This window comes from Serratia sp. 2C06 (genome assembly GCF_050037615.1).
Lineage (GTDB): Bacteria > Pseudomonadota > Gammaproteobacteria > Enterobacterales > Enterobacteriaceae > Serratia > Serratia ureilytica.
The window spans coordinates 3,689,787-3,747,457 of the sequence record NZ_CP188299.1 but is presented as its reverse complement, the minus strand read 5'-3'; the positions used below and the strand labels follow the sequence as shown (position 1 = coordinate 3,747,457).

Sequence of the window (57,671 nt, the reverse complement as noted above, 5' to 3'; positions counted from 1 at the left end):
GTGGTGTACGCCATGCGCATCAAACCGCAGCCAGTGGTGGTGGCGCTGGAGGACAAGCCGAGGTGACGCCCGCCGTGGCGGCGGGCGTGAGGGTTAACGCTTGCTGTGGTGAATGATCTCTTCGGCCACGTTGCGCGGCGCTTCGGCGTAGTGGCTGAATTCCATGGTGTAGGTGGCGCGGCCCTGCGACATCGAACGCAGGGTGGTCGAGTAGCCGAACATCTCGGACAGCGGCACCTTGGCGCGAATTTCCTTGCCGCCGCCGCCCGGGATATCTTCCATACCCTGCACCAGACCGCGGCGTGAGGAGAGATCGCCCATCACGTTGCCGGCATAATCCTCCGGCGTTTCTACTTCCACCGACATGATCGGCTCAAGGATCACCGGATCCGCCAGGCGGCAGGCGTCCTTGAAGCCGAAGATCGCCGCCATGCGGAACGCCTGTTCCGACGAGTCGACGTCATGGTAAGAACCGAAGGTCAGGTGCACCTTGACGTCCACCACCTGATAACCGGCCAGCACGCCGTTATTCAGCGCCTCGAGCACGCCTTTTTTCACCGCCGGGATAAACTCGCCGGGAATGACGCCGCCCTTGATCTCATCGAAGAACTCGAAGCCTTTGCCGGGTTCGTTCGGCTCGACGGTCAGCACCACGTGGCCGTATTGCCCTTTACCGCCGGATTGGCGCACGAACTTGCCTTCCACGTTGGCCACCCGTTTGCGGATGGTTTCGCGGTAAGACACCTGCGGTTTGCCGGTGGTGGTCTCCACCCCGAACTCGCGGCGCATGCGATCGACGATAATCTCCAGGTGCAGCTCGCCCATGCCGTAGATAATGGTTTGGCCGGATTCTTCATCGGTGCGCACGCGGAACGACGGATCTTCCGAAGAGAGCCGCTGCAGCGCGATGCCCATTTTCTCCTGGTCGCCCTTGGTCTTCGGCTCGATCGCCTGGGCGATCACCGGTTCGGGGAAGGTCATGCGCTCCAGCGTAATGATGGCGCCGGGATCGCACAGCGTATCGCCGGTGGTGACGTCCTTCAGGCCGACGCAGGCGGCAATGTCGCCGGCGTGCAGTTCGTCGATGTCCTTACGATCGTTGGCGTGCATCTGCACGATGCGGCCGATACGCTCCTTTTTGCCCTTGATTGGGTTATAAACGCTGCTGCCTTTGGCCAGCACCCCGGAATAGACGCGCACGAAGGTGAGTTGGCCGACGAACGGGTCGGTCATCAGCTTAAACGCCAGCGCCGAGAATTTTTCGTTGTCGTCGGCTTTGCGAGTGATGATTTCATCGTGTTCGCCGTGGCCCTCCATCGGCGGCACGTCGAGCGGCGAGGGCATCAGCTCGATCACCGCGTCCAGCATGCGCTGCACGCCTTTGTTGCGGAACGCCGATCCGCACAGCATCGGTTGGATTTCGCCGGCGACGGTGCGTACCCGCAGCCCGTGAACGATCTCCTCTTCGCTCAGCGGCACCTGATTGAGGTATTTCTCCATCAGTTCTTCCGACGCTTCGGCGGCCGCTTCAATCATGTTTTCACGCCACTCCTGCGCCGATTCGCGCAGGTCGGCCGGGATCTCTTCGAAACTGAAGTTCATGCCCTGCGAGGCTTCGTCCCACAGAATGGCTTTCATCCGCACCAGATCCACCACGCCGCTGAAGCGGTCTTCGGCGCCGATAGGAATAACGATCGGCACCGGGTTGGCTTTGAGGCGCTCGATCATCATTTTGCGCACGCGGAAAAAGTCCGCGCCGATGCGGTCCATCTTGTTGACGAACGCCAGCCGCGGCACTTTGTATTTGTTGGCCTGGCGCCAGACGGTTTCCGACTGCGGCTGGACGCCGCCCACCGAGTCATAGACCATGACGGCGCCGTCCAGCACGCGCATCGAGCGCTCCACTTCAATGGTGAAATCGACGTGCCCGGGGGTGTCGATGATATTGATGCGGTGCTGCGGATAATTATGCTGCATGCCGTTCCAGAAGCAGGTAGTGGCCGCCGAGGTGATGGTGATGCCGCGCTCTTGTTCCTGCGCCATCCAGTCCATGGTCGCCGCGCCGTCATGCACTTCGCCCAGCTTGTGGCTGACCCCGGTGTAAAACAGAATCCGCTCGGTGGTGGTGGTTTTGCCGGCATCGATATGCGCGGATATGCCGATATTGCGGTAACGTTCGATAGGGGTGGTGCGAGCCATAATCAACCTTTCTTAGCCGCGTGAAAGAGAGCGGCTTAAACAGCATGGATAATGATGATAATCCTCATAGGGTTATCCGCCGGATCGCAGAGCCTTGCTCTGGTCACAAACTAATCGTAGTTGAAGGCGTTGGTTTTTTTAAGCGATGGTTGTGATAGATGAAAGTTTGCACGCACAACGGCGCCGGCGCAGAAAAGGGCGAAAAAAAGGCCCGTAACGGGCCTATTGTCGTAGGGCGCATTCGCCGCTTATTTGCGTCCCAGCAGGAAGCCGAAAACGATGCCGACTGCCGCCGCAACGGCCACGCCGGCCAGCGGGTTGGCTTCCACCTGCGTTCTTACGCTGTCCGCTGCGTCACGGGCGGCATAGCTGGCCTGGGAGGCGTACTTGCGCGCCGCGCCGCGCACCTGATGCTCCGGCGAATCGACGGCTTTACCGAACGCTTCTTCTACCGCGCCTGCGGCTTCATTGGCTTTGTCTTCCGCTTTACCAAACATGCTGCTCTCCTGTTCCTTGTGGGTTAACGAACTCTAAGCCTAGCAGGTGAACGGCGTTTTTTGCAGCATTCTGTGCGTTATAAGATCAATCCGAGCAAAGAAAAGTCTTTCCATACGCACGACGTCGGCTTCACCCGCGCATTTTTTTATGTTCTATTGGCTAGCGGTTTAACCGAGTATCGTTACCCTTTGACCGATTCGTTGAGTTGAAAGGACTCCCCATGTCAGTACTGCGTATTCTGGCGCTGCTCGCCGCGACCGCCGCCGCGTTGCCCGCCCAGGCCAAACCTGCGGCTCACGGCGCGGCGCCCGAGAACGGCGTTCGTTGGCAATCTTGTCTCAACAGCGGCTTTCAGCGTTGGTTCGATGAAGCGCCGCAGGCGGGGCTGCGCTGCGGCTACCTCGACGTGCCGTTGGTTTACGCTACGCCTCCCGCCCATTCGGCGCAGGCGGGGGAACCGACCGTGCGTCTGGCGCTGACCCTGCTGCCCGCCACCGGGCCGAAAAAGGGCAGCGTCGTGGTGATCAGCGGCGGGCCGGGCCTGCCGGGGATCAATCCTTATCTCGGCAACGACGCCCACGTCGCCAAACTGCGTAAATCCTACGACATCATCGGTTACGATCCGCGCGGCGTCGGTCAATCGACGCCAAAAATTTCCTGCCAGGTGGCCGAAGGTGACGAACTCCCTGAACCGGACGACAACGACGTGGCCGGCGCGGAGAACCAGACGCGCACCCTGATCGCCGCCTGCATCAAACAGACCGGCGCGGACGTGCTGCAACACATCGGCACCGACGAGGCGGTCAACGATCTGAACGCGATCCGCCATGCGCTGGGCGAACCGGGGCTGACGGCGGTGGCGTACTCTTACGGCACCAAGGTGGCGGCGCTGTATGCCGAACGTTTTCCGAAGAAAACGCGCGCGCTGGTGCTGGACGGGGTGGTGGATCTGGCGGAGGACGATTTCACCCAGCGCATGAATCAGGAGCGAGGCTTCCAGCAAAGTTTCCTGCGTTTCGCCGCCTATTGCGGAAAAACCGACAGCTGCCAGCTTGGCGGCGGCGCCAATCAGGCGCTTCAGCGTTATCATGCTTTGCTGCGCAAGCTGCATGAGCAGCCGTTCGTCACTGCGGCGGGCTATGAGATCTCCGCCGACGATGTGCTGACGGTGACGCGTTCGCTGCTGTTGTGGCCGGAGCGCTGGCATGAACTGGCCACCGTACTGCGCCAGCTCGATGCCGGCATCGCCGGGCAACAGGTTTCCGATCTGATCGACGAAAGCTATTCTCCGGATGCCGATGATGCCCTGAACGTCATCACCTGCGCCGACGTCGCCAACCCAACGGCCGATCCGCAGCTGTTGCGCAGGCAGCGGCAGGAGATTAATACCGCCGCTTTATATGCCCACTATCTGCCGCTGCACGAGTATCCGCTGGAAATGTGCGACCTGTGGCCGTACCGCGGCAAAGATCGGCCGCACATGCCGGTGGCGTCCGCCGCGCTGCCGCCGCTGCTGTTCGTCGCCCAGCGCTACGATCCAACCACGCCGTACCGCAATGCCCAGGTGATGGCCTCGGCCTTTAAAAGCCCGCTGATCACCCGCGAACGCGACGGACATACGTTGGCGCTGAACGGCATCGACAGCTGCGTCGACGAAAGCGTGGTGGAGTATCTGCTGGCGCCGAAAAAGCCGCGCCGCGACAAGGTTTGCCGCTGAGGAGGCCGGGCGTTGGCCCGGCCTGACAGGCAAATCGCGCGTGTTTTAGAATTTCACCTCTTCCGCCAGCGCCAGCGTCACGAACGGCCCCGACAGGGTCTGGTTATGGTGACGGATAATGGCGTCGGCGCCGAGCGCCGCCGTGTCCGAACAGCTATGGGCATCGGCGGCCAACACCAGGTCAAATCCCAACTCCGCGCCGCGCCGACACGCGGTGTCTACGCAGTATTGCGTTTTCATTCCCGAAATCACCAACCGACCGATGCCGGCTTGCTTAAGCCGCTCCGCCAGGCCAGTCCGGTAAAAACAGCTGGGATGGGTTTTATCGATGAACCAGTCGGCTTGCGCATCGGTGTCGAGATCGGGGTGAACTTGCCACAGCGGACTGTTTACGGCGATAGGTGAACCTGCCGGGCCGGTGTGGCGAATAAACACCACGAGCGCATTCGCCACGCGTGCGGCGCGTATCAACGCATGGGTCTTCGCCAGAAGGGTTTCGGCGGCGAACGGCGGATCGTCCGGCGAGGCGAACAGGCCGACTTGCATGTCGATAACCAGCAGGGCGCTGCGCGGTGCGGGGATAGTTGGCATAGGTCTTCTCCGTAATGAAATTGCCGGCGGGCACGGAGAAATAAAAAACCCCGGCCATGGCTGGCGGGGCTTGGGGATACGTCGTTAGCTGTTGCGCACCCGTGCAGCCCGCCATTGCGTGGCGGTTGCGGTGGTGGTGGTGGTGAGGGCGTGCGCGATGCAATTCATGCCATTGATAATGCGCGGTGGCGAGGGGAACGTCAAGGGTCGCTCCCCACACTCTCAGCCGGTGAAAATATGCGCTTGCCCCATCACGTTGAGACTGACCTGCGCCCCGGGCCGCAGGCCTTCGCGGCTGACGGTTTTGATCTCGAGCTGCGCGCCGTCGGCGGCCATTTGCAGATTGAGGGTGGAGACGAAGCCGGCGAAATCGATGCCGGTGATCACCGCCTGGCCGCGCTGCGCCGGATCGGACAAACCGATTTGAATCTGCTCCGGACGCAGCATGATGCGCGCCGAGCCGCTGCGTTGGCGATCGTCGACGGCGATGCGCCCCAATGCGCAGTCGGCCCAGCCGTGCGCCAGCTCGGCGGTCAGCACCAGCGTTTCGCCAAGGAAACTGGCGGTCGGTTCATCGACCGGGCGCAGATAAAGATCCTGCGGCGCGCCCACCTGCGCCAGCCGACCGTTGCGCATGACCGCCACCTGATCGGCGAACGACAGCGCCTCGCTCTGATCGTGGGTGACCAGGATCGACGCGACTTTGGCCTCCGTCAACAGTTCGGCCACCGCTTTGCGGGTGGCGGCGCGCAGGCCGGTATCCAGCGCCGAGAACGGCTCATCCAGTAACATCAGCCGCGGTTGCTGCGACAAGGCGCGCGCCAATGCGACCCGCTGTTGCTGTCCGCCGGACAGCTCGTGCGGCCACAGGGCGGCCAGGCGACGATCCAGCGCCACCATCTCCATCAGCGCCTCGATGCGACGCTGTTTCTCGCGCTTGCTGCCTTTGAGGCCAAAACCGATGTTGCCGGCGACGGTAAAGTGCGGGAACAGCGCGCCATCCTGCGGGACGAAGCCGATGCCGCGCAGGTGCGCCGGCACCCAGCCGCCGCCGTTGCCCATCGCTTTCCCCTGCAGCAGAATTTGTCCGCCGTCGGGGATTTCAAAACCGGCGATGATGCGCAGCAGGGTGGTTTTGCCGGAGCCGGAAGGGCCGACGATCGCCGTGCGGCTGCCGGCGGCAACCTGCAGGTCGATGTGTTCCAGCACCCTGATGGCATTGTAAGATTTTCCGATACCGTGCAGTTCGAGCGTGCTCATAGTCCCGCCGTACGTTTAGATTGAGAGTAAAGAAGCCAGGTGAGCGGCAGCGACAGCGCCACCATAATCAGCGCATAAGGCGCGGCGGCAACATAGTCTATCTCGCTGGTCAGCGCCCAGAAACCGGTGGCCAGCGTGCGGGTGCCGTTCGGCGCCAGCAGCAGCGTGGCGGTCAATTCATTGGCGATCGCCAGGAACACCAGCGCGGCGCCCGCGGCGGCGCCCGGTGCCGCCAGCCGCAACGTGGTGCTCCACAGCGCCTGCGCCGGCGATTTGCCCAGGCTGCGCGCCACGTTTTCCAACTCCACCGGCGCCTGCGCGATGCCGGCGCGCAGGTTGATCAATGCTCGCGGCATAAACATCAGCAGATACGCCAGCAGCAGGGTGATTTCGGTTTGGTAAATCGGCTGGAAGCTGTGAATGGTGATGGTCACCAGCGCCAGCGCCACCACGATGCCGGGCAGCGAACTGGTCACGTAGTTGCAGCCTTCCAGCACCCGGTACAGGCGGGCTGGATAGCGCACCGACAGCCAGGCCATCGGAATGGCGCACAGCGTGATCAGCAACGCGCCGACGGCGGACAGCGACAGCGTTTGCCACAGCGCAGGCCACAGCTCGGCGTTGCGCCACACCTCGAATCCCCCCAGCCACAGCCAGCGGGCCAGGGTAATGAAAGGCACGCCCAGCGCCAGCGCGGTCAGCGAAATCGGCAGCAGCAGCGCCAGCGCGGCGAGCGGCAGCGAAAGGCGACGCGGCGTTTGGCTGCGGGCGCTGCCGGAACCGACGCGGGCATAGCGCGCGCGGCCGCGGCTGAGAGCCTCAAGCAGCAGTAACCCGAGGCAGCACAATACCAATACGCCGGCCAGCATGTTGGCCGCCGGGCCGTTGAAGGTCGACTGGAACTGATCGAAGATCGCGGTGGTGAAGGTATCGAAGCGGATCATGGCATACAGGCCATACTCCGCCAGCAGGTGCAATGCGATCAGCAGGGAACCGCCCCAGACCGCCAGCTTCAGCTGCGGCAGCACCACGCGGAAAAAGACCGCCAGCGACCGGGAACCGAGCGAGGTGGCGACGTCTTCGATACCGGGATCCAGACGGCGCAGCACGGCGGCGGCCGGTAGGTAAATAAACGGGAAATAGGCGAGCACCGAGATGAAGACCCCGGCGCCCAGGCCGTGCATCGACGGCACCAGGCTGATCCAGGCATAGCTTTGCACAAAGGCCGGCACCGCCAGCGGCGCGGTCGCCAGTACCGCCCAGAGACGGCGGCCCGGCAGCGTGGTGCGCTCGGTCAACCAGGCCAGGGCTACGCCCAGCACGGCGCAGATCGGCAGCGTCAGCACCACCAACAGCAGGGTGTTCAACAGCAGTTCCGCCACGCGCGGGCGGAAAACCAGAGCGTTGACCGTTTGCCAGCCGGTTTCAAACGCCACGCCGATAACGAATCCCAGCGGCAACAGCGCCAGCAGCGACAGCAGCACGGCGCTGGCCACTACGATCGCTCCCGGCCGCTGATGACGGGGGATAACAGAATAACGCCGCGCGGTCTGCGCGGCGTGGGTACTCAGGTTTGACATAACGATCAAAAACTCTCGGTTTGCCGGCGGGCCTTACAGCAGGCCGGCTTCGGTCATCAGTTCGACCACTTTTTTACTGTTCAGCTGCGCGGCATCTACTTTCGGTGCGTCCAGATCTTTCAGCGGCACCAGTTTCGGGTTGGAGGCCGCACCGACGCCGACGGCGTATTCGAAGGCGTTGTTGGTGCGCAGGATCTCCTGGCCCTGTTTGCCGGTGATCCACTTGATGAACGCCTGCGCCTGCTGCTGATGCTTGCTGGAAGCCAGCACGCCGCCGCCGGAGATGCTGACGAATGCGCCCGGATCCTGATGTTTGAAGTAATATAGCTTGATGTTTTTGCTGTTCTCGCCGGTTTTAGCGCCGTCGACGAACGGGTAGTAATGATAGATCACGCCGCTGTCGATCTGGCCGGCATTGACCGCTTTCATCACCGTGCTGTTGCCTTTATAGGCAGTAAAGTTGGTTTTCATCGCTTTCAGCCAGTCCAGCGTTGCTTTCTCGCCTTTCAGCGCCAGCAGCGCGCTGACGATCGCCTGGAAATCGGCGCCCGATGGCGAAGCGGCCCAGCGGCCTTTCCATTCCGGCTTGGCCAAATCCAGCAGCGACTTCGGCAACTGCGCGTCGGTCAGTTTGGCCGGGTTATAGACGAATACGGTAGAGCGGGCGGCGATGCCGATCCAGCGGCCGTGGCTTGGGCGATATTGTGGCTCTACTTGGGCCAGCGTGGCGGCGTCGAGCGGGGCGAACAGCTTGGCGTTATCCACCAACACCATCGCCGGGGAGTTTTCCGTCAGGAACACGTCGGCAGGCGAGGCGCTGCCTTCCTGCACCAGCTGATTGCCCAGTTCGCTGTCGCCGCCGTTGCGCAGCGTGACTTTGATGCCGGTGTCTTTGGTAAAACCGTCGACCCAGGATTTCACCAGATTTTCGTGCTGGGCGTTGTAAATAACGATGCCTTGGTCGGCGGGAGCCGCCTGAGCGCCGAAGGCCAGCATCATCGAGGAGGCGAGCAGGGCCACGGGGCCGAGGGATGAAATACGCAGCTTCATGCAGTTATCCTTTTTAGCGTTCGAATGAGGAAAACGAATATCGCCTGGCAAGCGCAAGCAGCCCGATTTTAGCCAAGAACATCCATAATGATAGTGAAAACGATTCGTATTAAATTATTTTTGACGATCGCTCACAAAATGAATTGCCCTAAGGATAAGTTAAGTTTCGGCTGGAATAATCTGTTTTGATTGTCTGAATAGAATTGGGGCGCGTTACCTCACAGTGAGCGGCCACCTGCCATCGCAGGCAGCCGCCCGTCAGGCTTGCTTCTTGTCACGCCAGCACAAACTCACCGTTGCCAACGCCGAAGAACTGCCCGTTGATGCTGCTCGCCCACTGCGGCGGATGAACCAAAGAGGCCAGCACCCGGCCATTCTCCAGCAGCGTCAGGACGATCGAACCGGGGTTGATGGCCAATTGTAGGGTTAACGGAACGCCGATCAGATTTTCGGCATCGGGTACGGTGCCTTGCAAATAAATCGTCGGGATGTTGATGTTACCGTCTGAGCCAGTGCCGGTGGCCTGGCCGACAAAACGCACCGATGTACCGTTTGATGGGGCATTGGGACCAATATTGGCAGGCTGCGCGGAAATTTGCACGGTCTCCGCATGTGGCGCGCAGCCACACCCACAGCCACAGCCCTGGAAGCTGAAGTAGCCGCAGATATTTTGTTGGCACCCGCATCCACACAAGGATTGCGGATGCACTTGCTGGTTGAACGCCGGTTTCAATTGCGGATGTTGGTTGAGCAGCGCCTGACGGCTCTGCACTTCCGCGTTATAAGCGTCACGTGATTGTTTATTCAATGCGTTAGCCTGTTCAGGCGTAATATCTTGCAGTGAAGGCATATGTAAACCCCTATGATTTTTGCTGAGTTAGTCTGAAATGCATATCACGCTGAATCCGGTTAGCCACCAGACAGGTAATTGCATCTGAATGGAAATAGTTATTGCCGTCGGCAGAAGAACGGTATGGCAACCAAACCGTTACATCCTATCCTTTCGGCACGCGTTTATATATTTGGATTTGTCTTCTGGTAATTATTTCTTATTAAATCATTCGCCAGTTATTGGTTTGATAACCAACGGCGGCCTCGTGTTAGTCTCGAAGCCATTTAAAGGTAGTTAGGTGTCACGGAGATATCAAGTGGGTTTCCTACTGTTATTTTTACATTGAAAAGCAACTTATTTGGCATGTCCATTATTTTGATTTTAACCTTTTTCGTAACCGATTAATTAATATAGGGTAAGTGAGGGTGTTTTTTAATTAATTGATTTTTATGAAGTTAAACTGTAGTTATCTTTTTTTTGAATATTCTTAATATATTCATTGAGGTAACGGGTAAACGCGGGTTTGCATTTGACTTATATCAGTTCTTTGTCGAATCTGTAATGGTTATTAACCTGTTTCAATATTGACGACTTGTTATCCACTGGCGATCTTTTTCTTCAGTCTTTTCATGTCGTTCTTCAGCGTTTCGCACAGGCATTAATAACACGGGCCGCCAACGCGAATTAAGAATTATATTCACCAAAAAATAGTGAGAGAGGTGTCTATGTCTAATGGACCGTTTTATACCAATCCGATCGTGGTTATCGATGTAGCTAATGATTGCGTGCATGTGGAGATGGCGATCGATGGAGGACTATACGAAAACGTATTTCCGTTATCGGTAGCGGCTAATGAACCCTATCCGAAATTGCTGGTGAATCTGGCGATCCAGGCGCAAGCGAGCGGTAAATCATTAATGGTGTGGGGGGAGCCCGGCCCAGAACCGGTTAAAGGCCTGCCGCTGTTTGGTATCACGACCGTGAACATCAAGTAGGGGACGGCAACGCGCATTGTGTTGAAAGCGGGAAGCGCGGTGAGGGATATTCCTTTGATAATGAAAGAAATTCAACACCGCTTTTGGTTATGACTCATAGCGATTAATGATTTAATTTATTCCACTGCCACATTGCATATTGAACGCGATAAAACACTCATCAGGGATATCGACGTGAAATATTCATTCAATGGCAAGAAACTGGCTGGTTTAATCCTCCTGGCTTTAAACGCGACGGCAGCTCAGGCTGCCGACGTACCGGCGGGCGCTAAACTGGCGCCGGTACAGGAATTGGTGCGCGCCAACGGGTATGAACCGGCGACGCTGGATCCGAACCTGGCCGAGAGCAATGTGGAGTTCTACATCTTCAACGATTTGTTCGAAGGTTTGCTGCGCGTCGGGAAAGACGGCGAAGCGATCCCGGCGCTGGCGCAGAAATGGGAGCACCAGGGCAACGTCTGGATTTTCCATCTGCGGCCGCAGGCCAAATGGTCGAACGGCGATCCGGTGACCGCCGACGATTTCGTTTACAGCTGGCGGCGCCTCACCGATCCGAAAACCGCGTCGCCGTACGGCAGCTATCTGGCCTCGGCCTATGTGCTGAATGCGGCGGCGATCAACGCCGGCAGCAAACCGCCGAGCGAGCTGGGCGTTAAAGCGCTGGACGCGAACACCTTGCAGGTGACGCTGTCTGAGCCCAACGCCTACCTGCTCAAACAACTGGTGCATTTTCCGGTTCTGCCGGTCAACCGCAAGGTGGTTGAGCAATACGGCAAAAACTGGACTCAACCGGCGCATTTTGTCGGCAACGGCGCGTTTCGTCTCAGCGAGTGGGTGGTGAACGAAAAAGTGGTGGTGGAACGCAATCCGCTGTATTGGGATAACGCCAACACCGTGCTCAACAAGGTGACCTTCCTGCCGATCCAGGGGTTCCCGGAGGTGGCGCGTTTCCGCGCCGGCGAGGTGGAGTTGGGCTATACCACGCCGCCGGAACTGTATCAGCAGCTGAAAAAAACGCTCGGGGATCAACAGCTGGTGACCTATCCGCTGCTCTCCACCAGCTATTTCGCCTTCAACAACCGCCAGACGCCGTTTAACGACGTGCGGGTGCGCCAGGCGCTGAACCTGGCGCTGGACAAAGAGATCATCGCCGGCAAGGTGCTGGGATACGGCCAGCAGCCGGCCTGGACCTTTACCCCAACGGGGGCGGGCGGATATCGCCTGCAGGCCGGCGCCGCGGCCGGTTTGACGCCGGAACAACGCCACGCCCAGGCGAAACAGTTGTTGGCGGAGGCCGGTTTCAACGCCGAGAATCCGCTGCGCTTTACCGTGTTGTACAGCAATGACGCCACCATCAAGAAGATCGTCATCGCCGCCGCCGCCATGTGGAAAAAGAACCTCGGGGTGGAGGCCGGCTTGCAAAGCCAGGAGCGCAAAGTGACGCTGGATAATATCAACCGCGGCCAGTACAGCGTAGCCTTTACCCGCTGGCTGGCGGATTACGACGATCCTTCTACCTTCCTGAATGTGTTCCGCGCCGACAGCAGTGAGAACAGCCCCAAATACCGCAACCCGGAATACGATCGCATTCTGCATCAGGCGACGGCGGCGCCGACACCGCAGCAGGTGCAGCAGTATTTCCAGCAGGCCGAGGCGGTGCTGGCCGTCGATACGCCGGTCGCGCCGGTGTACTACGAAGCCAACGCCACGCTCATCAAACCCTACGTCAAGGGGATCGACTTCACCCGACAGGGCGCCCTATACGATAAAAACGTCTACATTCTCGCGCACTGATAAATAAAAAAAACGGCTGATTTATATCAGCCGTTTTTATAGATTCGCGTTTAATAAAAATATCCTAAATACTCCATAAACGACGGGCAATCTTTTCTTCCCGCCGGATAAAACAACGCCTATACTGCGCCGGTAGTTTATATGCAGTATCTCGTTTGGCGAGGCTCCTATACAAACACAGGTTACTGATCTGACGACATCGAGAGATGCCCAAGGTTAAGACAGGCTTTATCGGATTAAGGTTCAGCCCAAAGTAACTTCCGAGCAACAATTCGGATACGTTGTATAGTGCTAAAACCTGGACGCGGAGATAGGCAGTCTGCACTCCCTCTGTGGTTACGCCCCTATGCGATTCGCTGTTGAAGTTCACAACAGAAATAGGGACTGACAAAATGATCAAGTCACATCAATACTCTTCTTCTCCGGCGCTGCGCGCGACTGAAACTCTCGATGAAACTTCGGTCGCCGGTTATATGAACGCCGATTTTATTACCGTTCCCGCGACGATGACGGTCACGCATGCCCGGGAATATTTACTTTCACAGCTAAAAACGGACGAAATTCCCACCCGGGTCTTTATTACCGCGGACGATTATCATTTGCGCGGCACGCTGTCGGTGAAAAAACTGCTGCAGTGCGAAGAACAGGATAAAGCGGTCGGCGTAATGATGGATTACAGTTATTTCCAGGTTTCACCCGACGACGATCGCAACGACGTGGCGCATCTGCTGGGCAAAGGCGGTTTGGACGTGGTGCCGGTCGTGGCGAACAACACGCTGGTCGGCGTGCTGGGCGAGCGCGAGATCGCTCGGCTGGTCGAAGATGAAAACACCGAAGACGCGCAGCGTCAGGGCGCGAGCCTGCCGCTGGACAAGCCTTATCTGGAGACCAGCCCGTGGGCGCTGTGGCGCAAACGCTCGGTGTGGCTGCTGATGCTGTTCGTGGCCGAAGCTTACACCGGCAACGTGCTGAAAGCGTTTGAAGATCAGCTCGAAGCGGCGATTGCGCTGGCGTTCTTCATCCCGCTGCTGATCGGCACCGGCGGCAACAGCGGCACCCAGATCACCTCGACGCTGGTGCGCGCCATGGCGCTGGGCGAGGTCAGCCTGCGCAATCTGGGCGCGGTGATCCGCAAAGAGGTCACGACCTCGCTGCTGATCGCCGTCACCATTGGTCTGGCGGCCTGGGTGCGCGCCTGGATCATGGGCGTCGGCATGGAGGTGACGCTGGTGGTCAGCCTGTCGCTGGTGGCGATCACCGTATGGAGCGCCATTGTTTCGTCGATCATCCCGATGCTGCTGAAACGGCTCGGTATCGATCCGGCGGTGGTGTCGGCGCCGTTTATCGCCACCTTTATCGACGGCACCGGCCTGATTATCTATTTCAAAATTGCCCAGCACGTCCTGGGAATTTAAACGGGTCCCGCGCTTGAAAGAGCGGGAATGTTGCAAAAAAGAGGAGGACGTTAAAAAACCATGGACACCGACCAACCCCGATATTTAACGCAAGGGGATTTTATCGATAACATTTAACCTGAGGACAAAACAATGGGAAACATGACTATTTTTATGGGATTCCTGGCAATGATCAGCTCACTGGGCCTGTTGGCGGCCTATATGAGCACCAAATGGGATGATTGATGAACGCTAAAGATCCGCCTAGATGCATCCTCCCCGTAACCGCTATTTATTATGGGGAGGATTTAGCGGCGCGCTGAACGCGCGGCCTGATACGGGAGTTGATAATAATGACGATTCTTATTCTGGGATTGCTCTACGCCATTTTAATGATTTCGGTGGGGGTGAATGAGATTTATTTTTATTCCACCGGAAAATCCAATTTTCTTACTAGCCTCATGCTGACTTTCTCTGGCAGTATGCTGCTGATCGCCTTTGTCTGGCAATTATCCTCTAAAGTAAAAAAATAAATCACCGTCCGAATGTGAGCAGCATAATGCAAAATGAAAAACAGGCCGTGGCCAGAAACTCGATGATCGCCAGCGGGTTACTGGCCACGGGCAAATTCGTCGCCGGCATTTTTACCGGCAGTATTGGCCTGATATCCGAAGGGATCCACTCTTTCACCGATTTTATCGCCACCAGCATCACCTGGCTGGCGGTGCGCATCAGCGATAAACCCGCCGATGACGATCACCACTTCGGCCACGGCAAGGTGGAAAACCTGGCGGCGCTGTTCGAGGTGTTGCTGTTGCTCGGCGCCGCCGGTTGGATCGTCTACGAGGCGGGCAGCAGCCTGCTCGGGCAACCGCATGAGATAGTCGCGGCGCCGGCGGTGATCGCGGTGCTGCTGATTTCCATCTGCGTCGATTTTTTCCGCGTGCGGGCGCTCAGCCGCGTCGCCAAGGCGACCGACAGCGCGGCGCTGGAGGCGGATGCGCTGCATTTCTTCTCCGACATGCTTTCGTCCGGCGTGGTGCTGCTGGGCATGGTGTTTGTGCTGCTGGGCTTTGGCCGTGCGGACGCCATCGCCGCGCTGATCGTCGCCGGTTTTATCTTTGTCGCGGCAATCAAACTGGGTAAACGTTCCTTCGACTCGCTGATGGATGCCGCGCCCGCCGGGGCCACCGAGGCGATTCGCGCCACGCTGGACAGCTTCCCGGCGGTGCTGGCCTGCGACAGCGTGCGTATTCGCAACGCCGGCGCCGTACTGTTTGTCGAGATCACGGTGGCGGTGTGCCGCACCTTGCCGCTGGAGCGCATCGATGCGTTGAAGCGAGAAATCGTCGAACGGCTGCGGCAGCAGTATGCCAAGGCGGAGTTTACCGTCATCGCGGTGCCGCAGACCCGCAGCGACGAAGACATGGCGACGCGCATTCGGGCGATCGCCGCCAATCACGGCGCGCAGGTGCAGAACGTCACTTTGCAGCAGTTGCCGACGCACATGGCGATCGGCATGGATCTGGCGGTGCCGGCCAACGCCAGCGTGGCGCAGGCGCATGATATCGCCACGGAGATAGAAGGGATCCTGCGTCAGGCGATCGGCGAGGACACCGAGATAGAGACACATCTGGAGCCGCAGACGCCGCACTGGCTGGCCAGCGAGGATGTTTCCGCCGCCGAGCTGGCCGATATCCGGCTGATTTTGCAGTCGGCGCTGGAGCAGGGGGATAAGGTGCAAGACGTGCACAACATCCGGGCGCGCAGAACCGACGGCGGCATCATCGTCAACTTCCACTGCCGGGTGTCGCCGGCGGTAACCATCGCCGCCGCGCACGATGCGGTCGATCGGGTCGAGCGGCGGCTGCGCGCGCTTTATCCGGCCATCTCACGCGCGATAGGGCACGTCGAGCCGATCAAGCCCGGCGTTTGAATCAGCTCGGCCAATTGCGGATAGAGCGCCGCGTTGGCCAGCAGCAGCGGGTTGCCGCGCCGCAGCCCGTTGTGATGCATAAAGTCATTCGCCACGCCGCCGGCTTCGCGCGTCAGCACCAGCCCAGGCAGGCTGTCCCAGGCATTCATGTGCGGTTCGTAATAGCCCAGCAGCCGACCGGCGGCCACCTGGGCGGTCATCAACGCGCCGGAGCCGCTGCGCACGAACATGCCGCCCGCCTGCAGCAGGCGACAGAGAAAACCGCTGAATTCCGCCGCCGAGGCGCGAGGTGATATCCCGACGCCCATCACGCCCTCCGCGACGCTGCGCCCGGCATGCACGCCGATCGGTTCCCCGTTGAGGAAAGCGCCTTGGCCGCGGCAGGCGCGGAACATCTCGCGGTGATTAGGATCGTAAACCACGCCGATCGTCGGCTCACCGTCGATCACCACGCTTATCGCGATACACCAGGTATGCAGCCCGTTCAGGAAGCAGGCGGTGCCGTCGATCGGATCGACGACCCAAAGGCAGGCCGCGCTATCGTTGGTGCCGCCGCTCTCTTCGCCGAGAAACCCATCCAGGGGAAACCGCCGGTTAATCATGCGGCGGATCAGCGCTTCGACGCGGCGGTCAGCTTCGCTGACCACGTCCTGCAGCCCCTGTTTAAAGTCAACCGCCAGGGTTTGCCGCCTTTGATAAAAGCTGAAAGCGAGATCGGCGGCGGCGCGGGCGATCTCGCGCGCAAAGCGGTAGCGCGCCTCGATGTCCCGTGGGGAAAGTGAAGTCATGGCAGGCTCGATAGCAAAGAACGAATCGGTTTACCCTGCCATAAAAGGATGAAAGTAATGTGTCGCTCAGGGCGGCGGGGATGAAAAGCGCAGCTGCATTATGGCGTCGGGGGCCGAAAGTGGTTGAGTCATGACCCCGGTCGGTACTACCGTCCGCCAAAACGCCAGCCCGCGCGGATTATCCTGGCTGACCGACAGCGACCAACCGCCAGGATGCTGCGCGAACAAGGCGCGGGCAGCCCGTTGCCCCATCCCGTTGCGTCGCCATTCGGGCTTGATGTAGAACTCCGCCATTTCGACGGTGGCGCTATCGATACGCCTGACCAACGCGAACCCGGCGGTTTGCCGATCGCTCAACATCAAATAAGGGTAGCGGCCGGCCTCGCGCCAGTAGAGCGACAAATAGGGGTAATCGCCATCGACGCCCAGCTCGCGAAGGCAATCGGACAGCATGGCCGCCAGCAGCGGCCGCTGCGCGAGTGAGGCCTGCTCAAGGGAAAATGCCATGTCGCACTCCGTCAAAAAACAGGCCGCCGGATGGCGGCCTGTCAAGGTTAGCCCAGATTCAACCGGGCGGTGATGTCGGCAATCTCGCGGCGCCAGCGCGCCTGAAGCTCCGGTTTCTGGTGCTTCGGCTTGCGCGCCAGGTCGTCCTCCAGTTTGCTTTCGAGGGCAAACAGGGCGGTCAACAGCGCTTCTTCGCCTTCCAAGCGCTCGTCCGGCGTCGGGGCGTCTGCATCGGCCTTGCCTGCCGTCGGCAGCGCCGGCGCTTCGCCCGCCAGGCGCTGATACACCGGCGCCAGATCGTGCCACTCCTCCAGTTTTTGCTGGTCGATCAGCCAAAAGCGGTTGCAGCTCTGTTCGATCAGCATCCGGTCATGGGTGACCAACATGACGGCGCCGGCGAACTGGCGCAGCGTTTCCGCCAGCTCTTCTTTGCCTGCCATGTCCAGGTGGTTGGTGGGCTCGTCCAGCAGCAGCAGCGAATGGTTGGCCAGCGTCAGGCCGACGAACAGCAGCCGCGAACGCTCGCCGCCGCTCAGCGAACGGATCTGCTGATGGTGGCGCAGGTAAGGGAAACCGGCGCCGATCAGCGCCATTTTCCGCTGTTCCTCGGTCAGCGGCGCAAACTGCGCCAGCGCTTCGCTCAACGTGTCTTCATCGCGTAGCTGTTGCAGGCTCTGATCGTAATAGCCGATGCGCACGCGCGGATGGAACAGCGCCGGGCGCTGCGTTTGTTGCTGATACTCGCGCCACAGCAGGCGCAACAGCGACGATTTTCCGCAGCCGTTGCGCCCGACGATGGCGATGCGATCGCCGCTTTTCACGCGCAGATGTTCCAGGCTGAACAGCACCGGCGCATCCGGTGCCGGGCGCACCGCCCAGTGCGGCAACGCCAGCAGGCGATCGGCGTCCAGCGCTTCTCCCTGCAGCCGCAGCCGCCATGGACTGCCGGCGGTCAGGGTGGTCTGTTCTTCCTTCAACCGATCGACACGCTTCTCCATTTGCTTGGCCTTGCGCGCCAGATCTTCGTTGTCGTAGACCTTGCCCCAGGTCGCCAGGCGCTTGGCGCTTTTTTCCACCCGGTCGATTTCCTTTTGCTCGGCGTGGCGCCGCTGTTCGTCCGCGGCGTCCTGTTCCGCCAGCGCGGTGCGCGCCGCAGAGCAGGGCAAACGGAAGAACTGCAGCGTTTTGTCGCGCAGGATCCAGGTGCAGTTGGTTACCTGGTCGAGCAGGTAGCGATCGTGCGACACCAGCACGAAGCTGCCGGTCCAGTTACGCAAGAACTGTTCCAGCCACAGCAGCGTGGGCAGGTCCAGGTGGTTGCTGGGTTCGTCGAGCAGCAGCAGATCGGGCTGGCGGATCAGCGCGCGCGCCAACAGCAGCCGCGTATGCTGGCCGCCGCTGAGGGTGCCGGCGGTCAGCATCCAGCTCGCCGGTTCAAACCCCAGCTCGGCCAGTAACGCTTCGCAGCGCCAGCGTTCGCTGAGGTGTTGGCCCGCAGGCAGCCGCGCCAGAACCGCATCCAGCAGGGTGCTGGTGTGCAGTTCCGGCGGCAGGTGCTGCTCGATGCGCGCCATCAGACATTGATGTGACAATGTCACCGTTCCGGTGTGCGCAGGCAGGTCGCCGCTGAGAATTTGCAGCAGGGTGCTTTTGCCGCAGCCGTTATCGCCGATCAAACCGATGCGGTCGCCTTTTTTCAGGCTGAAGGAAATCTCGCTCAGCAGGACGCCGAACGCGTTGTCGTAACCGACAGATTGTGCAGACAGTAATGTGCTCATTGCTTACTCAAGAGTTACAGGCATAACAATGCCTATCGTCAAACATTGCTGACGATAACCCGGTAAGCCGGAGGGAAGATCCTGGATTTTAGTAAGCTTCGCTCAAGCTGGGTTATCGCAGCGCGATACCGGTAATGCTTGAGCGGCGACGATTACCAAAGAAGTGTGAGTGAAAAACCAATTCACACGTCAGCATAGTAAGTCTCCTTTTATTGGTTGCAGGTTAATCGGTGGCTGGATTATAGAGCGCTTCATGCCGTATCGCCAGTGTAAAAGCGCCCGAATAATCAGCAAGCTAAGGCGAGCGCGGGCGCGTGGCACACAATGGGAATAATTACTGTATTTCGGCCGACATTAAGCAGCTATTATAATTAGCGTTTATGGTTAAGCGACGGTTCATCCGCCGCCTGTTCGTCTGTCTATCAGATAATGATGCTGAGCACTGAATTTATGTTAAAGCCTCGCCCGTTCCTGCTGTTGTTATTATTGCTGTTGGGTATGCAACTGACGCCGTTCGCCGCCGTCGCCGCCACCCAGGATGATCCCGCCGCCGAAAGCGCGCCCGATCCCGCTACGCAGTTGAAAGCCGCGCAAAAGCAGTTGGACAGCATGAAGCAGCTGGTTTCCAAAGCGACGACCGACACCCAGCTCAGCAAGCTGCGGTTGGCGACGGACGATCTGGTCGCCAGCATGGATAAATTGTCCGCCGATCTGCAGCCGGTGCAGGAAAAACTGCAGGCGCAGCTGGACGTGCTGGGGCCGGCCCCGGCGGCCGGCGCGCTGCCGGAAACTCCCGCCGTCGCCCAGCAGCGCAATGCGCTGAACAGCAGCAAGAAGCAGTTGGACGATGCGGTAAAACGCGCGCAGGCCATCAAGACCAGCGCCTTCGACCTTGGCCAGCAGATCAGCGATCTGCGTCGGGTGGCGTTCAAAACCCAGCTGGCGCTGAACACCGGCAGCATTTTGGGCGTCAAATTCTGGACGCCGGTCGTGCAGCCGTCAGCGGATGACGTGCAGCGGCTGGACCAGTTCAACGCCGAGATGAAAGCGGCCTGGGACGCCAGTTGGCAGGACGAATGGCGGTACGGCACGCTGGCGTTGCTGGCGCTGGCGGTGATCGTCTGGTCCTGGGGGCGCTATTTGTCCGAGCGTTTCCTCGCCTGGGTCAGCATTCGTTTCCTGCCGGACGGGCGCTTGCGCCGCAGCTTTATGGCGATCATCACCGTGGCAGTGACGGTGATCACCACCTCGATTGCGCTGAACCTGCTGTATTACGTCTTTATCCGCGTGCAGCCGCTGCCGGTGATGCTGGAAGACTTCGCCGAAGGCTTTAACCGTCTGGGGATTTTCTGCGCGCTGATCGCCGGGCTGGGGCGTGCGGCGCTGTCGCTGAATCGTCCGTCGTGGCGTTTGGCTTCGCTGGACAATGAAGTGGCCGCCGGGCTGCGTTACTTCTCGCCGCTGCTGGCCGGTCTGGCGCTGGCGTTCGGCACCGTGGAGCTGATCAACAACGTCGTCAGCGCCTCATTGGCCACCACCATCTTCGGCAACGGCCTGGTGGCGGGGTTGATCGGCATGGTGCTGCTGGCGGCGCCGCTGCGCGGCCAGCGCATTCGTCGCCGTCTGGAGCAGCAGGGCGCGCACCTGGAAAAACGCACGCTGGTCGGCGGGCTGGTGCATATCGTCACCCTGGTGTGTTCGGTGGTGATCCTGCTTTCACTGCTCGTGGGCTATATCGCTTTTGCCCGCTTCCTGACCTACCAGCTCATCTGGGTGGTGCTGGTGCTGATGGCGTTCTACTTCATGGTGCTGTTCGCCACTGACCTGTGCGCCGCACTGTTTTCGCCGCAGACCGTCAGCGGCAAGATGCTGAAGAAAACGCTCAGCTTCAAGGATCGCCATCTGGAGCAGGTGGCGATCATCACCACCGCGCTGGCCAAATGTTCGCTGTTGCTGTTGATGATCGTCGCGTTGTTCAACGGCTCGTTCGGCAGCACCACGCCGGGCTCGCTGATGGAGAAAATCGTCTCGATCCTGACCGGCGAAGGCTTGCAGCGTTTCAACATCGTGCCAGGCAACCTGCTCAACGCCGTGATCTGCCTGGCGATCGGCATCTACATCCTGCGCGCGGTGCGGCGCTGGCTGGGCTCTGAGCTGCTGCCGAAGACCATTTCGGACGTCGGCATCCGCGCCTCGCTGGTGACGCTGTTCAGCAATATCGGCTATGTGCTGGTCATTCTGATCACCCTGGCGGCGCTGGGCATCCAGTGGAGCAACCTGGCGTGGATCGTCAGCGCCCTGTCGGTCGGTATCGGTTTCGGTTTGCAGGAGATTGTGAAGAACTTTATTTCCGGCCTGATCCTGCTGACCGAACGCCCGGTGAAGGTCGGGGATATGATCGGCATCGGCGGCGTGGAAGGCGACGTGCGGCGCATCAACGTACGCGCCACCGAAATTCAGCTCAGCGACCGATCCACCATGATCGTACCGAACTCGCAGCTGATCTCACAGAACGTACGTAACGCCACCATGGGCAACGCGCAAGGCGTGGTGACCATTGCGCTGACGTTCCCGACCTCGATCGATCCGGAGCAGGTGCGCAATATCCTGCTGAGCGCTTATAACGAGTACGAAACCATTCTGGAGACGCCGGCACCTTACGTGCGCTTCAGCCAGTTGGGGCCGGACGGCATTATCCTGAGCGTGACTGGCTATGTGCCGAGCCCGCGCATGGTCGGCGCCACCAAAAGTGAACTGCTGTTTAACATCCTCAAGCTGTTGCGCGCTCAGGAAGTGAGCCTGTCCAGCCCGCAGGAGGTGGTGTTCATGAAGCAGCAGGCGACACGATATCAGGCTAACGAAGAGGAACACTCTTCCTAGTTCTGCCATGAGGCGGCGGGTCGTTCATCAACGGCCCGCCGAACGCGGCTAGTACATCGATGGCTCCACGGACTGCGAACAGTCGCTGTTGGCGCCGGAGTTGCTGCAGGTGTAGGGCTCATTCGGCGACGCCGGCGGCGCATTCGACGGGCCGCCGCCGCCGCCGATACAGCCGCTCAGCAACAACGTCAAAAGCACCAGCGTTATCTTTTTCATCTCTCCGTCCTCCATTGCGATTCCTCCTTTAAGTATATGTCGGGAAAGCGAACGCTACCGCCCGCCAGTGCGATCTATACTCCTTGGATGCCGTTTCGCCGCACCGCGCCGGCGAACGAGGGGGGAAAGATGCACATCGACGACGATTTGACGCGCTTTGCCGCGTTAGGGGCGCCGCCCTTACCGCCGGGAGCCCGGCAGGGTTATATTGACCACGACGGCGCGCGTATTTGGTATGCCGCCTATGGCGACGGACCGGCGGTGATCCTGTTGCACGGCGGCCTGGGCCACAGCGGCAACTGGGGGTATCAGCTGCCGGCATTGCGGGCCGCCGGGTACGGGGTGTTGCTCATCGATAGCCGCGGGCACGGGCGCAGCACGCGCGACGCCCGGCCGTATCGTTACGATCGGATGGCCGATGATCTGTTGGCGGTGATGGCGGCGCTGCAAATACCCCACGCCGCGCTGGCGGGCTGGAGCGACGGCGCTTGCGTCGCGCTCATCGCCGCCCATCAGGCGCCCGGGCAGGTGGACGGCGTTTTTTTCTTCGGCTGCAATATGGACGCCAGCGGCGTTAAACCGTTGGCGCCCAGCCCGATCGTCGAGCGCTGTTTTGCGCGCCATGCGCAGGACTATGCCGCCTTGTCGCCGACGCCGGACGATTTCGAGGCGTTCGTCGCCGCCGTGAGCCTGATGATGAGCAGCCAGCCGGACTACCGCGCACAGGATTTGGCGGCCATTCGCGTGCCGGTGACGATCGTTCACAGCGAACACGATGAATTTATCCGCGCCGAACATGCCGCCTATCTTAGCCGCAGCATTCCCGGCGCCCGTTTGACGACGCTGCCGGGCGTCAGCCATTTCGCGCCGCTGCAGCGGCCCGCGCTGTTCAACCGCGCGTTGCTGGATTTTCTCGCCGATGTGATGTGCCGCGGCCGGCGCAAAGAAAACGGGCGCCAAACGGCGCCCAAGGCATGACAGGTTAGAAATCGACCGTCGCCTGCAGGCTTAGGCTGCGCGGTTCACCCTCAATCACGCGTAAATTACCGGCGCTGGAGGCATAGTACTCGCGGTTGAACAGGTTTTTCACATTCAGTTTCAGCTGGGTATGTTTCCCAAGCAGCTTGCTGTCCCAGGCGACAAAGGCATCCGCCACGGTATAGGCCGGCATGGTGAAACTGTTCTCCGGATCGCCGGCTCGGCGACCGACGTAGCGCGCACCGCCGCCCACGCGCACCTCGCCGGGCACCACCGGCAGCGTCATGCGGTGGCTGAGATACAGGCCGCCCATGTTGGTCGGGGCGTTGACCAGCCGGTTGCCGACGTTGGCCGGATTGAGGTTGTCTTCGACGATCTCGGTTTTGTCGTAGCTGTAGTTGGCGGTAAGATCCCAGTTGGGCGCCACTTCGCCGTTCAACTCCAGTTCAGCACCGGTGGAGCGCGCTTTGGGGATACTGCGGGTCACGCCGTTGATAAAGATCGACATGTTGCTTTCATCAATGCGATAGAGCGCCAGCGTGGCGTCAAACGCCGGGGTGATCTGCCATTTTCCGCCCACCTCATAGGTGGTGCCGGTTTCCGGCGTGGCGACGTTGCCATTGTCGTCGATGGCGGTGGACGGCGTGAACGAACGGCTGTAATTGCCGTACAGCGACAGGCTCGGCGTCAGCTTATACACCAACCCCGCCTGCGGCAAAAACTGGTCGTCTTTGTCATTGAGCGTATTTTTTGGTTTCTGGAAACCGTTGCTGTTGTTCTGGTAATACAACTGATAGCGCGCGCCCAGCACCGCGATCCATTGATCGGTAAGATGAATGCTGTCCTTGGCGTACAGCGAACGGCTGAACAGCGTGGCGCGCAGGTTGCTTGACGCGTCGCTGTAGGTGGTGCTGTCGGTGATCGGCGTTTCGCCATACACCGGGTCGTACATGTTGAAGGTCTTCGAGACCTTGCCGCGGTAGGAATAGGCCTTGTAGGTCTGATTTTTCTCGTAGTCCACACCCAGCAGCAGATCGTGCTGCATGCCGAACAGCTGCGGCGAACCGGTCAGATCCCAGGAGTAATAGTGGGTTTGATGATTGAAACCGCGGTTGGCGTCGGCGCGGCGCGAGACGATGCCGGTCGTGGTGTCGACCGCGGTGGCGCGCACTTCGTTGCTGTCGTAACGGCGTTGCAGCCAGGCGTAGTTGAAGCGGGTCGTCCAGATCGGATCGAGCGCGTACTCATAATGGGCGTTCAGACGTTTGTTCTTGCCCCAGGCATGGTTCGCGTAGTCATCCAAGCGGCGGTTATAGGGCACATCGACCGGTTTGCCGTCGATAAATGCGGTGCCGCGATCGTAAGGAATGTCGTACTTGTATTCGCTGTAGGCGATGTTAAAGGAAGCCTGGTCGCCGAACCAACTGAGCGAGGGGGCGATCAGCGTGTGTTCGTCGCTGCCGAAATTGCGCCAGTAATCTGCGTGCTGGCGTTCGGCGATCAGGCGAAAGGCGAAGCCGCCGCCCAGCGGGCCGGTCACATCGACGCTGCCGCTGCCGCCGCCAAAACTGTTGGTGGCGCCGCTGATGCGGGTGTTCCAGTCATACTGCGGTTTTTTGCTGATCAGATTGATGACGCCGCCGGGGCTGAGGATGCCATACAGCAGCGACGCGGAACCTTTCAGGACCTCGACGCGATCGGTGGTGGCGTCCATGCTCAGCCCTTGGTTGCTGCGCACGCCGTCGATGAAGACCGAGCCGTCGGAGTTAACCCCGAACCCGCGTTTGACGAAGCCATCCTCCGTGCCGCCGAGCGTGTTGCCCTGGGTGACGCCGCTGACGAACTTCATCGCGTCATTGACGCTTTTGACCTGGAAGTCGTCAATCACCTGTGAGGTGACGACGCTGACCGATTGCGGCAGTTCACCGATTGGCGTGGCGGTTTTGCTGCCGGTTGAGGCGGTATCGGCGCTATAGCTGCCGGCAGGCAGGGCGGTGGCGGTCACAGTGATGGCGTCTTCCTTTTTTGCGTCGGGCGCGGCGGCGATCGTCAGGGCGGGAAACAGGCCGGCGATCAGGGGCAGCGTGCGGAAAACGTGATTTTTTTTGTTTTTGTTGGGGCGGCGAAGAACTGACTGGTGCATATAATTCCATGAAAAAATAATAAATAGTAACAATTATCATTATAATTATCATTTATAGGTTTTGAATAGAGAGGAATACCGGTATCCCTTCATTGCACGATTTAATTTTGTCATTAGGGAAAAAGACGGCGATTTTGCCGGTAAAAATTCGGATGGATGGCAATAACGATCGCAGTGACGGGAGGGACGCGGCAGTTTGTTCGTCGGAAGGGTGATTCCTGTCAATATATTGATACACAAATATATTTTCCCTTGATGAATAAACAGGTGTCCGGGCAGGAAAAACTGGCAATAATAGGCGGGTCGGCCGTTTATCTTCTCCTCATCGTCGACGGTTGTGACACGCAAAGACTGTCACCTTACGCTAGCGGAAGTCTCTGGATCCAAGATGCAAACCACCTCGTTGTCCGATACCCGGAAAATCTGGCCCGCGCTCAGCTTTTTTTTGCTGGTGTTCGCGCTGTGTCTGCTGGGCATCGTGAGCCGGCCCGGCAGTTTTCTGGCGATATTCTGGCCGGCTAACGCCGTGCTGCTGGCCGTTTTGGTGCGCCGCTCACGGTGGGCCACGCGCGCCGATTGGGGCATGGCGGTGTTGGGGTATCTGGCGGCGGATCTGCTGACCGGCAGCTCGCTGGAAAAGGCGCTGTTGTTGAACGCCGCCAATCTGGCCGGCGTGGTGGTAGGGTATCTGTTGTTCATGCGCCTGCCGCCGCCGGCGCGCACGCTGCAGCGTGGCGCTTCCAGCATGTATTTGTTCGGTATCTGCCTGGCCGCTGCCGCCGTTACCGGCGTTGTGGGCGCGGCGGCCTCGCAGTGGCTGTTCGGCCGACCCTATCTGACCTCGCTGGTGCTATGGTTCTCGTCTGAATTCACCAACTACGTCACGCTGATGCCATTCATTCTGGCGTTTCCCGTCGATTGGCGGCATCGGCTGCGCGCGGCCTGCAGTATGCTCTCGCAGCGCAGCCAGTGGCCAATTGCGGGGCGAAAACTGGCCGTGTTGGCACTGCTGGTGTTGGCGGCGGTGTGCAGCGTGCTGATTGGCGGCCCCGGCGCGGTGATCTTTCCCATGCCGGTGCTGCTGTGGCTGGCGATGTCCTTCTCACTGTTCTGCACCATGATCGCGGTGCTGGTTTACGTGCTGTGGTGCCATCTGGCGATCGATTTCGGGTTGCTTAGCACCACGCTCGACATGAAGGTGCTGCAGAACGCGGTATCCATGCGCCTGGGCATCGCGCTGCTGGCGTTGGGGCCGATCGCCGTCGCCAGCATGAACTATGCGCGCAACGCGTTGTTACGCACGCTGGAGCACGTGGCGAATCACGATGCGTTGACCCACGTGCTGACGCGCAATGCGTTTATGCAGCGCGGCGAGCGGGTGATCGATCAGAAAGGCGAGCTGGTGTGCGTCATGATGCTCGACATCGACTATTTCAAATCGATCAATGACCGTTTCGGCCACGCCGGTGGCGATCAGGCGCTGATGGCGTTTACCCGTGCGATCGCCGCCGATCTGAACGTCAACGATCTGTTCGGCCGCATGGGCGGCGAAGAGTTCGCCATCGTCTCGACGCTCGGCCAGCCGCAGCAGGGGTTGCAGCTGGCCGAACGGCTGCGGCAACGCATTGAGGCGGAATCGATCACCATGCCGGCCGGCCATCCGCTGCAGATCACCGTCAGCATCGGCATGGTGACCTGCCCGGGCGGTTCCGGCCATAGCCTGGCCGACCTGCTCAAACTAGCGGATCTGGCGGTATACAAAGCGAAAAATGCCGGCCGTAACCGGGTCGCCACGCCGGAATCTTACCCGCCGAACGATCCTGGCCGCTGAACTTCCGATCCGCGCTGCGTGCCTGCGGTCTAAACTGGTAAGAGACGCGGGCATTTCCGCCTGCGCCGAACCGACTGTCCTTAATCAGACAAGAGGATGCCAGAATGAAATACGTAGACGGGTTTGTGGTGGCGGTGCCGGCCGCCAATAAGGAGGCTTATCACCGGTTGGCGGCGGCGGCAGCGCCGCTGTTCAAAGAGTTTGGCGCCACGCGCATCGTGGAGTGTTGGGGCGATGACGTGCCCGACGGCAAACTCACCGACTTTCGCGGCGCGGTAAAGGCGCAGGAGGGCGAAGTGGTGGTGTTCAGCTGGATAGAGTACCCCTCCAAGGCGGTGCGCGACGCCGCCAATGAGAAAATGATGAACGATCCGCGCATGAAGGCGCTGGGCGAGATGCCGTTTGACGGCAAACGCATGATCTTTGGCGGGTTCGCGCCGATCCTCGATGCCTGAAGGAGGCGCCGATGGCCAGAATTACGCAACATCTGTGGTTTGAAAAAGACATGGAGGCGGCGCTGAATTGCTACGTCGCGCTGATCCCCGGTTCGTCCGTGAACTGGTTTTCCGATCTGCCGGCGGATACGCCGAGCGGCCCGGCCGGCAGCGTGAAGCTGGCCGCCTTCACTCTGGGTGACCAGCGCTATGCGGCGATCGAGGCCGGGCCGTTGGATCCGTTCAATCACAGCTTTTCCGTGATGGTGGAATGCGACGATCAGGCGGAGGTTGACCGGCTGTGGGATGCGTTGAGCGAGGGCGGCGAGGCGGAGCAGTGCGGCTGGCTGCGCGATCGCTGGGGGCTGTGCTGGCAAATTGTGCCGCGGCGCCTGACCGAGCTGATGAACGACCCCGACGCCGCGCGCGTGCGGCGGGTCACGGAAGCGATGCTGCTGATGGGCAAAATCGACATCGCCGGCCTGGAAGCGGCGGCGCGGGACTAGCGGAAAGAGAACGTGGGAGAGAAAGGATGCATCGAGAGCGGCACAGTATTGAACGCATCGGCTGGCTGCGGGCGGCGGTGCTCGGCGCCAACGACGGCATCGTCTCAACGGCCAGCCTGCTGCTGGGCGTCGCGGCGGCCAGCGCCTCGCATTCCACGCTGATGATCGCCGGCGTCGCCGGGTGGGTGGCGGGCGCGATGTCGATGGCCACCGGCGAGTATGTGTCGGTCTCGTCGCAGGCGGATACCGAAAAGGCCGCGCTGGCGGAAGAGCAGGCGGAGCTGCTTGAAGACTACCCGGGGGAGTTTCGCGAACTGACGTCAATCTACGTGCATCGCGGTCTGGATCCGGCGCTGGCCCGGCAGGTGGCGGAAAAGCTGATGGCGCATGATGCGCTGGAGGCGCACGCGCGCGACGAACTGGGTATTTCCTCCGCCACCCGCGCCCGGCCGCTGCAGGCTGCGTTGGCGTCGGCCCTGAGTTTCTCCCTCGGCGCGCTGTTGCCGCTGCTGGTGGCGATGTGGGTACCGGTCGCCTGGACGCGGCCGGCGCTGGTGGCGTCGGCGCTGATTTCCCTCGGCGTTCTCGGCGGCATCGCCGCGAAAACCGGCGGGGCGCCGATCTTGCCGGGCGTGGCGCGCATCCTCGTCTGGAGCGCACTGGCGATGGCGGTTTCTTCCGGCGTCGGCCTGCTGTTTGGCGTGACGGCCGGCTAACGTCGCGCTTGCATCAATCTAGTGCACCTCAAGCTCAGAATTTATCATTTGTCAGCCGCCGGCGTTCGCGGCAAGGTGACGGCAACGCCAACATCAGTCAGGGACACTTATGCAGAAATCACAGATCCTATCGTGGGTCGCCCAGCATCCGCTGTTGCAACGCATGGTTGCGCTAGAGCCGATCACCTGGTTCAATCCGCGCGCGACAACGCTGGCCGCAGGGTTGCCCCACGTCGGGTTGACCGCCGCCGACGTCGCTGACGCGGAGCAGCGCCTGGCGCGTTTCGCGCCTTATCTTGCCGCGGCCTTCCCGGAAACCCAACCGACAAAGGGGATCATCGAATCCGAGCTGGTGGCGATCCCGGCCATGCAGCTCGCGTTGGATCGGCGCTATGGGCAGACGTTGGGCGGGCGCCTGCTGTTGAAAAAGGACAGCCATCTGCCGATTTCCGGCTCAATCAAGGCGCGCGGCGGCATCTATGAGGTGCTGACGCATGCGGAGAAACTGGCGCTGGAGGCGGGGCTGCTGCAAATCGGCGACGACTACGCCCGGCTGTTTTCCGACGAGTTCCGTCAATTCTTCAGCCAGTACCGCATCGCCGTCGGATCGACCGGCAATCTGGGATTATCCATCGGCATCATCAGCGCCCGGTTGGGGTTTGACGTCAGCGTGCACATGTCGGCGGACGCGCGGGCGTGGAAAAAACAGAAGCTGCGCGACAATGGCGTGACGGTGGTGGAATACGCCGACGATTACGGCGTGGCGGTCGAACAAGGGCGCAAACAGGCGGCGGACGATCCGAGTTGCTTCTTTATCGATGATGAAAACTCGCAAACCCTGTTCCTCGGCTACGCGGTGGCTGGCGGCCGCCTGAAGCGGCAGTTTGCCGAACAGGGTATCGTGGTGGACGCGCAGCATCCGCTGTTCGTTTATCTGCCGTGCGGCGTCGGCGGCGGGCCGGGCGGAGTCGCCTTTGGCCTCAAGCTGGCGTTCGGCGATCATGTTCACTGCATTTTCGCCGAACCGACCCATTCTCCTTGCATGCTGCTCGGCGTCTACAGCGGGTTGCATGACGGCATTGCGGTGCAAGATCTCGGCATCGACAACCGCACGGCGGCGGACGGACTGGCGGTGGGGCGCGCCTCCGGTTTTGTCGGCCGGGCGATGGAGCGCCTGCTGAGCGCGTTTTACACCCTGAGCGACGAAGAGATGTTCGCGTTGCTCGGGTTGTTGGACAGGCACGAGCATATCCAGCTGGAACCCTCCGCCCTGGCCGGCATGCCCGGGCCGTGGCGCGTTGCCGCTCATGCGCGGCAGCTCAGCGAGCAGGGCGTGAGCGCCGAGCACCTGGCCCAGGCGACGCATCTGGTATGGGCGACCGGCGGCGGCATGGTGCCGACGGCGGAAATGGCGAAATACCTCGCGGCCGCGCAAACGGCGCCGTGAGCCAATAGCGCCGAGGCTTGCGCTCGCTTCCTGTTTTTAGGCGGCGAGCGCGGTTTGACAAGCGCCGGTTTCCTCCGGCCCAGGGGCAACGTCAGACCGGGCGCTCATGATGTTTTTAAAATGTTAACAAAATCACAACTCCCCACGCCGCAGTCACGGCTTAAATCTCCATATCCAATTAATAGTAAATAAAATTATTTTATTTACCGCTTTCTGATGTTCGTTTATCGCACGCTTATTTTTTTAACAATATTGAAGCATTCGCCGTGGGGTGGTTTGATTTGATTGTCGATTAACGAACTATATTCCGATAATCGCACAAATTAACCCTCTCGCCGGCTCGCAGCCGGCTGTTCCGTGCGGCGAGGTTTGCCGCACTCTCTGAGGAGCAAGCCATGCCGCATGATAACAACGTAGAAATTCGAGGGTTTATCGATAACCAGCCATTTTCTCGCTACCAGTGGTTGATACTGGCTTTGTGTTTTTTGGCGGTCGCGCTGGACGGTTTCGATACCGCCATTATCGGCTTCATCGCCACGTCGCTGGTGCAGGAGTGGGGAATAGACAAAACCGCGCTGGGGCCGGTAATGAGCGCCGCGCTGGTCGGTCTGGCGGTAGGCGCGTTGGCCGCCGGCCCGTTGGCGGATCGCATCGGCCGCAAGAAAGTGCTGGTGATTTCGCTGCTGCTGTTCGGCGGCTTCAGCCTGCTGACCGCCTTCGCCGGCTCGCTTTCGGCGCTGACGCTGCTGCGTTTTTTGACCGGGCTGGGACTGGGGGCGGCCATGCCGAACGCCGCCACGCTGATGTCGGAATATGCCCCTCAGCGCTGCCGAGCCCTGATGGTGAATCTGATGTTTTGCGGTTTCCCTCTCGGTTCGTCGCTGGGCGGTTTTTCTTCCGCCTGGCTGATCCCGCATTTCGGCTGGCAGAGCGTGCTGGTGCTGGGCGGCGTTATGCCGTTGCTGCTGGCGCTGGTCCTGATCGCCGCCTTGCCTGAATCCGTGCGCTTCATGGTCGCGCGTGGCTATGCCGCAGAGCGCATCGCCAAGGTGCTGAAGCGCATTGCGCCGATCCGAATGACGCCGCCGCCGCACTTCATGTTGCAGGAAGAGGGGCTGGTAAAGGCAGCGTCGCCGCTGGGCATGATCTTTTCGCGTCGCTATCTGCTGGGCACGTTGATGCTGTGTCTGACTTACTTCATGGGATTGATGATCTTCTATCTGCTGACCAGTTGGCTGCCGCTGCTGATCCGTGAAACCGGCGCCTCCGTTACGCAGGCGTCGCTGATCACCGCGCTGTTTCCGCTCGGCGGGGGGCTCGGCGTATTGATTATCGGTTGGTTGATGGATCGCATGAACCCGCACAAGGTGGTGGCCGTCGGCTATTTGCTGACCGGTTTGTTCGTCGGCATCATCGGCTATGTCTATACCTCTCCGCTGCTGATGGCGCTCTCGGTGTTCATCGCCGGCACCTGCATGAACGGCGCCCAGTCATCCATGCCGGCCCTGGCGGCCGGGTTCTATCCCACCCAGAGCCGGGCGACCGGCGTGGCCTGGATGCTCGGTCTCGGGCGTTTTGGCGGCATTCTGGGGGCGATGAGCGGTGGCGTACTGATGCAGATGCAGCTGTCGTTCAGCACCATTTTCACGCTGTTGGCCATCCCGGCGCTGATCGCGGCGCTGGCGCTGTTCGCCAAACACCTTTCCGGCGGCTACCCGGCGCTGCCGGCGCCGCTCAACAAAATGCTATGAGGGAGTCATGCTATGCGCACACAGGTTGTGATCATCGGCGCCGGTCCGGCCGGCTTGATGTTGTCCCATCTGCTGCACCTGCAAGGTGTGGAATCGGTGGTGTTGGAAACGCGCAGCCGGGAGGCGGTGGAATCGACCATTCGCGCCGGGGTGCTCGAACAGGGGACCGTCGATCTGCTCGAGCAGACCGGATTGGGGGAGCGGATGCGGCGGGAAGGGGCGCGGCATCAGGGGATCCGCTTGGCGTTCGGCGGCCGGCAGCACCGCATCGATCTGGCCGGATTGACCGAGCGCGCCGTCACCGTTTATGCCCAGCATGAAGTCTTGAAAGACCTGATCGCCGCGCGTCTGGCGGCGCAGGGGCATCTGTTTTTCGAGGTGGAGCAGGTTGAATTGAAGGCGCTGGACAGTGCGCAGCCCGAGGTTCACTACCGTCATGGCGACCAGCCGCGCCGGCTGCGCTGCGACTTTGTCATCGGATGCGACGGATTCCACTGCATCAGCCGCGCGGCGATGCCCGGCGGGCTGCGGCAGGATTACACCCGCACCTATCCGTTCGGCTGGTTCGGCATTCTGGTCGAAGCGCCGCCGTCCAGCGAAGAGCTGATCTACGCCTGCCATCCGCGCGGTTTTGCGTTGATCAGCACCCGTTCGCCCGGCGTGCAGCGCATGTATTTTCAGTGCGATCCTGCGGAACAGGTCGATCAATGGTCGGACGATCGTATCTGGCGCGAGTTGGAGCAGCGGCTGGAAAACCATGAAGGCTGGACGCTGAAAAAGGGCCGCATATTTCAGAAAAACGTGGTGGGCATGCGCAGCTTCGTTACCGAACCGATGCGCTACCGGCGCCTGCTGTTGGCGGGCGACGCGGCGCATATCGTGCCGCCGACCGGCGCCAAAGGGTTGAATCTGGCCATGGCCGATGTTTGCCTGTTGTCCCAGGCGCTGGAGACGTTTTACCGGCGAGGCGACTGGCAACGGCTGGACGATTACAGCGACACCGCCTTGCAGCGGGTCTGGCGCGCCGAGCATTTTTCCTGGTGGATGACCCACATGCTGCACACCCGGCGGGAAGACACGCCTTTCGAACACCGGCTGCAACTCTCAGAGCTGCAGTACACGGTGAAATCGCGCAGCGCCATGACGATGCTGGCGGAAAATTATGTCGGGGCGCCATTCCCGGCGATATAAGCGAAAACGCCCATGCCGTTCGGCATGGGCGAGAAGGGGCGTCACCGCCCCTGAGCTGCGGCGGTTACAGCTGTTCGCCGTTGCTGGCGATCACCCGACGATACCAGTCGAAGCTTTTCTTGCGCGACCGTTCCAGCGTGCCGGTGCCGTCGTCGTGTTTATCGACGTAGATGAAGCCGTAGCGCTTGCTGTACTCGCCGGTAGTGAACGACACGCAGTCGATGCAGCCCCACGGCGTATAGCCGATCAGGTCTACGCCGTCTTCAATCACCGCTTTTTTCATCTCTTCGATATGGGCGCGCAGATAGTCGATGCGATAGTCATCGTTGATCTGGCCATCCGCTTCCACCTTGTCGAAGGCGCCGAAGCCGTTTTCCACGATAAACAGCGGCTTCTGGTAACGTTCATACAGCACGTTCAGCGAATAGCGCAGCCCGACCGGATCGATCTGCCAGCCCCAGTCGGAGGCTTTGACGTGCGGGTTCGGCACGTTGCCCGGGAAGCCGAACATGCCGTCGCTGCCGTCCACCGCGTTGGCCTGCAGCGCATTGCTCATGTAATAGCTGAAGCCGATGTAATCGGTGCAGCCCTCACGCAGGATCTGCGCGTCCTGCGGCTGCATCTCGATCTTCAGCCCTTTGCGTTCCCAGTCACGCAGCAGGTAGCTGGGGTAGTAGCCGCGCATTTGCACGTCGGTATACAGATAGCGCTGGTGCATCGCTTCCACGGCGTACATCACGTCGTCCGGCTTGCAGGAATAAGGATAGAACGGCACGCAGGCCAGCATGCAGCCGATCTTGAATTCCGGGTTGATCTGATGGCCGAGTTTGACCACCTGCGCGCTGGCGACGAACTGGTGGTGCAACACCTGGTACAGCGTCTGCTCGGGGTTGTCTTCCTGGGTGTAGTCCACGCCGGAACAGCAGTAGCCGAACAGCGGGTAGCGGTAGTTGCTCTGGTTGTTGATTTCGTTGAAGGTCATCCAGTACTTCACTTTTTCGCGATAGCGGCGCATCACCACTTCGCTAAAGCGCACGAAGAACTCCACCACCCGGCGATTTTTCCAGCCGCCGTAGGCTTTCACCAAATGGTAAGGCATTTCGAAGTGGGACAGGGTGATCACCGGCTGGATGCCGTATTTCAGCAATTCGTCGAACAGATCGTCGTAAAACTGCAGGCCGGCTTCGTTCGGCGTTGCTTCGTCGCCGTTCGGGAAAATGCGCGTCCAGGCGATCGAGGTACGAAAACACTTGAAGCCCATCTCGGCGAACAGCGCCACGTCCTGCTTGTAGCGGCCGTAGAAGTCCACCGCTTCGTGGTTGGGATAGCGATAGCCGTCGAGCACGCCGTCGGTCATCACGCGATCCACGCCGTGCGAACCGCCGGACAGCACGTCGGCGATGCTTGGCCCTTTGCCGCCCTGATCCCAACCGCCTTCAACCTGGTGCGCGGCGACCGCGCCTCCCCACAGAAAATCTTTCGGCAACTGTTTCATCGTCAATGTCTCATCTTATTTAATGAAGGGTAATAACGTTCGCGTTGCCAATAGAGTAACAAGACCGAAAGAAATGTCACGATATAACAAATCGCCGTAAAACGTGATTTGTCACAATAAAAAAACAGCCTGTTTTATTTTATCGCGTTCATTCTTCCCAGGCGCTTGCCGATGGTTTCAATAATATAAAGCACGGGGATTTGCGTAGTAATATTATGATGATCGCCGATCAAGTGTTGCGGGACGTGATAAGACAGATTGAAGTCCGCCAGCCGCGCCAGCGAAGAGGTTTCGTTGTTGGTGATGCTGATGATTTTACAGTGGTGCAGGCTGAACTGGCTGGCCAGCCGCAGGATCTCTTCGGTTTCGCCGGAAACCGACAACATGATCGCCACCGCGCTTTTATACATATCGCTGTTGACGGGATAATAAGGGTCGTCGATATGGGTGCTGAATTTTCCGACGTTGGAAAAGAAACGTGCGCCATATTTCCCCAGGGCGCCGGAGGTGCTGATGCCGACGAAAATAATTCGCTCGGCGGCGGCGATATGCCGCACCGCTTCATCGAGCAGCTGATTAAATTCATCGTTGCTGACGCTTTTAAAAAAACTGAGAATTTCGCCGATGCCGGAATCGACCGGCGGCGCATCGGTTTGCTCCAGGTACAGTTTGAAACGGATGCGAAATTCCGAATAGCCGTCACACCCCATTTTTTTGCAAAATCGCAGCACGGTGGTGGTGGACACGCCGGCGGCCTCGGCCAGTTCGCGGATGGTCATGTACATCACTTGATTCTTGTGTTTGCTGACGTAGTTATAAACCATCAGCTCCAGGGCGTTGAGCGCGGCGATTGCTTTGTGGGTAAACATGAGTCGATCCGGCGGCTGAAAACGGGAAGCGTATCTGCGGGTTAACATAGCAAAATTCCCCGCCGCTGGCACTGCCGAACAAAAAAGAAAAGCCGCACCAGTCAGGGGCGGCCCAGGGTTCACGACGAACAAATAAAGCAAAACGTTCCGGAAGACATGCCATGAAAACGCGTTTCATCACACAGGGTTAGCATAGGTCAGCTTACTCCGGCGGCAAAATGCCGGTTTCTGCTTTCTAAAGCCAAAGCGCGGCAAAGGCTACGGCGCCTCGGGCTTATCTTCGGACCAGCGGGCGGCGTTGACGTCCACCTTACCCGGCAGCAGTCCGATGGCGGTGAATTTATCCGCCAACTGCTGCTGCTGTCTGAACACCTCCGGCGACATGCGCTGGCTGCCGAACGGCATGCGGGCGATGGCTTTGGCCCAAATCGCCTGATCCAGGCCGGTGCTCTGAGCGAGGATCGCCGCCGCTTCCTGCGGATGGCCGTTGGCCCAGTCGCTCAGCGCGCCGAGCTGTTGAATCACCTGCTTGGCGCTGTCCGGGTAGGTTTCGGCAAAGCGGCGGCTGGCGAGATAGAAGGTGTAGTGCGGCACCAGGCCTTCCGCGTCTTTCAGCCGGCGGGCGTTGGCATGGGTTTCCACCTCGGCGTAGTAGGGATCCCAAATCACCCAGGCGTCGACGCTGCCGCGCTGGAAGGCGGCGCGGGCATCGCTCGGCGGCAGATAGACCGGCGTGATGTCCTTGTAGCTCAAGCCGGCCTGTTCCAGCGCGCTCACCAGCAGGTAATTGACGTCCGACCCTTTGTTCAACGCCACGCGTTTGCCTTTCAGATCGGCCACGGAGCGGATCGCCGAATCCTGCGGCACCACGATGGCTTCGGTTTTCGGGCTGGGCGGCGAATGCGCCAAATAAACCAGATCGGCCTTGGCGGCTTGCGCGAAGGCCGGCGGGGCGTCACCGGTCGCCGCCAGATCGATGCTGCCGACGTTCAACCCTTCCAACATCTGCGGGCCGGCGGGGAATTCTATCCAGCGAACCTTGACGCCCTGCGGCTCCAGGGTTTTCTCCAGCGTGCCGCGGTATTTCAGCAGCGCAAAAATGTTGGCTTTCTGGTAACCGATGGTGATTTGTTGCGGTTTCTCCTGCGCGTCGGCCGGCAGGCTAAACAGGCCGAGCAGCAGGGCGGCGATCAGCGGCGTTGTGAGTTTTCTCATCCTGATTTTCCGATAGGCGAAGTGAACGGTAGCGATGACGCGCTGGGCGTAACGCCATGAAACGGCATTTAAATTTTCCTGCGGCGGGATAAGGGCGATGATAATGAGCGGCGCAGTGGCGTGTAAAGCGCCCGCTTATGCTGAATAATGCCTTGCTTAGCCAGAAATCAGCTTAAGCGGGAGAGGGTGAGCTCGACGTTATGCCGCGTCACGCTCGCGCGAACGCGCCAGCAACAGTGGAACCAACAGATAGAGGGCGGCGGCCAACGCCCAGACCAGGCCCGGCCAGACATCGCGCGTGGCAGCGTACAGCGCCGTCGCCACCAGTGGCCCCGCGACGCCGATCAGGCTGCCCATGCTGGCCAGCGTCCCTTGCAGCTCGCCCTGATGATCGTCGTCCACCTTTTGCGCCATTAACGCCTGCAGCGCGGGCAGCGCCATACCGCCCGCCGCGAAGAACGGCAGCAAGGCGAAAGGTGCCCAGCCGCGCGTGGCGATCGACAGCAGCGCCAGGCCCATTGCGTCGGCGGCCAGGCCGATCAGCAGCGCCTTGCGTTCGCCGAGCCGCGCGACCAGCGGGCCGATGGCGAAGGCCTGCGACAGCGCATGGCAGGCGCCGTAACCGGCCAGCGACAGGCCCGCCACCATCATGCTCCAGCCGAAACGATCCTGACCGTATAAAATCCACAATGTGGCCGGCGCCTGCGAAACCAGCGCCATGATCAGGTAAATGCCGACCAGCGGCAGCAGGCCAGGCTTGCCGTGCAGCCGTCGCAATGACGAAAAGGGATTGAGGCGGATTTTCTCGGCGGCGCGGGCGCGCGGTTTACGCGATTCCGGCAGCAGGAAAAACGCCATCGCCAGGTTGACGGCGTTCATCGCCGCCGCCGCCAGGAAGGGCGCATGCAGATGCCACTCGCCCAGCGAACCGCCGAGCAGCGGGCCGACGATAAAACCGACGCCGAATACCGCGCCCACCAGGCCGAAACGCCGCGCGCGTTGACCGGCCGGCGTAATGTCGGTGACGTAAGCGCTGGCGACCGCCATGTTGGCGCCGGTGATGCCCGCCAGCAACCGGCCCAGATAGAGCCAGGCCAGCGTCGGCGCGAACGCCATCAGCAGATAGTCGGCCGCCGCGCCGGCGAGCGAGATGAGCAGCACCGGCCGCCGGCCGAAACGATCGCTCAGCGCGCCGAGGATCGGCGAGAACAGAAATTGCATTAACGCATAGGCCGCCAGCAGGGCGCCGTAGTGCAGGCTGCCGGCGTCAAGACCGCCCAGCGAACGTAACAACGCCGGCAGAATCGGCATGATCAGACCGATGCCCACCGCATCCAGCAACACCGTCAACAAAATAACCAGCATGGGTTTTTTCAAAATTGTGACTCTAACAGTGATAGAGTATTGAGTATTCCACAGTTACCCTATCAGTGATAGAGAGATGAGCGAAAAAAATACTGCGACACGTTTAACGCGAGAAACCGTCCTGCGCGGGGCGCTGGCGTTGCTGAACGACATCGGCATCGATGCCCTGAGCACCCGCCGCCTGGCGCAACATTTGGGCGTGCAATCTCCCACGCTCTATTGGCATTTCAAGAACAAGGCCGAGCTGCTGAAGGCGATGGCGGAAACCATCATGCTGGATCACCGTGAAGAGGTGCCCGCCGACATGCCCTGGCAGGATTGGGTTGTCACCAATGCCGGCAACTTCCGTCGGGCGCTGCTGGCTTACCGCGACGGCGCGCGTCTGCATGCCGGCACCCGGCCGCAGGAGCCGCAATTCGCCGTCATTGAGGCCAAGGTGGCGCTGCTGTGCCGGGCGGGGTTGACGCCGGAGCGCGCGGTAAACCTGCTGTTCGCCGTCGGGCGTTTCGTGGTGGGCTGGGTGCTGGAGGAACAGCAAATGCAGCCTGACGATCCGCTCAATGACGCCGACCGCCGCCGTTATCCGCTGCTGTGCCAAGGCTGGGAAACATTGCAGGAGAAGGGCGCGGATGCGTTGTTCGAAGCCGGGGTGCGGCTGTTGGTCGACGGCGCCGAGGCCGGACTGGCGATCGACAATAATCACGGGCGGCAATCATAAAAGCGCGCTTATCTATCGGAAATTTATAGAAAATACCCACTTTTCGTTAAAGCCATGGCGGCTACATTCCCTTAACATCGTCAAGTCTTTTGATGATAATTATTAGCACGCTGCGCAATTATTCACCGCAGTGATGTTACGGATTAAATCCGTTTGTTTAAGGGATAGTTTCACCATGGAAATCAACGTTAATGGCCGGGTGGTTCCGCTCGGCAATCTCGCGCCCGACACGCCGCTGCTGTACGTTTTACGCAACGATCTGCACTTGAATGGCCCCAAATATGGCTGCGGCCTGGGGGAGTGCGGCGCCTGCACGGTGCTGATCGACGGCGTCGCCGCGCGTTCTTGCTCAATGCCGCTGGCCGCCGTAGGAAGCAAGTCCGTCACCACGCTGGAAGGCCTGGGCACGCCGGAGGCGCTGCATCCGGTTCAGCAGGGGTTTATCGATGAGCAGGCGGCGCAGTGCGGTTACTGCGCCAACGGTATGATCATGACGCTGGTTGCGTTGTTCGAACGCGAGCCGGATGCAGATGAACAAACCATCAAGAAAGAGCTGGCCTACAACCTGTGCCGCTGCGGCACCCACCTTGAGATCTTGCGCGCCGCCGAGCGCGCCCGCGATCTGCTGGCTGCGCGGAGGCAAGCATGAGCCACCTCGAACTAACCCGCCGACAGTTGCTGCAAGCCGGCGGTGTGGTGATGGTCAGCAGTCTGCTGCCCGCGCCGTTTAACGCCTTCGCCGCCGAGACGGTTGCATCGCCTGCCGATCTGCCGCTGGATCGGGTGGACAGCTTTATCAGCCTCACCGCCGACGGCCGGGTGACGGCCTTCAATGGCCATGTCGATCTCGGCACCGGCATTCGCACCGCGCTGGCGCAGATCGTCGCCGACGAAATTTGCGTGCCGTTCGAGCACGTCACGATGATCCTCGGCGATACGCAACGCACGCCGGATCAGGGGCCGACCATCGCCAGCGCCACCATACAGGTCACGTCGGTGCCGCTGCGGCAGGCGGCGGCGCAGGTGCGACATATGCTGACGGCGCTGGCGGCCAAAGCCTTCGAACTGCCGGCCGACCAGCTGACGGCGGCGGCGGGACAGGTGTTTGTGACCAAGCACCCGGGGCGTTCCTTGAGCTATGCGCAGCTGGCGAGCGGGCAAAATCTGCATGTGACGCTGGATAAAAACGTGCCGCTGAACGGTGAACAGCAGGGCCGCTATGTCGGCCGCGCCGTCGCCCGGGTCGATATTCCGGCCAAGGTCAGCGGGGGGCTGACCTACGTGCACGACCTGCGCTTGCCCGGCATGCTGCATGGCCGGGTGGTGCGTCCGCCTTACGCAGGCGCCGACAGCAGCGCGCCGCTGGGCGGTGGCCTGTTGTCGGTGGATGAAAGTTCGATCGCGCACCTGCCGGGCATCGTGAAACTGGTGGTGATCAATGATTTCATCGGCATTGTGGCCGAGCGCGAAGAGCAGGCGATCGCCGCCATGCGCCGGCTGAAAACCGAATGGAAACCCTGGGCCGGCCTGCCGGACCTGTCGCCGGAGGCGCTGCCCGCCGCGCTGGAAGCCAACCCGAAAACCGACCGCGTGCTGCGCGATGATGCGGGCACGGACGAGGCGTTGGCATTGCTGCATACCGAAGTGCAGGCGGACTATGTCTGGCCTTACCATCAGCACGCCTCAATCGGCCCCTCCTGCGCGGTAGCGGAGGTCAAAGACGGGCGGGCGCAGGTGTGGTCCGGCACGCAAAACCCGCACGATCTGCGCAAAGATATCGCCAGGCTGCTCGAGCTGCCGTCTGAGCAGGTGCACATCACCCGCATGGAAGCCTCCGGCTGCTATGGCCGCAACTGCGCCGACGACGTCTCGGCGGACGCGGCGCTGTTGGCGCGGGCCACCGGCCGCCCGGTGCGGGTGCAGCTGATGCGTGAACAGGAATCCGGCTGGGAGCCGAAGGGCACCGGCCAACTGATCCGGGTGCGCGGCGGCCTCGACGCGCAAAATCGGGTGGCGGCTTACGAGTTGAAAACCAGCTATCCCTCCAACAATGCGGTGACCTTGCCGCTGGTGTTGACCGGCAAGGTGGCCAACCGGGCCGACGTGCAACAGATGGGCGATCGCACCGCCATTCCGCAATACGCGTATCCGCACATGCGGGTGATCTGTCAGGACGCCGCGCCGATCGTGCGGGCGTCGTGGATGCGCGGCGTTTCGGCGCTGCCCAACGTGTTCGCCCATGAATCCTGGATCGACGAGCTGGCCTGGCGCGCCGGCGAGGATCCGATCGCGTTTCGCCTGCGTTACCTGAACGATCCGCGCGCGGTGGCCTTGATTGAGGCCCTGAAGCGCCAGGCTAACTGGCAAGACGGCCCGGCGCACCGCTCGCGCGCCGCCGGGGCCGAAGTGGTGAGTGGCCGCGGCTTCGCCTATGCGCGCTATTTCCACAGCAAATTCCCCGGCTTCGGCGCCGCCTGGGCGGCCTGGGTGTGCGATCTCAGCGTCAATCGCCTTTCCGGGCAGATCACGCTCAATAAAGTCTTCGTGGCGCATGATTGCGGCCGGATGATCAATCCGGCCGGGGTGCGCCATCAGGTGCACGGCAACATTATCCAATCCGCCAGCCGGGTGCTGAAAGAGTTTGTGACCTTCAACGCGTCGGGCGTGACGTCATTGGACTGGGGCGGCTATCCGATCCTGCGCTTTGACGAATTGCCGCAGATCGATATCCAACTGATCGACCGCCCGGACGAAGCGCCGATGGGCGCAGGAGAGTCCGCCTCGGTGCCGAGTGCGGCGGCGATCGGCAACGCGCTGTTTGACGCCCTCGGCGTGCGCCTGCGCGAGGTGCCGTTCACACCGGCGCGGGTGCTCGCCGCGCTGCGCGCTCAGGCCGGCCATTAACCCCCCGTTACGAACAAGGACAGCAAAGATGAGTAAGATGAAAAAAATCGTCGGGTGGGGCGGCGTCACGGTGATCGCCGTTGTGGTCGCCGGCGTGGTCGCCAGTTGGCAGCCGGAGATTGCGCCGCTCGCCGCCGATGCGACCCACCGTTTCAGCGAGGCGCAGATCGCGCGTGGCAAAACGTTGGCCGATCTCGGCGACTGCGCCGTGTGCCACACCCGTGCGGGCGGCGAGCGCAACACCGGCGGGTTGGCGATGGAGATCCCCTTCGGCACCATTTACACCACCAACATCACGCCGGACGTGGAAACCGGCATCGGCAGCTGGAGCTACGCGGCGTTCGAACGCGCCATGCGCCACGGCGTCGATCGCCAGGGCCGCTATCTCTATCCGGCGTTTCCCTATACCGCCTTTACCCGCACCCGCGACGACGATCTGCAGGCGCTGTATGCCTATCTGATGTCGCAGCCGCCGGTCAAGTACCGGCCGCCGGCCACCGATCTGCACTTTCCGTTCAACATTCGCCAGGGCATCTTTGCCTGGAACCTGCTGTTCCTGACGCCGGGCGCGATGCCGGAACAGGCGACCCAAAGCGCCGACTGGAACCGCGGCGCGTACCTGGTCGAAGGGCTGGGGCACTGCAGCGCCTGCCACTCGCCGCGCAACGTGTTGTTCGGCGAGAAAACCGGCGGCGAGCACCTGGCCGGCGGCGTGGCGGAGGGATGGACGGCGCCGGCGTTGACCGGCCGCTCGCCCGCGCCGCTCGCGTGGACGCAGCAGGATCTGGTCGATTTCATGCGCACCGGCTACTCGGCCAACCACGGCGTCGCCGCCGGCCCGATGGCGCCGGTGATCGAAGAAGGGCTATCGCGCTTGCCGCAGGCCGATCTGCAGGCGATCGCCGTCTATCTGCGCAGCTATCATCCTGAAACGGCGGCGGGCGCTACGGCGACAACGTTAAACGCTCAGGCGGAGCGCCAGGTGGAGCCTCTGAGTTCGGCAGGGGCGCGGCTGTTTTCCGGCGCCTGCATGGCTTGCCATGCGCAGGAAAAAGGCGCGCAGATGGCGGGGGTGCGGCCGTCTCTGGCGCTGAACTCCAACCTGTTCGCCGACGCGCCGGACAACGCCATTCGCGTGGTGCTGGACGGCATACAGCGGCCGGCGAACGCCGAGCTGGGCTATATGCCGGGCTTTCGCCATAACCTGAATGACGCGCAGATCGCCATCCTGCTCAACTACCTGCGGCAGCATTACGCCGGTCAGGCGCCGTGGCCGGAATTGGCGGCGCAGGTCAGCCGTTTGCGCGCCGAAACCGCGCAGAAATAGCCGCCTGGGGCTGGACAGCCGCGCCGCGTTGACGACAATAGACCTTTTCACATGGACAGAGGCAGTAAAATGAATACGTTAGACGCGATCCGCCAACGCCGCGCCACCAAGCAGTTCGATACGCAGCACGTGATGACGCTCGAAGAGAAAAAAGCGCTGTTGAACATTGCGCTGCAGGGCGCTCCCAGCGCGTTTAACCTGCAGCACTGGCGCCCGCTGCTGATCGAAGATCGCTCGCAGCGCGAGAAAATTCGCGAGGCGGCGTGGGGGCAGGCGCAGGTGACCGACGCGTCGATGCTGGTCGTGCTGTGCGGCGATCTGTCGAGTTGGGAATCGAAGGTAAAAACCGTTTGGGCCGACGCGGCGGAGCCGGTGCAGCAGTTCATGATCCCGGCCGTCGATCAGTATTATCGCGGTAAACCGCAGGTGCAGCGCGACGAAGTGATGCGCAGCAGCGGCATCTTCGCCCAGACGTTGATGCTGGCGGCCAAGGCGCAGGGCTACGACTCTTGCCCGATGGACGGTTTTGATTTCGACGCGGTGGGCGAGATTATCAATAAGCCGGCGCATTATCAGATCGCGCTGATGGTCGCTATCGGCAAGGCGGCGGGGCAACCTTACCCGCGCATCGGCAAGCTGCCGTTCGACGAGGTGGTGAAAACCGATCGCTTCTGAGCTGAACGGTGAATGACAAAAGGGAAGGCTTGCGCCTTCCCTTATTTTTTTATGACGCACAGTTCGTTCCAGTAACTGAAACGGATGCGCCGTTGCAGGCGGTGATGCCACATAGAACACTCCTTCTACCCTACACGGTTTAAATAAATAACACCGCGCCGGACACAAGGCGAATGCCTTATTGTGCATAGCTTGCTCGTCGGGCGGGATTAGCCGATTTTACCGGCCCGGTGCGCGGCGGGCGCCCATCGCCAGCCGAAGTTCATGCCCGCGGCCGCGCCGAGAATGGCCAGCGTGCCCAGCAGCTGCAACAGGCTGAGACGGTGCCCGAACGCCGCCCAGTCCACCACGATCGCCACTGCCGGGTAGATAAACGACAGCGCGCCAACCAGAGCGGTGGGGATTTTCTGGATAGCGCCATAGAGCAACGTGGACATCACCCCGGTATGCACCAGGCCGAGGGTCGCCAGCAGCAGCCAGTCGAGCGGTTCTGCGGGAAGGTGGGCCAGACCGGCGAACGGCGCCATCGCCACCGCGCCAACGGTCAGTTGAATCAACACGATGAGCTGCGGCGGCAACGCGGCCAGCTGTTTGACGATCGCTGCCGCCAGGGCGTACATCAGGGCCGCACCGAGCGCCAGCGCCACGCCCAGCCGATTAGCCGTCAGTTTTTCGCCGAACAGCAGCGCTCCCAGCGCCACCAACATAAACGGTTGAACATGGTAGGTCACGGTGGCGACAGCGATCGAGGCATGCGCATAGGCGGCAAACAATAGCGTCCAGTTGAGCACCAGCGCGAGGCCCCCCAGGACGGCGAAAGCCAGCTGCCGCCGGTTGATGGCGCCTGATTTCAGTTGCCCAAGCGCGGCGCAGGTGGCCAGCATCGCCAGCGCGCCGAACGCGCAGCGCCAAAACACCACCGTGGCGGGCGGCTGCCCTAACACGATCACCGGCCAACCGACGGTGCCGGAGATCGTCATGGCGAGGATCATTTGCACTGCGCCGCGCGTTTTCGTTTTCATGTCGTTTCCCTCGCGGCCTGACCGTGCTTGTGGTGAAGTCGCTTAATCATTAAAATGAACAATCGAACATTATGATGAACATGGTTGACAGTGTTCGTCAAGTCGAACAAATGAATGGTATAACGAACAATGAGCGAGAGCCTAATGCAGAACATCACGCCGATCGGCCTCTTGTCGGCGGCAATCCGCCGTGAGCGGGAGCGATTGAACCTGTCCGTCACCGAACTGGCGAAGCGCGCGGGTATCGCCAAGTCCACGTTGTCGCAGCTCGAAGCCGGCAGCGGTAATCCCAGTCTGGAAACGCTGTGGGCGTTGGCGATGGCGCTGGATGTGCCGGTCAGCCGACTGATTTCGCAACCCAGCAGGCAGGTGCAAGTGATCCGCGCTCATGAGGGGACCGCGGCGGTGTCAGAGCAGGGCAACTACGCCGCCACGTTGCTGGCCACTTGTCCACCGGGCGCGCAGCGCGACATTTACCGGCTGCGGGTGCAGCCCGGCGAAGTCAAACTTTCCCGGCCGCATCCGCCGGGCACCGTCGAGCATGTGATCATCAGCAGTGGACGGGCGCGCCTTGGCCCGGCGGATCAGCCGCAGGTGCTGAGCGCCGGCGATTACATCAGTTACTCCGCCGATCGCGAGCACGTTTTCGAGGCCCTGGAGCCGGAGACCACCGCTGTGATGCTGATCGAGCAGGGCTAGCACGGCGTTGACGGTTCGTTTATTGAAAATGATTCTCAATTATATTAGTGTGCCCGCCTGTTTTGACGCCGGGGCAGGCGCGTAGCCCGGCGTCGCCGTTTGTTGCCCTTCAAGGACCGAAGATGAAAATCGCTATTCCTTCCATACTGTTACTCGCCGGTTTGACGGCGACGCACCCGGCCACCGTGTTGGCCGCTGCACCGCCCGCCGCGGCGGATCAGGGCCAGAACGACACGGCCAACAACGATTTCAGCTTCGTGCGCTATCGCGCGGATTACCGCGTTAACGCCAACGCCACCAACGTGAAGACGGAAAGCTACGAAGTGCTGCTGAAAACCAAGGCGGCGGTCGAAAAATTCAGCCAGATCCGCCTGAGCTACAGCGAGAAAATGGAAACGCTGGAGGTGGTCGCCGCCTATACGCTGACCGCCGACGGCCAGCGCCACGATGTGGCGCCCGATCGCATCTATACCCAGGAGAGCTATTCCAGCGCTACGGCGCCGCTGTATGCCGATCGCAAGGTGCGCGTCATCGTGTTCTCCAACCTGGCGCCGGGCTCGCGCGTGGTGTACGAACTGCGCCGCACGCAGAACACCCCGTATTTCCCTGACTATTTCGGCCTGTGGGAGACCTTCAGCGTTTTCGATCAGTTCGACGACGCCGAAGTGACCCTGCAGGCGCCGGCCAAGCTGCCGATGCATATCTTCACGCGCGGCGTCGAGGGCGGGGACCAACCGCAAATCCGCAACGGCCAGGCGCACTGGCGCTGGCATTATTCGCGCAGCGCGCCGATGAAGGCGCAAAACTGGGCGGCGGACAGCTGGACCTTCAGCCCGACCATCATGGCCAGCACCTACCGCGAGTGGCCGCAGTTGGCCAAGGCCTACCAGCTGAAGGCCGGCGCGGCGGCGAAGGTGACGCCGGGCATTCAGGCGCTGGCGGACAATATCACCGCCGGTATCAGCGATCGGCGCGAGCAGGCGGAGGCCCTCTATCGCTGGGTGGCGCAAAACATTCGCTACGTGGCGGTGTACCTGGGCAACGGTGGGCTGGAGCCGAATTCGGCGCAGAGCATTCTCGATAACCATTACGGCGACTGTAAGGATCACGTGGTGATCCTGGAGGCGCTGCTCGCCGCCAAAGGCATTGAAAGCTCGCCGGTGCTGATCGGCATGGATGAAGGCCCGATACTGCCTAAAGTGCCGCTGCTTGGCCGCTTCAATCACGCCATCACCTACGTGCCGGAATTCAAACTGTACCTCGATTCCACCAATCCCTGGGCGCGTTTCGGGCAACTGCCGGAGGGCGATTTGGGCGCGCCGGTGCTGCTGACGCGCGACGCCAGGCTGGCGCGCACGCCGGGCAGCGATGAGCAGCCGGTCAAGAGCGCGCTGAACGTCGATTTCGTGTTCGACAAGGCGGGCAATCTGCGCGGACAGACCGAGCGCCGGCTGAGCGAAGTGGAAGAAATTGACCTGCGGGGCTACTTCTCGCAGATCAACCGTCAGAATCGGGCGCAGGCCGAAGCGACGATCATGTCCGCTTCCGGCATCGACGGCAACGGCGAAGTGGCGATGAACAGCGATCCGCTGGATCTCAAAAAGCAGTTCGGCTATCGCTTCCGCTTCAAGGCGGACGACTACGTCGATTTCGGCGTGGTGGGCGGCATGACGTTGCCCAACCCGCCCGGCGGCAAATCGTTCCGCACGCTGTATACCACCACGGCGGCGCCGGGCAACGAAACGCCGTTCTACTGCACCGCGCAGCGCTATGACGAAACCTACCGTCTGCAGCTGCCGGCCAACGTGCCGATCATCGCCATTCCGAAAGATCGGCAATTCCGCAATGCGGCGGGCGACTATCGCGTCGAGTGGCGGCGCGACGGGCAGCAGGTGACCGTCAATCACCGCCTGCAGGTGAACGCCATTCGCGGCAAGGAAGCGCTGTGCCAGGCGCAGGATTACCCGGCATTCCGCGAGCTGTTCCAGCAGGTGCGGCGCGGTTTCCGCGGCCAGGTGGTGTACGGTGAATTGGCCAACGGCAAATAGGCCGCTGCCCCGCCGCGCCAAGCGGCGGGGCGCACGCCTCAGTTGAACTCGCTCGCGACCTCGGACCACAGGCTGACGCGGCAGCCGCGCGCCGCGAAAGCGTCCATCTCGCGTTTGATGCCGCCGCTCTCTTGCCAACCCGGCAAGTCGAGCACGATCAACTCATCCATCGCCGCCATGAACAGGGCGTCGATCGGCGCCCACAGCTTGCCGATGGCGGTTTTGTCTAGCTCTTGCAAACACTGGTTGATCGGATGCGACATGCTGACCTGGCTAAAAACGGCGCTGCCGGCTCGCACGATAGCGGCGGCGACGTCGTTGCAGGCGATAAAGCGTTGCTGCACGACGTTGGCGTCGGTGTGGCTGTAGGGGCAGGCTAAAAATATTTTTCTCATTAGCGTTTGTTCTCTCAATAATTGTTGTCAGGGACGAAAAAAGGGCGCAGCTTCCCCGTGAGGCGGCGCCCCGTTTATTTTTATGGCTTAGGGGTAAATTTAACGAGCGGCGGCGGCGATGGCCGTCGATTGCCTTTGCGTCTGTTCTTTTTCCAGCAATTCAGCCTCCGGCACCGAAATTTTTATGGCGATCAGCACGGCGATCATGCCACCGAGGAATTTGCCCATCATGATCGGCAACACCAGCGAAGGTTGGAAGTTGGCGGTAAACGCCAGGTGATCGCCCAACGTGGCCTGTGCGCAGATGCCGAAGGCCACGCACAGCACCTTATCGCGGGCGCGCATGCCTTTGAACAGGTGATAAACGGCGATGATATTGGCCAATACCATAATAAAGCCCAGCGCGCCGGTATCCGATAAACCGAGCTTTTTACCGATAAAATGCATCGGCTTGCGGCAATAGCGCTGGAATAAATAACAAATGGGGAATGTGCCCGCCAACATAATGCCGATATAACCGGCGATCTCGATAGCGCGGAATAATTCGTCTTTGTCGGCAAATAATGGATCGAATACCCAGCCGCCGAACACCTTTTTAAACACACCGGTGAAATGCTCGATGATGCACAGCGCCAACACCAGCTTGATAAAGGCATCCGCCGCCTTGCCGAAGATCAGGAATCCTTTCACCATCGCCGCCGGCCGCAGCTTCAGCCCCAACGCCAGCAGGAAGCACAGGGCGAACAGCGGGGACAGCAGCCGCAGCGCCTGCAGCAAGTCCAGCTGCAGATAGTGCGCGGCAGGTGACGTGGTGGAGATAATCTCCCTGACCGGCAGGTTATTGAAGGTGATGGTCACCAGAGCGATCAGCACGGCGAACGGAATGCTGATCAGGCCTGCCATGGCACCCAGCGCCAGATATTTATGGTCGTCGCGGTTCAGCATGATAAGCCCGACCGGGATCAGGTACACGATGCTGGCACCCGAGGTGTAGCCCACCAACATGGCGACGATCCACATGTCGCGGTTGGCGGCAATGGCGTCGGCCAGCTGATAGCCGCCCATGTCCACGGCGATCACCGCCAGCGCCGCGATCGAGGCGTCGGAGCCGAGCGCCGAGAAGAAGGGGCCGATGCTGTACATGATCAGGTAAGAGATGATCGGGATTGCGGCCATGATGCCAGCCTGGGCGAGAAACACCGGGCCGATGGCGTGAATGCCGTTGACGAATTCGCGTCCCAGCTCGCCTTCCGGTTTGACGATCGACGCCAGCGCACCGATCAGAGTGCCGGCCATGATGATATAGATGATGAAATTACCGAACTCAGCCATGGTGTTCCTCCTGCGATGAACGTAAGCCGCGCGAGCGCGCGATGATTTCCTGATAGCGGGCAAACCAGCCCGCCATATCGACCTCGGCGGGTTCCGTCACTTCATAGCGGTTGAGCACCTTGAGCGGATGTTCCACCCCCAGTCCTTTACGCGCCAACAGCGCAACGCCTTGGGCGGTGATCTCCTTATTGGTGGGAGAGACGATGCGCTTTTGGATCAGGTTGGCGAGAAACTGCGTGAAATAGCGGTTGGCGGACAGGCCGCCGTCCACCGAAATGCTGTCGCCGATCGGTTTCAGTTTATCCATGGCGTTGATCACCTCGGCGGAACGCATGGCGATGCCTTCGAGGATCGACTGCAGCAGATCCTTGCGCTCGGTCTCCAGCGACAGCCCGGCCCACATCCCTGCGGCGGAGCGGTCCCAGTACGGGCAAGCCAGTCCGGAGAGCGCGGGCACAAAGGCCAGGCCGCGCGCGATGGCCGGCTGAGAGGGGAAGTCGCCGAATTCATCGAAATCGTTGAACAGGCCGATCTTTCTCGCCCAGTTAATGGCGGAGGCGGCGTTATAAACGCCGCCGTCCAGGCCATACACCGGCTCGCTGTCGGGCAGCTTCCAGCACAGCGTGGGCAACAGGCCGGACTCGCCGGCATCGATCGGGCGCGGCCCGGTGATCGCCTGTAAAAAGGCGCCGGTACCGAAGGTGATCTTCATCTGCCCCGGTTGATGGCAGCCGTGGCCGTATGTACCGGCAAACTGGTCGACGATGCAGGCCGTCAGCGGCACCGGTTTGCCGTTGAGCGCGACGTCGCCGAAGTGGCCGATGTTGTCTCTGACCTCGGGCAGGCTGTCGATCGGCACGCCGAACAAACGGCACAGCTCCTCATCCCACTGCAGGGTATGAATGTTGAACAACGAGGTGCGCGAGGCCGAGTTATAGTCGGTAAGATGCCGGCCGCACAGGTGGAACAGGAAGAAGGCGTCCATGGTGCCGAGCCGCAGGCGGCCGCGTTGCGCCAATTGCCTGGCGCCCGGGGCGTTGTTCATCAGCCAGCCCATCTTGCTGGCTGAGAAGTAGGTATCGAGCGGCAGACCGGTTTTCGCCGTCACCAGCGGCTCAACGCCTTCGCGTTTCAGCCGCTGGATCTCCGGCTCGGTGCGCTGATCTTGCCAAACGATGGCGTTGTACAGCGGCAGGCCGCTGTCGGCGTCCCAGGCCAGCAGGCTTTCGCCCTGATGCCCTAAACCGATGGCGTCCACCATGTCGCACTGGCTGAGACAGCGGCGGATATTCGCCAAAATCTCCAGGGCGTCGTGTTCCACCCAGCCCGGATTGGGGGTGATCTGCTTGTGCGGCATGCTGGCCGGTGAATGGTGCCTGCCGTCTTCGCCGAACACCACGACCCGGGTGCCGGTGGTCCCCTGATCAATCGCGGCATAACGTTGATTCATCATTGCTTCGCTCTCTTATAGGTTTTGTTTTTTTATTGTGCCTGGTGTTGGTTGTGTGACTGTTTTAATAATCTATCTTCAATTTCACACACAAAAGCAACATAAATCACAAGATAAAATAACCCCGCGTGATCGACCTCATACTTTTTGCTTATCACCGCCTTTTGCGGCTTTTTTTTGGGAGTTATGTTGTTTTCGTCATTTCAAATGCGGTTATTGTGTGGTTTTATTGTGGTTATTACATCAAAACGGGACATCAGCATGATGGAAGAACAAACGGGTTGGGACATTGTCGTGATTGGCGGCGGTGTGGTCGGGTGTGCGGTATTCCGCAAATTCTGCCTGATGGGCGCCCGTACGCTGCTGTTGGAAAAAGGGGGCGATATCCTGTCCGGCGCCAGCAAAGCCAACAGCGCGCTGCTGCATACCGGCTTCGATGCGCCCAGCGGCAGCCTGGAACTGCATTGCATGCAGGCCGGGTACCGGGAATTTATCGCCATCCGTGAACGAATGAATCTGCCGCTGTTGCCCACCGGCGCGCTGGTCGTGGCCTGGGACGAGCAGCAGTTGGCGGCGCTGCCCGCGATTGTGCAACAGGCGCACGACAACGGCGTGCTGGACGTGGCGCAGATCGACGCCGCCGAGCTGTATCGCCGTGAGCCGCAGCTGGCGCCCGGCGCGTTGGCGGCGGTAGAGGTGCCGGGCGAGAGCGTGATCGATCCCTGGAGCACGCCGCTGGCTTACCTGACGCAGGGCGTTAAACACGGCGGCGACTATCGCTTCAATACCGAGGTGACCGGCGCCGAACGCTTGCCGACCGGCTGGCGGCTAACCAGCAACCGGGGCGAGTTTCACGGCAAAATCGTCATCAACTGCGCCGGCAATCAGGGCGACCGGGTAGAAAGTTTCTGCCATCAGCCCGAGTTTGAAATTCGCCCGCGCAAAGGGCAGTTCCTGGTGTTCGACAAGGCCGCCGCCGGGCAGGTCAACGCCATTATCTTGCCGGTACCGACGACGATCACCAAAGGGGTGCTGCTGTCGAAAACCATCTTCGGCAATTTGCTGCTCGGGCCGACCGCCGAAGAACAGCAGGATCGCGAGACGGCGACGGTGGACGAAACCAAAATGCGCGAGCTGATCGAACAGGGGACGCGATTGCTGCCCACGCTGGCGAATTACAGCGTCACCGCCAGCTATGCCGGATTACGCCCGGCGACTGAACAGAAACACTACCGCATTCAGCACTATCCCGATCGGCAGTGGATCTGCGTGGCGGGCATTCGCTCCACCGGCCTGACGGCGGCGCTGGGCATCGCGCAATATGTGGAACAGCTCTATCGCGACCACTTTACGCCGTGCTTCACGCCAAAAACGCCGGAGACCGTGTATTGGCCGCAAATGCCGATGCTTGCCGACTACGCGCTGCGCGATTACGCGCGCCCGGACAACGGCGGCATCGTTTGCCACTGCGAGCTGGTGACCCAGCGGGAGATCGAGGCGGCGTTCGATTCCGCCGTGCCGCCGGAGTGCATCGGCGGGCTGCGGCGCCGCACGCGCGTGATGATGGGGCGCTGCAACGGTTTTTATTGCAGCAGCCGGGTGGCGGAAATGGTAGGCGATCGTTTTGGCCAGACGCTGGCCGTAGGGAGCATTGATGAAAACTGAGTATCAGGTGGCGATTGTCGGTGCCGGGCCGGCCGGGATCGCAGCGGCGACCGCGTTGCGGCAGGCGGGGATCGAGGATGTGGTGCTCCTGGAACGGGAACGGCAGGCGGGCGGTGTGCCGAGACACTGTCGGCACCCCACCTTTGGGCTGCAAACGTTTTATAGGCCGATGCTGGGATCCACCTATGTCGATAAAATACTGGCGCGCGCCGGGCAGGTGGAGATCCGTACCGGCGTGACGGTGCTCGCCATCAAGCCGGACGGCGAGCTGACCATCACGGACTGCCGCGGCGTCAGCACGTTGAAAGCGCAGCGGGTGATCCTGGCGACCGGCGTGCGCGAGACGCCGCGCCATCCGCGACTGGTGAGCGGGCTGCGGCCGCAGGGCGTACTCACCGCCGGTGCGCTGCAGCAGTTCGTCTATCTGCGCGGGCTGCAGCCGGGCAAGGCGCCGGTGGTGATCGGCACCGAGCTGGTCAGTTTCTCCGCGCTGTGGACGCTGCGTAACGCCGGCGTGCGCGCCGTCGCCATGATTGAAAGCGGCGGCAGACCCGTCGCCTGGCGTCTGAGCGCGCTCTATGCGCGTCTGATGGGAGTGCCGATCCACTACTATTCGCGTGTGACCGATATTGCCGGCCGCGATCGGGTTGAATCCATAGAAGTGGAAAATCGCCAGGGGGAGAAACGGCGCATCGCCTGCGACAGCCTGATCTTCACCGGCCGCTTCACCGGGGAGTATACGCTGATCCGCCAGAGCCACCTGGCGCAGCGGCCGGACAGCGGCTGTCCGTTGACCGATCAGTTCGGCCGCTGTTCCGACGCCGCCTATTTCGCCGTCGGCAACATGTTGCACCCGGCGGACATGGGCGACCAGTGTTATCAGGAAGGGCTGCGCGTCGGCGAGGCCGTTGCCCATTCGCTGCAGCGCACGCTGCCGCCGGCGCGGCAAATCCTGCCGGTGCGGCACGACGAACGGATACGTCTGACTGCGCCCGCCCGTGTGGCGCTGATCGGCAATCCCGCCACGGTCACGATCAATATGCGCGTGGAACAGGCGGTGTCCGGTTCGGTGGTGGTGCGGCTGGGGGAGAAAGTGCTGTACCGCAAAACGCATCGTTGCCTGCCTGAACGGCGGATCCTGCTGCGCAATATCGTCTTGCCAGCCGAGGCTGAGCGTGATGCGCTGCACATCAGCATCGAATCCGCCGGGTGAACGACGGCAACGGCTTGCGTCTAACGCCCTGAAACCCGTAGTATTCCGTCAGTTAACGCCGCAAGTCTCGGCGTAGGCAGTCACTCTTACTAAAGGCAGCGAGTGTAATGTGAATGGATATCTCTAATTCCGTGGAAAGGCGCAATGAAATACTGGCGCTGATCCAGGCCAACGGCCGGGTTTACGTGAATGAGCTGGCGGATAAATTCCAGGTTTCGCAGGAAACCATTCGGCGCGACCTGAACAAGCTGGAAGACTATCGGCTGATCAAGAAGATCCACGGCGGCGCGGTGAGCAGCCAGTTTAAATTCGAGCATGAATTCAACGAGCGGGCCAAAATCGCCGAGGCCGAGAAGCGCGCCATCGCGGAGAAAGCGGCGACGCTGCTCCAACCGGGCGATACGGTGTTCGTGGATTTCGGCTCCACCACGCTGGAGTTTGCCCGGCAGTTGGCGACGATCGATCAACTGACGGTCATCACCAACTCGCCGCTTATCGCCAACGTCTGTCTGGAAAATGACTCCATTGACGTGGTGCTGATCGGCGGGCAGTTCATCGACTCCAAAATGGCGTGCCTGGGCGCGATCGCATTGAATAATATCGAGGCGTTTTTCGCCGACTACGCCATCATCGGCGCCGGCGCGGTCAATCTGCAGACCGGCGTGATGGATCAGAACGTCAATGAAGCGGCCATCGCGCGCAAAATGATTGCCCAGAGCCGCAAGTGCATCGTGCTGGCCGACGAAAATAAGCTGCGCGGGCATGCGATGACGCTGGTGGCCAAATGGCCCGAGGTCGATTATCTGGTGACCTCCGACAGCGGTAATGCATTAGAGGGCTTGGTTTTCCCCGCCAACGTCAATGTGTTGGTGGCGCAGGTCTAAAGGGGGAGAAGCCTTTCTCCATGCGGAGAAAGGCTCAAACCGCTTCCGTCAGGCGATATCGACCGCGCGCACCTCTTTGGATCTCAACTTCACGCGGATCGGCACCGATTTATACGAAGGCGTGCCGCTCTCCTCATCGATATAATGCAGCGGCACCAGCACGTTGGCCTCCGGGTAGTAGGCGCCGACCGAACCGGCTGAGATGTTGTAGGCGATCACCGTGATGCCTTCCAGGCGCTGGGTGCTGCCGGGCAGCGCCGTTTCCAGATCGACCACGTCGCCATGTTCCAACCCCAAACGTTGCAGATCGCTGTCATTCATGAACAGCACGTCGCGCCGGCCGAAGACCCCGCGGTAGCGATCGTCCAGAGCATAGATGGTGGTGTTGTACTGATCGTGGCTGCGCAGCGTGATCAGCCGCAGCGTATCTTTGTCTGCCGTTGTCTCGTCCTCATGCAGCCCGCTGAATACGGAAAACATCGCCTTGCCCGTCGCCGTCGGCCACTGGCGCTCAGTCGGCGGCAGCGGCATGCGGAAACCGCCGGGTTGGCGAATGCGCGCGTTGTAATCGTCGAAGCCGGGGATGGTTTTTTCGATCAAATCGCGGATCACGTCGTAATCTTCGATCAGTTCATTCCAGGGCACCTTGCTGGCGGGCATCACCGCTTTGGCCATGCCGGCCACAATGGCGGGTTCCGAACGCAACAGCTCCGACGCCGGTTTTAATTTGCCGGACGAGGCGTGAACCATCGACATCGAATCCTCCACCGTCACCGATTGTCGCCCGCCGGCCTGCATGTCCAGTTCGGTACGTCCCAGGCAGGGCAGAATGAGGGTTTCTTTCGCCACCAACAAATGGCTGCGGTTGAGTTTGGTGCCGATATGCACGCTTAATTCCAGCGCTTTCATCGCCGGGAAACTCTGCTCGGGGTCCGGCAGCGCCACGGCGAAGTTGCCGCCCAGGCAGATCAACGCCTTCGAGGCGCCGTCGATCATCGCCTGCATGCATTTCACGGCATCGTGACCGTGGGCTTTGGGCGGCGTGAAGCCAAACACCGTTTCCAGCTTCGCCAAAAAATCGGCCGAGGGTTTTTCGGTGATGCCGACGGTGCGGTTGCCCTGCACGTTGGAGTGGCCGCGCAGCGGGCAGATGCCGGCGCCCGGTTTGCCGATGTTGCCGCGCAGCAACAACAGATCGGCAATCAGGCGTACGTTGGCGGTGCCTTTATTGTGCTGCGTAATGCCCATGCCGTAGGTCACGATGGTGGCGTTGGATTTCGCGTAAGCGGCGGCGACCTGTTGCAGATCCCGGCGCGCCAGGCCACTCTCCGCCTCAATCGCATCCCAACCGGTGGTCTTCAGATCGGCGGCAAAATCCGCAAAACCTTCCGTGTGCTCGGCAATAAAGGCGTGGTCCAGCGCATTGCCATGTTCGTCATCCAACTGCAGCAGCGCTTTGGCGATGCCTTTGAGCGCTGCGGCGTCGCCGCCGGCTTTGACCTGATAGTAGGTGGAGGCGATAGGGGTCGAACTGTAGGTCGCCATTTCGATGACGTTTTGCGGATCGGTGAAACGCTCGAGCGCCCGCTCGCGCAGCGGATTGAACACGATAATCGGCACTTTTTTGCGCGCCAATTCATGCAGCGTGCCCATCATGCGCGGGTGATTGGTGCCCGGATTGTGCCCGATGGAGATAATCAGCTCCGCGCTGTCAAAGTCGTCCAGGGACACGGTGCCTTTGCCGATGCCGATCGACTGGGGCAGGCCAACGCTGGTCGGCTCATGGCACATATTGGAACAGTCGGGGAAGTTATTGCTGCCAAATTCCCGCGCAAACAGCTGGAACAGATAGGCCGCCTCATTGGACGCCCGGCCGGAAGTATAAAACTCCACCTGCTCCGGCGGCAGCGTCTGCAAAATGGCGGCGATGCGTTGAAACGCCTCATCCCAGGCCAGCGGGCGCAGCGTGTCGGTCCCGGCGTCATAGAACAGGGGCGTGGTCAGGCGACCATAATCCTCCAGTTCATAATCGGTTTTCCGCAGCAGTGAGGTCACGGTATTTTGCGCCAGGAATTCGGCCGTCACGCGTTTGCTGGTCGCTTCCCAGGTCACGGCTTTGGCGCCGTTTTCGCAAAACTGGAAGGTGGATCGATGTTCTTTATCCGGCCATGCGCATCCCGGGCAATCAAACCCGTCGGGCTGATTGGTGCGCATCAGCGTTACCGGCGCCTCCAGGGTATCCATCTGAGTGCGCACGGCGATGGCCGTCGCTTTCAGCGCGCCCCAACCGCCGGCGGGCCCATCGTAGGGATGAACACCGGGCACTGCTCGTCTTTTCGCCATTATTGATTGCCTCCGACACCGCTTACGATAAATGCAGGTGATTGATTTACTATGAATATTATCCTTATCGTCCAAGGCGGACCGCAGGCGCCGTCGTCGTTGAACGCAGGCCTGTCGATTCAGTATAGATGAGTGAAAAAGGAGACAGCGGCCATCTGTGCGGGGAGAGCGGCGGCCCGTCTAATCGGAGGCGGGCCGCCGGAGGGTTACTTTTTCACCACCAGCCCCACGCCGCGGCCGCGCGGATCGGACGCGGTTTCCGGCGTGCGGCCATCGACGCGTATGACCTGAATATCCCCCATGTTCCAGCCCTGGTCTTCGAGGGTGTAGCCCATGGCTTTCAGCTCGTCCGCCGGTTTGCCGGTCAGCGGCGCGAAGCTGTCGTAATAAACGGTGTCCTTCGGCAACAGCTGGTGATGCACGCGCTGGGCGGCCACCGCCTGCGCCAGCGGCAGATGGTAATCGTAGAGATTGTTGATCACCTGAAAGATCGAGGTGAAGATGCGCGATCCGCCCGGCGTGCCGATCACCAGGGTGACGTCGCCGTCGCGGGTGATGATGGTCGGGCTCATCGAGGAGAGCATGCGTTTGCCCGGCTCGATGGCGTTGGCGTCGCTGCCCACCACGCCGAAGGCGTTGGCGACGCCGGGTTTGGCGCTGAAGTCGTCCATCTCGTCGTTGAGCAGGAAACCGGCGCCTTTGACCACCACGCCGCTGCCGAAGTCCCAGTTAAGCGTATAGGTGTTGCTGACCGCGTTGCCGGCCGCATCGATGATCGAGAAGTGGGTGGTTTGGTGGCTTTCCAGCCCCGGCCGCACCTGCTCGGTCGGCGAGATCGCCGTCGGGTTGATCTCGGCGGCGCGTTTTTGCAGGTAGTCGGGGGCGATCAGCTGCGCTTCCGGCACGTTAGTGAAATCCGGGTCGCCGAGGTAGTCGGCGCGATCGGCGAACACGCGTTTTTCGATTTCCGCCAGCAGGTGGATATAGCGCGCCGAGTTCAGCGGCACGCCCTTGAAGTCGGCGGCGCGATCTTCTTTTAT

The 57,671-nt window shown here is 60.9% G+C and carries 49 protein-coding genes and 1 riboswitch (2 of these 50 cut by a window edge); of the genes, 27 read left to right on the top strand and 22 right to left on the bottom strand.

What is annotated here, in order from left to right; genetic code table 11:
* Positions 1-66 carry the final stretch of a DMT family transporter gene (locus tag ACP3TA_RS18470; protein ID WP_096242278.1) on the top strand. 903 nt of this gene lie to the left of the window's left edge, so 66 of the gene's 969 nt are visible here — the last part of the coding sequence; the start codon falls outside the window, past its left edge; the stop codon is at positions 64-66.
* Positions 67-93: 27 nt separating this feature from the next.
* Here ACP3TA_RS18470 and fusA read toward each other — a convergent pair whose 3' ends face one another.
* On the bottom strand, positions 94-2,199 hold the full coding sequence (fusA, locus tag ACP3TA_RS18465; RefSeq protein WP_426784395.1) for an elongation factor G: 2,106 nt from the start codon (positions 2,197-2,199) through the stop codon (positions 94-96).
* Between the two features lie 248 nt (positions 2,200-2,447).
* The gene (locus ACP3TA_RS18460) at positions 2,448-2,696 is read right to left on the bottom strand and encodes a glycine zipper domain-containing protein (protein WP_004938127.1); all 249 of its coding nucleotides are present in this window, start codon (positions 2,694-2,696) and stop codon (positions 2,448-2,450) included.
* Between the two features lie 221 nt (positions 2,697-2,917).
* Between ACP3TA_RS18460 and ACP3TA_RS18455 the strand changes: the two genes are divergently transcribed.
* The gene (locus ACP3TA_RS18455; RefSeq protein WP_033643169.1) at positions 2,918-4,414 is read left to right on the top strand and encodes an alpha/beta hydrolase; all 1,497 of its coding nucleotides are present in this window, start codon (positions 2,918-2,920) and stop codon (positions 4,412-4,414) included.
* Positions 4,415-4,459: 45 nt separating this feature from the next.
* Here the strand turns inward: ACP3TA_RS18455 and ACP3TA_RS18450 are convergent, their stop codons facing one another.
* From ACP3TA_RS18450 to ACP3TA_RS18430, 5 genes are all read right to left on the bottom strand, one after another.
* Entirely contained in the window at positions 4,460-5,005 is a 546-nt protein-coding gene (locus tag ACP3TA_RS18450; RefSeq protein WP_033650334.1) for a cysteine hydrolase family protein, read from the bottom strand.
* 222 nt (positions 5,006-5,227) lie between these two features.
* Positions 5,228-6,265, bottom strand: a complete 1,038-nt coding sequence (locus ACP3TA_RS18445; RefSeq protein ID WP_033643167.1) for an ABC transporter ATP-binding protein — start codon at positions 6,263-6,265, stop codon at positions 5,228-5,230.
* Complete coding sequence (locus ACP3TA_RS18440; RefSeq protein ID WP_426784394.1) at positions 6,262-7,845, bottom strand: ABC transporter permease; 1,584 nt, start codon at positions 7,843-7,845, stop codon at positions 6,262-6,264. Before ACP3TA_RS18440 ends, ACP3TA_RS18445 begins: the two co-directional genes overlap by 4 nt.
* 33 nt (positions 7,846-7,878) lie before the next feature.
* Complete coding sequence (locus tag ACP3TA_RS18435) at positions 7,879-8,895, bottom strand: iron ABC transporter substrate-binding protein (protein ID WP_033650336.1); 1,017 nt, start codon at positions 8,893-8,895, stop codon at positions 7,879-7,881.
* A 274-nt stretch (positions 8,896-9,169) separates the two neighbouring features.
* Positions 9,170-9,745 (bottom strand): hypothetical protein, encoded by a 576-nt coding sequence (locus tag ACP3TA_RS18430; RefSeq protein WP_033643163.1) that lies wholly within the window; start codon positions 9,743-9,745, stop codon positions 9,170-9,172.
* 707 nt (positions 9,746-10,452) lie between these two features.
* Between ACP3TA_RS18430 and ACP3TA_RS18425 the strand changes: the two genes are divergently transcribed.
* The 6 genes from ACP3TA_RS18425 (at position 10,453) to ACP3TA_RS18400 (ending at position 15,846) form a co-directional block, all read left to right on the top strand.
* Complete coding sequence (locus tag ACP3TA_RS18425; RefSeq protein ID WP_033643162.1) at positions 10,453-10,722, top strand: hypothetical protein; 270 nt, start codon at positions 10,453-10,455, stop codon at positions 10,720-10,722.
* Between the two features lie 174 nt (positions 10,723-10,896).
* Complete coding sequence (locus tag ACP3TA_RS18420) at positions 10,897-12,516, top strand: ABC transporter substrate-binding protein (protein ID WP_089197695.1); 1,620 nt, start codon at positions 10,897-10,899, stop codon at positions 12,514-12,516.
* Positions 12,517-12,659: 143 nt separating this feature from the next.
* Positions 12,660-12,833, top strand: a riboswitch (M-box (ykoK) riboswitch).
* Between the two features lie 75 nt (positions 12,834-12,908).
* Positions 12,909-13,931: a magnesium transporter gene (locus tag ACP3TA_RS18415; RefSeq protein WP_033643160.1), complete on the top strand. Its 1,023-nt coding sequence runs from the start codon at positions 12,909-12,911 to the stop codon at positions 13,929-13,931.
* Between the two features lie 132 nt (positions 13,932-14,063).
* Positions 14,064-14,156, top strand: a complete 93-nt coding sequence (mgtS, locus tag ACP3TA_RS18410) for a protein MgtS (protein ID WP_004938109.1) — start codon at positions 14,064-14,066, stop codon at positions 14,154-14,156.
* A 107-nt stretch (positions 14,157-14,263) separates the two neighbouring features.
* Positions 14,264-14,443 (top strand): hypothetical protein, encoded by a 180-nt coding sequence (locus ACP3TA_RS18405; RefSeq protein ID WP_004938106.1) that lies wholly within the window; start codon positions 14,264-14,266, stop codon positions 14,441-14,443.
* Positions 14,444-14,469: 26 nt separating this feature from the next.
* Positions 14,470-15,846: a cation diffusion facilitator family transporter gene (locus ACP3TA_RS18400; protein ID WP_206195570.1), complete on the top strand. Its 1,377-nt coding sequence runs from the start codon at positions 14,470-14,472 to the stop codon at positions 15,844-15,846.
* Here the strand turns inward: ACP3TA_RS18400 and ACP3TA_RS18395 are convergent.
* The 3 genes from ACP3TA_RS18395 to ACP3TA_RS18385 form a co-directional block, all read right to left on the bottom strand.
* The gene (locus ACP3TA_RS18395; protein ID WP_197665454.1) at positions 15,789-16,634 is read right to left on the bottom strand and encodes an inositol monophosphatase family protein; all 846 of its coding nucleotides are present in this window, start codon (positions 16,632-16,634) and stop codon (positions 15,789-15,791) included. The genes ACP3TA_RS18400 and ACP3TA_RS18395 overlap by 58 nt on opposite strands.
* Positions 16,635-16,700: 66 nt before the next feature.
* On the bottom strand, positions 16,701-17,141 hold the full coding sequence (locus ACP3TA_RS18390) for a GNAT family N-acetyltransferase (protein WP_033643157.1): 441 nt from the start codon (positions 17,139-17,141) through the stop codon (positions 16,701-16,703).
* 47 nt (positions 17,142-17,188) lie between these two features.
* A complete protein-coding gene (locus ACP3TA_RS18385) occupies positions 17,189-18,919 on the bottom strand; it encodes an ABC-F family ATP-binding cassette domain-containing protein (protein WP_033643156.1) in 1,731 nt (576 codons plus the stop codon).
* Positions 18,920-19,369: 450 nt separating this feature from the next.
* Here ACP3TA_RS18385 and ACP3TA_RS18380 point away from each other — a divergent pair, with 450 nt between their 5' ends.
* On the top strand, positions 19,370-21,799 hold the full coding sequence (locus ACP3TA_RS18380) for a DUF3772 domain-containing protein (protein WP_169539598.1): 2,430 nt from the start codon (positions 19,370-19,372) through the stop codon (positions 21,797-21,799).
* A 48-nt stretch (positions 21,800-21,847) separates the two neighbouring features.
* Here the strand turns inward: ACP3TA_RS18380 and ACP3TA_RS18375 are convergent, their stop codons facing one another.
* Positions 21,848-22,015 carry a hypothetical protein gene (locus tag ACP3TA_RS18375; RefSeq protein WP_226886075.1) on the bottom strand — a complete coding sequence of 56 codons (168 nt, stop codon included), beginning with the start codon at positions 22,013-22,015 and terminating at the stop codon, positions 21,848-21,850.
* Positions 22,016-22,144: 129 nt separating this feature from the next.
* Between ACP3TA_RS18375 and ACP3TA_RS18370 the strand changes: the two genes are divergently transcribed.
* Complete coding sequence (locus ACP3TA_RS18370; RefSeq protein WP_033643153.1) at positions 22,145-22,993, top strand: alpha/beta fold hydrolase; 849 nt, start codon at positions 22,145-22,147, stop codon at positions 22,991-22,993.
* Positions 22,994-22,997: 4 nt separating this feature from the next.
* On the opposite strand, the gene ACP3TA_RS18365 is transcribed toward ACP3TA_RS18370, so the two are convergent.
* Positions 22,998-25,136 (bottom strand): TonB-dependent siderophore receptor, encoded by a 2,139-nt coding sequence (locus ACP3TA_RS18365; RefSeq protein WP_414058321.1) that lies wholly within the window; start codon positions 25,134-25,136, stop codon positions 22,998-23,000.
* 388 nt (positions 25,137-25,524) lie between these two features.
* Between ACP3TA_RS18365 and ACP3TA_RS18360 the strand changes: the two genes are divergently transcribed.
* The 7 genes from ACP3TA_RS18360 to ACP3TA_RS18330 all read left to right on the top strand — a co-directional run bounded on the left by ACP3TA_RS18360 (position 25,525) and on the right by ACP3TA_RS18330 (position 33,012).
* Positions 25,525-26,967, top strand: coding sequence for a GGDEF domain-containing protein (locus ACP3TA_RS18360; protein WP_149542450.1), 1,443 nt, complete (start codon positions 25,525-25,527; stop codon positions 26,965-26,967).
* Positions 26,968-27,071: 104 nt separating this feature from the next.
* Complete coding sequence (locus ACP3TA_RS18355) at positions 27,072-27,422, top strand: DUF1428 domain-containing protein (RefSeq protein WP_004938082.1); 351 nt, start codon at positions 27,072-27,074, stop codon at positions 27,420-27,422.
* 11 nt (positions 27,423-27,433) lie between these two features.
* A complete protein-coding gene (locus ACP3TA_RS18350; protein WP_046687089.1) occupies positions 27,434-27,907 on the top strand; it encodes a VOC family protein in 474 nt (157 codons plus the stop codon).
* A 26-nt stretch (positions 27,908-27,933) separates the two neighbouring features.
* Positions 27,934-28,623, top strand: a complete 690-nt coding sequence (locus tag ACP3TA_RS18345) for a VIT1/CCC1 transporter family protein (RefSeq protein ID WP_046687088.1) — start codon at positions 27,934-27,936, stop codon at positions 28,621-28,623.
* Positions 28,624-28,732: 109 nt separating this feature from the next.
* On the top strand, positions 28,733-30,070 hold the full coding sequence (locus ACP3TA_RS18340) for a D-serine ammonia-lyase (protein WP_101453000.1): 1,338 nt from the start codon (positions 28,733-28,735) through the stop codon (positions 30,068-30,070).
* 395 nt (positions 30,071-30,465) lie between these two features.
* The gene (locus ACP3TA_RS18335) at positions 30,466-31,821 is read left to right on the top strand and encodes an MFS transporter (protein WP_426784393.1); all 1,356 of its coding nucleotides are present in this window, start codon (positions 30,466-30,468) and stop codon (positions 31,819-31,821) included.
* Between the two features lie 12 nt (positions 31,822-31,833).
* Positions 31,834-33,012: a 4-hydroxybenzoate 3-monooxygenase gene (locus ACP3TA_RS18330; RefSeq protein WP_426784392.1), complete on the top strand. Its 1,179-nt coding sequence runs from the start codon at positions 31,834-31,836 to the stop codon at positions 33,010-33,012.
* Between the two features lie 64 nt (positions 33,013-33,076).
* On the opposite strand, the gene ACP3TA_RS18325 is transcribed toward ACP3TA_RS18330, so the two are convergent.
* From ACP3TA_RS18325 to tet(41), 4 genes are all read right to left on the bottom strand, one after another.
* Complete coding sequence (locus tag ACP3TA_RS18325) at positions 33,077-34,513, bottom strand: 6-phospho-beta-glucosidase (protein ID WP_101453003.1); 1,437 nt, start codon at positions 34,511-34,513, stop codon at positions 33,077-33,079.
* Positions 34,514-34,641: 128 nt separating this feature from the next.
* On the bottom strand, positions 34,642-35,376 hold the full coding sequence (locus tag ACP3TA_RS18320; RefSeq protein WP_033643147.1) for a MurR/RpiR family transcriptional regulator: 735 nt from the start codon (positions 35,374-35,376) through the stop codon (positions 34,642-34,644).
* 258 nt (positions 35,377-35,634) lie between these two features.
* The gene (locus ACP3TA_RS18315) at positions 35,635-36,591 is read right to left on the bottom strand and encodes a sulfonate ABC transporter substrate-binding protein (protein ID WP_169539597.1); all 957 of its coding nucleotides are present in this window, start codon (positions 36,589-36,591) and stop codon (positions 35,635-35,637) included.
* A 198-nt stretch (positions 36,592-36,789) separates the two neighbouring features.
* Complete coding sequence (tet(41), locus tag ACP3TA_RS18310) at positions 36,790-37,968, bottom strand: tetracycline efflux MFS transporter Tet(41) (RefSeq protein ID WP_169539596.1); 1,179 nt, start codon at positions 37,966-37,968, stop codon at positions 36,790-36,792.
* A gap of 64 nt (positions 37,969-38,032) precedes the next feature.
* On the opposite strand from tet(41), the gene tetR reads away from it, so the two are divergent.
* From tetR to ACP3TA_RS18285, 5 genes are all read left to right on the top strand, one after another.
* Positions 38,033-38,674 (top strand): tetracycline resistance transcriptional repressor TetR, encoded by a 642-nt coding sequence (tetR, locus tag ACP3TA_RS18305; protein WP_033643144.1) that lies wholly within the window; start codon positions 38,033-38,035, stop codon positions 38,672-38,674.
* A 175-nt stretch (positions 38,675-38,849) separates the two neighbouring features.
* Entirely contained in the window at positions 38,850-39,323 is a 474-nt protein-coding gene (locus ACP3TA_RS18300) for a (2Fe-2S)-binding protein (protein WP_033643143.1), read from the top strand.
* Positions 39,320-41,578, top strand: coding sequence for a xanthine dehydrogenase family protein molybdopterin-binding subunit (locus tag ACP3TA_RS18295; protein ID WP_169539595.1), 2,259 nt, complete (start codon positions 39,320-39,322; stop codon positions 41,576-41,578). Before ACP3TA_RS18300 ends, ACP3TA_RS18295 begins: the two co-directional genes overlap by 4 nt.
* A gap of 28 nt (positions 41,579-41,606) precedes the next feature.
* Complete coding sequence (locus tag ACP3TA_RS18290; protein ID WP_169539594.1) at positions 41,607-42,905, top strand: c-type cytochrome; 1,299 nt, start codon at positions 41,607-41,609, stop codon at positions 42,903-42,905.
* 69 nt (positions 42,906-42,974) lie between these two features.
* Entirely contained in the window at positions 42,975-43,580 is a 606-nt protein-coding gene (locus ACP3TA_RS18285; RefSeq protein WP_033650353.1) for a nitroreductase family protein, read from the top strand.
* Between the two features lie 209 nt (positions 43,581-43,789).
* On the opposite strand, the gene ACP3TA_RS18280 is transcribed toward ACP3TA_RS18285, so the two are convergent.
* Positions 43,790-44,602, bottom strand: coding sequence for a DMT family transporter (locus ACP3TA_RS18280; protein WP_426784391.1), 813 nt, complete (start codon positions 44,600-44,602; stop codon positions 43,790-43,792).
* 129 nt (positions 44,603-44,731) lie between these two features.
* Between ACP3TA_RS18280 and ACP3TA_RS18275 the strand changes: the two genes are divergently transcribed.
* On the top strand, positions 44,732-45,301 hold the full coding sequence (locus tag ACP3TA_RS18275; protein WP_033643138.1) for a helix-turn-helix domain-containing protein: 570 nt from the start codon (positions 44,732-44,734) through the stop codon (positions 45,299-45,301).
* 122 nt (positions 45,302-45,423) lie between these two features.
* A complete protein-coding gene (locus ACP3TA_RS18270; protein ID WP_033650356.1) occupies positions 45,424-47,349 on the top strand; it encodes a DUF3857 domain-containing protein in 1,926 nt (641 codons plus the stop codon).
* Between the two features lie 38 nt (positions 47,350-47,387).
* Here ACP3TA_RS18270 and ACP3TA_RS18265 read toward each other — a convergent pair whose 3' ends face one another.
* The 3 genes from ACP3TA_RS18265 to ACP3TA_RS18255 form a co-directional block, all read right to left on the bottom strand.
* On the bottom strand, positions 47,388-47,744 hold the full coding sequence (locus ACP3TA_RS18265; RefSeq protein WP_042784548.1) for a DUF1937 family protein: 357 nt from the start codon (positions 47,742-47,744) through the stop codon (positions 47,388-47,390).
* Between the two features lie 99 nt (positions 47,745-47,843).
* Positions 47,844-49,076 carry an ethanolamine utilization protein EutH gene (gene eutH / locus ACP3TA_RS18260; RefSeq protein ID WP_033643135.1) on the bottom strand — a complete coding sequence of 411 codons (1,233 nt, stop codon included), beginning with the start codon at positions 49,074-49,076 and terminating at the stop codon, positions 47,844-47,846.
* Positions 49,069-50,529, bottom strand: a complete 1,461-nt coding sequence (locus ACP3TA_RS18255; RefSeq protein ID WP_096242268.1) for an FGGY-family carbohydrate kinase — start codon at positions 50,527-50,529, stop codon at positions 49,069-49,071. Before ACP3TA_RS18255 ends, eutH begins: the two co-directional genes overlap by 8 nt.
* 258 nt (positions 50,530-50,787) lie before the next feature.
* Between ACP3TA_RS18255 and ACP3TA_RS18250 the strand changes: the two genes are divergently transcribed.
* From ACP3TA_RS18250 to ACP3TA_RS18240, 3 genes are all read left to right on the top strand, one after another.
* Positions 50,788-52,191: an NAD(P)/FAD-dependent oxidoreductase gene (locus tag ACP3TA_RS18250; RefSeq protein ID WP_033650359.1), complete on the top strand. Its 1,404-nt coding sequence runs from the start codon at positions 50,788-50,790 to the stop codon at positions 52,189-52,191.
* A complete protein-coding gene (locus ACP3TA_RS18245) occupies positions 52,181-53,404 on the top strand; it encodes an FAD-dependent oxidoreductase (RefSeq protein ID WP_033643132.1) in 1,224 nt (407 codons plus the stop codon). The genes ACP3TA_RS18250 and ACP3TA_RS18245 overlap by 11 nt, the downstream gene beginning before the upstream one ends.
* A gap of 113 nt (positions 53,405-53,517) precedes the next feature.
* The gene (locus ACP3TA_RS18240) at positions 53,518-54,288 is read left to right on the top strand and encodes a DeoR/GlpR family DNA-binding transcription regulator (protein WP_033643131.1); all 771 of its coding nucleotides are present in this window, start codon (positions 53,518-53,520) and stop codon (positions 54,286-54,288) included.
* 48 nt (positions 54,289-54,336) lie between these two features.
* Here the strand turns inward: ACP3TA_RS18240 and ACP3TA_RS18235 are convergent, their stop codons facing one another.
* Positions 54,337-56,634 carry an FdhF/YdeP family oxidoreductase gene (locus ACP3TA_RS18235; RefSeq protein WP_164120002.1) on the bottom strand — a complete coding sequence of 766 codons (2,298 nt, stop codon included), beginning with the start codon at positions 56,632-56,634 and terminating at the stop codon, positions 54,337-54,339.
* Between the two features lie 203 nt (positions 56,635-56,837).
* Positions 56,838-57,671, bottom strand: the end of a protein-coding gene (gene ggt, locus ACP3TA_RS18230) for a gamma-glutamyltransferase (protein WP_164119996.1). Its footprint extends 840 nt past the window's final position; the window shows 834 of its 1,674 coding nt (coding positions 841-1,674); the start codon falls outside the window, past its right edge; it ends in the stop codon at positions 56,838-56,840.

Excerpts from the sequence above, each read along its gene's own strand:
- fusA (WP_426784395.1), bottom strand. The coding sequence starts at position 2,199 with ATGGCTCGCACCACCCCTATCGAACGTTACCGCAATATCGGCATATCC.
- ACP3TA_RS18460 (WP_004938127.1), bottom strand. The coding sequence starts at position 2,696 with ATGTTTGGTAAAGCGGAAGACAAAGCCAATGAAGCCGCAGGCGCGGTA.
- ACP3TA_RS18455 (WP_033643169.1), top strand. The coding sequence starts at position 2,918 with ATGTCAGTACTGCGTATTCTGGCGCTGCTCGCCGCGACCGCCGCCGCG.
- ACP3TA_RS18450 (WP_033650334.1), bottom strand. The coding sequence starts at position 5,005 with ATGCCAACTATCCCCGCACCGCGCAGCGCCCTGCTGGTTATCGACATG.
- ACP3TA_RS18445 (WP_033643167.1), bottom strand. The coding sequence starts at position 6,265 with ATGAGCACGCTCGAACTGCACGGTATCGGAAAATCTTACAATGCCATC.
- ACP3TA_RS18440 (WP_426784394.1), bottom strand. The coding sequence starts at position 7,845 with ATGTCAAACCTGAGTACCCACGCCGCGCAGACCGCGCGGCGTTATTCT.
- ACP3TA_RS18435 (WP_033650336.1), bottom strand. The coding sequence starts at position 8,895 with ATGAAGCTGCGTATTTCATCCCTCGGCCCCGTGGCCCTGCTCGCCTCC.
- ACP3TA_RS18430 (WP_033643163.1), bottom strand. The coding sequence starts at position 9,745 with ATGCCTTCACTGCAAGATATTACGCCTGAACAGGCTAACGCATTGAAT.
- ACP3TA_RS18425 (WP_033643162.1), top strand. The coding sequence starts at position 10,453 with ATGTCTAATGGACCGTTTTATACCAATCCGATCGTGGTTATCGATGTA.
- ACP3TA_RS18415 (WP_033643160.1), top strand. The coding sequence starts at position 12,909 with ATGATCAAGTCACATCAATACTCTTCTTCTCCGGCGCTGCGCGCGACT.
- mgtS (WP_004938109.1), top strand. The coding sequence starts at position 14,064 with ATGGGAAACATGACTATTTTTATGGGATTCCTGGCAATGATCAGCTCA.
- ACP3TA_RS18405 (WP_004938106.1), top strand. The coding sequence starts at position 14,264 with ATGACGATTCTTATTCTGGGATTGCTCTACGCCATTTTAATGATTTCG.
- ACP3TA_RS18400 (WP_206195570.1), top strand. The coding sequence starts at position 14,470 with ATGCAAAATGAAAAACAGGCCGTGGCCAGAAACTCGATGATCGCCAGC.
- ACP3TA_RS18395 (WP_197665454.1), bottom strand. The coding sequence starts at position 16,634 with ATGACTTCACTTTCCCCACGGGACATCGAGGCGCGCTACCGCTTTGCG.
- ACP3TA_RS18390 (WP_033643157.1), bottom strand. The coding sequence starts at position 17,141 with ATGGCATTTTCCCTTGAGCAGGCCTCACTCGCGCAGCGGCCGCTGCTG.
- ACP3TA_RS18385 (WP_033643156.1), bottom strand. The coding sequence starts at position 18,919 with ATGAGCACATTACTGTCTGCACAATCTGTCGGTTACGACAACGCGTTC.
- ACP3TA_RS18380 (WP_169539598.1), top strand. The coding sequence starts at position 19,370 with ATGTTAAAGCCTCGCCCGTTCCTGCTGTTGTTATTATTGCTGTTGGGT.
- ACP3TA_RS18375 (WP_226886075.1), bottom strand. The coding sequence starts at position 22,015 with ATGAAAAAGATAACGCTGGTGCTTTTGACGTTGTTGCTGAGCGGCTGT.
- ACP3TA_RS18370 (WP_033643153.1), top strand. The coding sequence starts at position 22,145 with ATGCACATCGACGACGATTTGACGCGCTTTGCCGCGTTAGGGGCGCCG.
- ACP3TA_RS18365 (WP_414058321.1), bottom strand. The coding sequence starts at position 25,136 with ATGCACCAGTCAGTTCTTCGCCGCCCCAACAAAAACAAAAAAAATCAC.
- ACP3TA_RS18360 (WP_149542450.1), top strand. The coding sequence starts at position 25,525 with ATGCAAACCACCTCGTTGTCCGATACCCGGAAAATCTGGCCCGCGCTC.
- ACP3TA_RS18355 (WP_004938082.1), top strand. The coding sequence starts at position 27,072 with ATGAAATACGTAGACGGGTTTGTGGTGGCGGTGCCGGCCGCCAATAAG.
- ACP3TA_RS18350 (WP_046687089.1), top strand. The coding sequence starts at position 27,434 with ATGGCCAGAATTACGCAACATCTGTGGTTTGAAAAAGACATGGAGGCG.
- ACP3TA_RS18345 (WP_046687088.1), top strand. The coding sequence starts at position 27,934 with ATGCATCGAGAGCGGCACAGTATTGAACGCATCGGCTGGCTGCGGGCG.
- ACP3TA_RS18340 (WP_101453000.1), top strand. The coding sequence starts at position 28,733 with ATGCAGAAATCACAGATCCTATCGTGGGTCGCCCAGCATCCGCTGTTG.
- ACP3TA_RS18335 (WP_426784393.1), top strand. The coding sequence starts at position 30,466 with ATGCCGCATGATAACAACGTAGAAATTCGAGGGTTTATCGATAACCAG.
- ACP3TA_RS18330 (WP_426784392.1), top strand. The coding sequence starts at position 31,834 with ATGCGCACACAGGTTGTGATCATCGGCGCCGGTCCGGCCGGCTTGATG.
- ACP3TA_RS18320 (WP_033643147.1), bottom strand. The coding sequence starts at position 35,376 with ATGTTTACCCACAAAGCAATCGCCGCGCTCAACGCCCTGGAGCTGATG.
- ACP3TA_RS18315 (WP_169539597.1), bottom strand. The coding sequence starts at position 36,591 with ATGAGAAAACTCACAACGCCGCTGATCGCCGCCCTGCTGCTCGGCCTG.
- tetR (WP_033643144.1), top strand. The coding sequence starts at position 38,033 with ATGAGCGAAAAAAATACTGCGACACGTTTAACGCGAGAAACCGTCCTG.
- ACP3TA_RS18300 (WP_033643143.1), top strand. The coding sequence starts at position 38,850 with ATGGAAATCAACGTTAATGGCCGGGTGGTTCCGCTCGGCAATCTCGCG.
- ACP3TA_RS18295 (WP_169539595.1), top strand. The coding sequence starts at position 39,320 with ATGAGCCACCTCGAACTAACCCGCCGACAGTTGCTGCAAGCCGGCGGT.
- ACP3TA_RS18290 (WP_169539594.1), top strand. The coding sequence starts at position 41,607 with ATGAGTAAGATGAAAAAAATCGTCGGGTGGGGCGGCGTCACGGTGATC.
- ACP3TA_RS18285 (WP_033650353.1), top strand. The coding sequence starts at position 42,975 with ATGAATACGTTAGACGCGATCCGCCAACGCCGCGCCACCAAGCAGTTC.
- ACP3TA_RS18280 (WP_426784391.1), bottom strand. The coding sequence starts at position 44,602 with ATGAAAACGAAAACGCGCGGCGCAGTGCAAATGATCCTCGCCATGACG.
- ACP3TA_RS18275 (WP_033643138.1), top strand. The coding sequence starts at position 44,732 with ATGAGCGAGAGCCTAATGCAGAACATCACGCCGATCGGCCTCTTGTCG.
- ACP3TA_RS18270 (WP_033650356.1), top strand. The coding sequence starts at position 45,424 with ATGAAAATCGCTATTCCTTCCATACTGTTACTCGCCGGTTTGACGGCG.
- ACP3TA_RS18265 (WP_042784548.1), bottom strand. The coding sequence starts at position 47,744 with ATGAGAAAAATATTTTTAGCCTGCCCCTACAGCCACACCGACGCCAAC.
- eutH (WP_033643135.1), bottom strand. The coding sequence starts at position 49,076 with ATGGCTGAGTTCGGTAATTTCATCATCTATATCATCATGGCCGGCACT.
- ACP3TA_RS18255 (WP_096242268.1), bottom strand. The coding sequence starts at position 50,529 with ATGATGAATCAACGTTATGCCGCGATTGATCAGGGGACCACCGGCACC.
- ACP3TA_RS18250 (WP_033650359.1), top strand. The coding sequence starts at position 50,788 with ATGATGGAAGAACAAACGGGTTGGGACATTGTCGTGATTGGCGGCGGT.
- ACP3TA_RS18245 (WP_033643132.1), top strand. The coding sequence starts at position 52,181 with ATGAAAACTGAGTATCAGGTGGCGATTGTCGGTGCCGGGCCGGCCGGG.
- ACP3TA_RS18240 (WP_033643131.1), top strand. The coding sequence starts at position 53,518 with ATGGATATCTCTAATTCCGTGGAAAGGCGCAATGAAATACTGGCGCTG.